Annotated in this window: 42 protein-coding genes (1 of these 42 running past the window's edge); 25 read left to right on the plus strand and 17 right to left on the minus strand. The window is 74.1% G+C overall.

Going from position 1 to position 57671, the window contains the following annotated elements; all coding sequences use genetic code 11:
• From HCN51_RS44020 to HCN51_RS44050, 7 genes are all read right to left on the minus strand, one after another.
• A partial coding sequence (locus HCN51_RS44020) for an NAD-dependent epimerase/dehydratase family protein (protein WP_168017929.1) occupies positions 1–1068 on the minus strand: 1068 nt, incomplete at its 3' end.
• Positions 1065–2912, minus strand: coding sequence for an AMP-binding protein (locus HCN51_RS44025; RefSeq protein WP_168017930.1), 1848 nt, complete (start codon positions 2910–2912; stop codon positions 1065–1067). The genes HCN51_RS44025 and HCN51_RS44020, both read right to left, overlap by 4 nt.
• A 14-nt stretch (positions 2913–2926) precedes the next feature.
• On the minus strand, positions 2927–3946 hold the full coding sequence (locus HCN51_RS44030; RefSeq protein ID WP_168017931.1) for a 3-oxoacyl-ACP synthase III family protein: 1020 nt from the start codon (positions 3944–3946) through the stop codon (positions 2927–2929).
• On the minus strand, positions 3943–11412 hold the full coding sequence (locus tag HCN51_RS44035; RefSeq protein ID WP_168017932.1) for a type I polyketide synthase: 7470 nt from the start codon (positions 11410–11412) through the stop codon (positions 3943–3945). Before HCN51_RS44035 ends, HCN51_RS44030 begins: the two co-directional genes overlap by 4 nt.
• 122 nt (positions 11413–11534) lie before the next feature.
• Positions 11535–11912: a DUF6114 domain-containing protein gene (locus HCN51_RS44040; protein ID WP_168017933.1), complete on the minus strand. Its 378-nt coding sequence runs from the start codon at positions 11910–11912 to the stop codon at positions 11535–11537.
• Positions 11903–12481, minus strand: coding sequence for a DUF6230 family protein (locus HCN51_RS44045; RefSeq protein ID WP_168017934.1), 579 nt, complete (start codon positions 12479–12481; stop codon positions 11903–11905). Before HCN51_RS44045 ends, HCN51_RS44040 begins: the two co-directional genes overlap by 10 nt.
• Before the next feature lie 197 nt (positions 12482–12678).
• Positions 12679–13797 carry a hypothetical protein gene (locus tag HCN51_RS44050; RefSeq protein WP_168017935.1) on the minus strand — a complete coding sequence of 373 codons (1119 nt, stop codon included), beginning with the start codon at positions 13795–13797 and terminating at the stop codon, positions 12679–12681.
• A 125-nt stretch (positions 13798–13922) separates the two neighbouring features.
• Here HCN51_RS44050 and HCN51_RS44055 point away from each other — a divergent pair, with 125 nt between their 5' ends.
• Positions 13923–14672 carry a 3-keto-5-aminohexanoate cleavage protein gene (locus HCN51_RS44055; RefSeq protein WP_168017936.1) on the plus strand — a complete coding sequence of 250 codons (750 nt, stop codon included), beginning with the start codon at positions 13923–13925 and terminating at the stop codon, positions 14670–14672.
• Here the strand turns inward: HCN51_RS44055 and HCN51_RS44060 are convergent.
• The 6 genes from HCN51_RS44060 to HCN51_RS44085 all read right to left on the minus strand — a co-directional run bounded on the left by HCN51_RS44060 (position 14639) and on the right by HCN51_RS44085 (position 20713).
• On the minus strand, positions 14639–15280 hold the full coding sequence (locus HCN51_RS44060; protein WP_168017937.1) for a response regulator: 642 nt from the start codon (positions 15278–15280) through the stop codon (positions 14639–14641). The genes HCN51_RS44055 and HCN51_RS44060 overlap by 34 nt on opposite strands.
• A complete protein-coding gene (locus HCN51_RS44065) occupies positions 15277–16464 on the minus strand; it encodes a histidine kinase (protein WP_168017938.1) in 1188 nt (395 codons plus the stop codon). The genes HCN51_RS44060 and HCN51_RS44065 overlap by 4 nt, the downstream gene beginning before the upstream one ends.
• A gap of 10 nt (positions 16465–16474) precedes the next feature.
• Positions 16475–17842 (minus strand): alpha/beta fold hydrolase, encoded by a 1368-nt coding sequence (locus tag HCN51_RS44070; protein WP_240973886.1) that lies wholly within the window; start codon positions 17840–17842, stop codon positions 16475–16477.
• 158 nt (positions 17843–18000) lie between these two features.
• Positions 18001–19461 carry an MFS transporter gene (locus HCN51_RS44075; protein ID WP_346434011.1) on the minus strand — a complete coding sequence of 487 codons (1461 nt, stop codon included), beginning with the start codon at positions 19459–19461 and terminating at the stop codon, positions 18001–18003.
• A 198-nt stretch (positions 19462–19659) separates the two neighbouring features.
• The gene (locus HCN51_RS44080) at positions 19660–20451 is read right to left on the minus strand and encodes an isocitrate lyase/PEP mutase family protein (protein WP_168017940.1); all 792 of its coding nucleotides are present in this window, start codon (positions 20449–20451) and stop codon (positions 19660–19662) included.
• A 43-nt stretch (positions 20452–20494) separates the two neighbouring features.
• Positions 20495–20713: a helix-turn-helix domain-containing protein gene (locus HCN51_RS44085; protein WP_168017941.1), complete on the minus strand. Its 219-nt coding sequence runs from the start codon at positions 20711–20713 to the stop codon at positions 20495–20497.
• A gap of 156 nt (positions 20714–20869) precedes the next feature.
• Here HCN51_RS44085 and HCN51_RS44090 point away from each other — a divergent pair, with 156 nt between their 5' ends.
• The 23 genes from HCN51_RS44090 to HCN51_RS44200 all read left to right on the plus strand — a co-directional run bounded on the left by HCN51_RS44090 (position 20870) and on the right by HCN51_RS44200 (position 43823).
• Positions 20870–21139, plus strand: a complete 270-nt coding sequence (locus tag HCN51_RS44090) for an acyl carrier protein (RefSeq protein WP_080044142.1) — start codon at positions 20870–20872, stop codon at positions 21137–21139.
• Between the two features lie 35 nt (positions 21140–21174).
• Complete coding sequence (locus HCN51_RS44095; RefSeq protein WP_168017942.1) at positions 21175–22410, plus strand: beta-ketoacyl-[acyl-carrier-protein] synthase family protein; 1236 nt, start codon at positions 21175–21177, stop codon at positions 22408–22410.
• Positions 22410–23555, plus strand: coding sequence for a beta-ketoacyl-[acyl-carrier-protein] synthase family protein (locus HCN51_RS44100; protein WP_168017943.1), 1146 nt, complete (start codon positions 22410–22412; stop codon positions 23553–23555). Before HCN51_RS44095 ends, HCN51_RS44100 begins: the two co-directional genes overlap by 1 nt.
• Positions 23552–24508: a beta-ketoacyl synthase N-terminal-like domain-containing protein gene (locus HCN51_RS44105; protein WP_168017944.1), complete on the plus strand. Its 957-nt coding sequence runs from the start codon at positions 23552–23554 to the stop codon at positions 24506–24508. Before HCN51_RS44100 ends, HCN51_RS44105 begins: the two co-directional genes overlap by 4 nt.
• On the plus strand, positions 24505–25416 hold the full coding sequence (locus HCN51_RS44110) for an alpha/beta fold hydrolase (RefSeq protein ID WP_168017945.1): 912 nt from the start codon (positions 24505–24507) through the stop codon (positions 25414–25416). The genes HCN51_RS44105 and HCN51_RS44110 overlap by 4 nt, the downstream gene beginning before the upstream one ends.
• Positions 25413–26360: a thioesterase family protein gene (locus tag HCN51_RS44115; protein ID WP_168017946.1), complete on the plus strand. Its 948-nt coding sequence runs from the start codon at positions 25413–25415 to the stop codon at positions 26358–26360. Before HCN51_RS44110 ends, HCN51_RS44115 begins: the two co-directional genes overlap by 4 nt.
• Positions 26357–27502: a beta-ketoacyl-[acyl-carrier-protein] synthase family protein gene (locus tag HCN51_RS44120; RefSeq protein ID WP_168017947.1), complete on the plus strand. Its 1146-nt coding sequence runs from the start codon at positions 26357–26359 to the stop codon at positions 27500–27502. The genes HCN51_RS44115 and HCN51_RS44120 overlap by 4 nt, the downstream gene beginning before the upstream one ends.
• A complete protein-coding gene (locus HCN51_RS44125; protein WP_168017948.1) occupies positions 27499–28608 on the plus strand; it encodes a beta-ketoacyl synthase N-terminal-like domain-containing protein in 1110 nt (369 codons plus the stop codon). The genes HCN51_RS44120 and HCN51_RS44125 overlap by 4 nt, the downstream gene beginning before the upstream one ends.
• A complete protein-coding gene (locus tag HCN51_RS44130; protein WP_168017949.1) occupies positions 28602–29426 on the plus strand; it encodes an enoyl-ACP reductase FabI in 825 nt (274 codons plus the stop codon). The genes HCN51_RS44125 and HCN51_RS44130 overlap by 7 nt, the downstream gene beginning before the upstream one ends.
• A 9-nt stretch (positions 29427–29435) precedes the next feature.
• The gene (locus HCN51_RS44135) at positions 29436–30530 is read left to right on the plus strand and encodes a beta-ketoacyl synthase N-terminal-like domain-containing protein (protein ID WP_168017950.1); all 1095 of its coding nucleotides are present in this window, start codon (positions 29436–29438) and stop codon (positions 30528–30530) included.
• Positions 30527–32239, plus strand: a complete 1713-nt coding sequence (accD, locus tag HCN51_RS44140; protein WP_168017951.1) for an acetyl-CoA carboxylase, carboxyltransferase subunit beta — start codon at positions 30527–30529, stop codon at positions 32237–32239. The genes HCN51_RS44135 and accD overlap by 4 nt, the downstream gene beginning before the upstream one ends.
• On the plus strand, positions 32232–32681 hold the full coding sequence (locus HCN51_RS44145; protein WP_168017952.1) for an acetyl-CoA carboxylase biotin carboxyl carrier protein: 450 nt from the start codon (positions 32232–32234) through the stop codon (positions 32679–32681). The genes accD and HCN51_RS44145 overlap by 8 nt, the downstream gene beginning before the upstream one ends.
• A gap of 14 nt (positions 32682–32695) precedes the next feature.
• The gene (locus tag HCN51_RS44150; RefSeq protein ID WP_168017953.1) at positions 32696–34033 is read left to right on the plus strand and encodes an acetyl-CoA carboxylase biotin carboxylase subunit; all 1338 of its coding nucleotides are present in this window, start codon (positions 32696–32698) and stop codon (positions 34031–34033) included.
• A gap of 15 nt (positions 34034–34048) precedes the next feature.
• Positions 34049–34315, plus strand: coding sequence for an acyl carrier protein (locus HCN51_RS44155; RefSeq protein ID WP_206068591.1), 267 nt, complete (start codon positions 34049–34051; stop codon positions 34313–34315).
• Positions 34312–34629 (plus strand): ApeI family dehydratase, encoded by a 318-nt coding sequence (locus HCN51_RS44160; protein ID WP_168017954.1) that lies wholly within the window; start codon positions 34312–34314, stop codon positions 34627–34629. The genes HCN51_RS44155 and HCN51_RS44160 overlap by 4 nt, the downstream gene beginning before the upstream one ends.
• Positions 34626–35216 carry a 3-hydroxyacyl-ACP dehydratase FabZ family protein gene (locus HCN51_RS44165; RefSeq protein WP_206068592.1) on the plus strand — a complete coding sequence of 197 codons (591 nt, stop codon included), beginning with the start codon at positions 34626–34628 and terminating at the stop codon, positions 35214–35216. The genes HCN51_RS44160 and HCN51_RS44165 overlap by 4 nt, the downstream gene beginning before the upstream one ends.
• A complete protein-coding gene (gene fabG, locus HCN51_RS44170; RefSeq protein WP_168017955.1) occupies positions 35213–35953 on the plus strand; it encodes a 3-oxoacyl-[acyl-carrier-protein] reductase in 741 nt (246 codons plus the stop codon). The genes HCN51_RS44165 and fabG overlap by 4 nt, the downstream gene beginning before the upstream one ends.
• Positions 35954–35970: 17 nt before the next feature.
• Complete coding sequence (locus HCN51_RS44175; RefSeq protein ID WP_206068593.1) at positions 35971–36618, plus strand: DsbA family protein; 648 nt, start codon at positions 35971–35973, stop codon at positions 36616–36618.
• 56 nt (positions 36619–36674) lie between these two features.
• On the plus strand, positions 36675–38417 hold the full coding sequence (locus tag HCN51_RS44180) for a fatty acyl-AMP ligase (RefSeq protein WP_168017957.1): 1743 nt from the start codon (positions 36675–36677) through the stop codon (positions 38415–38417).
• Positions 38414–40084, plus strand: a complete 1671-nt coding sequence (locus HCN51_RS44185) for an acyl-CoA dehydrogenase family protein (RefSeq protein ID WP_168017958.1) — start codon at positions 38414–38416, stop codon at positions 40082–40084. Before HCN51_RS44180 ends, HCN51_RS44185 begins: the two co-directional genes overlap by 4 nt.
• On the plus strand, positions 40074–40313 hold the full coding sequence (locus tag HCN51_RS44190) for an acyl carrier protein (RefSeq protein WP_080044124.1): 240 nt from the start codon (positions 40074–40076) through the stop codon (positions 40311–40313). The genes HCN51_RS44185 and HCN51_RS44190 overlap by 11 nt, the downstream gene beginning before the upstream one ends.
• Positions 40313–41692 carry a condensation domain-containing protein gene (locus HCN51_RS44195; protein ID WP_168017959.1) on the plus strand — a complete coding sequence of 460 codons (1380 nt, stop codon included), beginning with the start codon at positions 40313–40315 and terminating at the stop codon, positions 41690–41692. The genes HCN51_RS44190 and HCN51_RS44195 overlap by 1 nt, the downstream gene beginning before the upstream one ends.
• 370 nt (positions 41693–42062) lie before the next feature.
• Complete coding sequence (locus tag HCN51_RS44200; RefSeq protein WP_168017960.1) at positions 42063–43823, plus strand: AMP-binding protein; 1761 nt, start codon at positions 42063–42065, stop codon at positions 43821–43823.
• On the opposite strand, the gene HCN51_RS44205 is transcribed toward HCN51_RS44200, so the two are convergent.
• The 4 genes from HCN51_RS44205 to HCN51_RS44220 are packed head-to-tail and all read right to left on the minus strand — an operon-like array spanning position 43786 to position 48231.
• Positions 43786–44538, minus strand: a complete 753-nt coding sequence (locus HCN51_RS44205) for a thioesterase II family protein (protein WP_168017961.1) — start codon at positions 44536–44538, stop codon at positions 43786–43788. The genes HCN51_RS44200 and HCN51_RS44205 overlap by 38 nt on opposite strands.
• Positions 44535–45263 (minus strand): ABC transporter ATP-binding protein, encoded by a 729-nt coding sequence (locus tag HCN51_RS44210; RefSeq protein ID WP_206068604.1) that lies wholly within the window; start codon positions 45261–45263, stop codon positions 44535–44537. The genes HCN51_RS44205 and HCN51_RS44210 overlap by 4 nt, the downstream gene beginning before the upstream one ends.
• 44 nt (positions 45264–45307) lie before the next feature.
• Positions 45308–47203 carry an FtsX-like permease family protein gene (locus tag HCN51_RS44215; protein WP_168017963.1) on the minus strand — a complete coding sequence of 632 codons (1896 nt, stop codon included), beginning with the start codon at positions 47201–47203 and terminating at the stop codon, positions 45308–45310.
• 47 nt (positions 47204–47250) lie between these two features.
• Positions 47251–48231: a TauD/TfdA family dioxygenase gene (locus tag HCN51_RS44220; RefSeq protein WP_206068594.1), complete on the minus strand. Its 981-nt coding sequence runs from the start codon at positions 48229–48231 to the stop codon at positions 47251–47253.
• Between the two features lie 268 nt (positions 48232–48499).
• On the opposite strand from HCN51_RS44220, the gene HCN51_RS44225 reads away from it, so the two are divergent.
• Positions 48500–57671 carry the 5' portion of a non-ribosomal peptide synthetase gene (locus HCN51_RS44225; protein ID WP_168017964.1) on the plus strand. It continues 2741 nt past the right edge of the window, so the window shows 9172 of its 11913 coding nt (coding positions 1–9172); its start codon is at positions 48500–48502; its stop codon lies off the right edge, out of view.

Consider the following 57671-nt stretch of genomic DNA (forward strand, 5'->3'; position numbering starts at 1 on the left):
GAGGTGGTCAGGCTCCGCGAGGTGGTCAGGCTCCGCGAGGTGGTCAGGCTCCGCGAGGTGCCCCTGCTCCCCGAGGTGGCTGGTCTCCGCGAGGTGGGTGGTCAGGCGGGCCAATCCTTCGGTGGTGCTCACCCGCGGCCGGTAGCCCAGGTCGCGGCGGGCGGCCGACAGGTCGAACCAGTGCGCGGTGGACGCCTGCTCCACCAGGAACCGGATCGGCGGCGGCTCGAACGGCAGGTGGAGGGCCCGGGCGAGCGTGCGTCCGTGCTCCAGGAGCGTGGCCGCCGCCTTCACCGGCCCGAGCGGCAGCCGGCGCCGCACCGGCGGGTGCCCGGCGGCGGCCAGCAGCGCGTTCACCCACGTGCCGAACGTGCAGGGCTCGTCCTGGGCGATGAAGTAGGCGCGTCCGCTCAGCGGCGAGCCGGGCCGCAGCCGGTCCAGGGCGAGCAGGCAGGCGTCGGCCGCGTTGTCGACGTAGACGGTGTCGATGGTCTTGTCGGCCGGGCCGAGCAGCCACAGCAGGCGACGGGCGGCGGCGAGGCGGGGCAGGAAGTGCGGGTCGCCGGGACCCCAGATGAGGTGCGGGCGCAGCGCGAGCGCCGGCAGGCCGCCGTCGGCGGCGGCCAGGACCAGCTGCTCGGCCAGGGCCTTGGAACGGGGATAGGGCGCGGTGAAACGGCGCGGGTACGGGATGGTCTCGTCCACACCTTCCAGGTCGCGTCCGTCGTGGACGACGCTGGGCGAGGAGATGTGGATCAGGCGGGCGCCGTGGCGGGCGCAGGCGTCGAGCACGTTGCGCGTGCCGTCCACGTTGATCCGGAGGTAGTCGCGGTCGCGGCCGAGCACGCCGGCCAGGGCGGCGCAGTGCACTACCGCCTCGCAGGCGGAGACCGCGGCGTGCACGGCCGCCGGGTCGCACAGGTCGGCCAGGTGCTGGGTGAGGCCGAGCGCGTCCAGCTCGGGGTGGCGGCGGCGGTGCAGGGTGTGGACGGTGTCGCCGCGGGCGGCCAGCCGCCGGCACACGGCCCGACCGAGGAACCCGCTCGCGCCGGTGACCAGGACCTTCATCGGCGTCCTGTCCGCAGCGGGGACGCGGCCCAGGCGGCGAGGACGTGGCGGCGGATCTTGCTGTTGTGCCGGGCGTCCATGGGGAAGGCCGGATGGAACAACACCTCCCGGATGCCGGAGGTGCGGGAATGGCGGGCGGCGTGTTCGAGGACGGCGGTCCGGACGTCGGAACGCCGGGCGCCCGGCTCGCGCTCCACCACCAGGACCGGGCGTTGCGCGCCGGGCGGGCCGCCCTTCTCGAACACGCCGACCAGGGCGGTACGGCGCACCCCGGGCAGGGCCGCGAACAGCGGCTCGACGTGCTCGGTGCACAGGTCACCGCCGAGGGTGTGGACACGCTCGGACTTGCGGCCGGCGAACCACAGCCTGCCGTCGCTGTCGAGGTGGCCCAGATCCCCCATACGGTGCCAGACCCGGCTCCCGTCGGCGATCCTGGCCAGGGACGTGGCGCGGGGATCGTCGAGGTAGGGGTCGCCGAGCGCCGGGGAGGTGACCACGATCTCGCCCACGGTGCCGGTCGGCACGAGGAGTTCGTCGTTCCAGCGGCTGATCGGGCGGTCGGTGACGCCGATGACGCGCACCTGCACGCCCGCCACCGGACGGCCCAGGCACGTGCCGGCCCCCGGATGCTCGGCGGCGGCGGCGCGCAGGTCTGCGCCCTCGATCGCGGCCACCGGCAGGCACTCGGTGGCGCCGTAGACCGACAGCACCCGGGCCGCCCGGGGCAGGCAGCGGCGCACCCGCTCCAGGGTGGGCAGCGGCAGCGGGGCGCCCGCCACCACGACGGTCTCCACCGGGCCGAGCACCACGCCCCCGGCGACACAGTGCCGGGCCAGCCGGTCCAGCAGCGCCGGAGCCGCGAACACGGTCGCCACCCGATGGCGCAGGATGTCGCCGGCCAGGGCGGCGAAGTCGGCGCGGATCGGCCGCCGCGGGTCCACGTCGGGGAGCACGGCGCTCGCTCCCAGGGCCGTGGCGGCCAGCGCGAACGGCAGGAACGTCGACAGCGTGGCCGTGCCCGGCCGGACGAGGCGAAGCCCGTCGAGCAGATCCAGCTGCGCGGTCAGGTGGCGGTGCCGCAGCGGCACCCCCTTGGGCGGGCCCGTGGACCCGGAGGTGCAGGCGATCAGAGCGAGGTCGCCGGCTGACGGCGGCCCGGTGGATCCGGAGGTGCCCGTGCTCAGGGTGAGGTCGCCGGCTGACGGCGGCCCGGTGGATCCGGAGGCGCCCGTGCTCAGGGTGAGGTCGCCGGCTGACGGCGGCCCGGTGGATCCGGAGGCGCAGCTGCTCAGGGCGAGGTCGTCGGTTGCGGGCGTGCGCGACGGCGGGCCGGTGGGCTCGGAGGCGCGGGCGGTGAGGGCGATGTCGCCGGTCGCGGGCCGTCCTGCCGGATGCCCCGGCGGGCGGCGGCGTGCCGCGGCTCGCAGGCTCGCGAGGGTGGGCCCCGGCCAGAGCCGGCGCGGCCCCACCGTGACGATGACGCGGCTGCTGCGCCGCGCCCAGCCGAGCGCCAGCCGCGCCGCCTGGGCGAGCGGGACGCCGATGAACGCCTCGGGGGCGGCCCGTTCCAGGCAGCGCCGGACGGCGGCGACGGGCATCCCCGGGTCGACCAGCACCGGCACGGCGCCCAGCTTGAGCAGCGCCAAAGCCAGCGCCACGAGCTCCACGCCGGGGTGCACCAGCAGCGCGGTGCGCATGCCGTGCCGCACCCCGGCCAGGGCCAGCGCGGCGGCGGTCTCCTCCACCGTCCGCGCCAACTGCGCGCAGGAGACGGCCCGGCCGCCGGCGTGGCAGGCGACCGCGCCCGGCCGGTCGTGGAAGTGCCGGTCGAGGAGCTCATTCACGGTGATGTCCGGCGTCACCACTTGACCACGACGATCCCGACGCTGAACCCGCTGGCCAGCCCGACCAGGGCGACCAGGTCGCCGCGCCGCACCCGCCCGGCCGCGACCGCCTGGACGAGCTGGACGGGCAGCGTGGCCGCGATGAGGTTGCCGTGCTGGGCGATGGTGACGACGACCTTGTCCTGCGGGATTCCCACGTGCTCGCAGAACTTCCACAGGGCCGGCAGCGACGCCTGGTGCACGCAGACGGCCGCGAAGTCGTCCCAGGCCAGGCCGAGCTCGGCGATCGCCTTGGGCAGCACGGTGAGGTCGGTGCGTTCGAGGCTGCGGGCGAGCTGGACGGCGTTGACGGTGAGCGGCTCGATGACCGGCCAGTCGGCCGCCGGGTCGGTGGTCAGGTTCAGAGCCCGCACGGTGGCCGCTTCCCAGCCGGCCGAGTGGGCGGTGAACCGGTGGCCGAGCACGCCCGGCTCCGTCGCGGCCTCCAGCAGCAGGGCGGCCCCGGCGTCGCCGACGGTGTAGGCGGCGGCGAAGGTGAAGAACTCCTTCGTGTCGCGCAGCGTCCAGGGCATGAACGCGGTGGCCATCTCGCCGGAGCAGATCAGGACGCGCCGGTGCCGCCCCGCGGCGATGAGCGCGTCGGCGACCTGGATGGCGTTCAGCACGCTGTTGCAGGCGTTGCGCACGTCGAACGCCAGGCAGCCGGCGCCGAGCTTCGCCGCCACGATGGGCGCGGTCGCGGGCTCGATCAGGTCCATCGTCACGCTGGCGAAGAGGAGCAGGTCGAGGTCGTCCGCCCGCAGGCCCTGCTCGGCGAGCAGCTGCCGGGCGGCGTGGACGGCCAGGTCCGACGGTTTCTCGTGCGGTGCGGCGATGTGCCGGCGCCGCACCCCGCTGCCGCTGTGGATGACGCCCCGGGGCAGCTCCAGGGCGGGGTTGCGCTCGGCGAGCCGGTCCTCCAGCTCCGCCGTGCTCATGGTGGCCTGCGGCAGGTGGGCGGCCACGCCGGCCAGCCGGGAGCGGACGGGAGTCATCGCGGGTCCTTGGCGGATTGGAGGCCGAGGTGCAGCAGCGCCGTGCGGGTGATGTCGTTGATCGTCCCGGCGCCGCGGGCCAGCTCCATGGGCGGGATGTCCACGCCGAACTGGTGCCTGATGGACACGAGCAGGTCGGTGGCCATGAGGGAGTCCATGCCGTACTCGTCCAGCCGCCGGTCGGGGTCGATGTCGGCGGCGGGGGTGAGCAGCACGGTGGACAGCAGCTCGGTGAGGTGCTCGGCGACGTAGGCGTGCATCTCCTCGCCGCTCATCGTCGCCAGCCTCGCCAGCAGGTCGCCGGTGTCGAGGTCGAGGTCGGCGCCGGGCGGCAGCACCGACGACAGCCACGGCCTGCGCAGCCCGGGCAGCAGCTGCCGCATGCGGGCCCAGTCGCAGCGGCCCACGGCCGCGACGTCGGCGTCCTCGGCGAGCATGTCGTCCACGGCGGCCAGCGCCTTGCTGGTGGTCAGGGCGTGGATGCCGAGCTTGGCCAGGGCTTCGGCCTGGGTGCCGTGGGCCAGGACGCCGGTGTCGGCCAGCGCGCCCAGGCAGACCGCCAGCGCCGGCCGGCCCTGCGCTCTGCGCCGGCGGGCCAGCGCCTCCAGGAACAGGTTGGCCGACACGTACGGCGCCTGGCCGATGTTGCCGATCGTGGTCAGCGACGAGTACAGGACGAACGCCTCCAGGGGCAGGCCGGCGGTGATCTCGTCGAGGACCAGGGCGCCGGCGATCTTGGGGCGCAGCACGGCCCGGATCCGGTCGTCGGACAGGTCGGCCAGCGCGGCGTCATCGAGGTGCATGGCGGCGTGCACGACCCCGCGTACCGGGTGGCCGGCGGCGTCCAGCTCGCGCAGGATCTCGCGCATGGCGTCGCGGTCGGTGACGTCCGCGGCGTACGCGCGGGCCCGCGTCCCGAGCGCCTCCAGCTCCGCCAGCAGCGCGGGCGCCTCGGGGGTGTCCGCGCCCCGACGGCTGACCAGCGCCAGGTGCCGCACTCCCGAGCGGGCGAGGTGGCGGGCGGTGGCCGCGCCGAACCCGGTCAGCCCGCCGGTGATCAGGTACGTGCCGCCGGACCCGCGGCCCGGCCGGACCGGCCGCGCGCGCATCATGATCGGCTCGTCGCGCGGATCGAGGGACACGACGATTTTCCCGATGTGCCGGGAGTGCCGCATCAGCGCGAAGGCATCGGCGACGCGCTCGGCGGGATACACCGTGTGCGGCAGCGGGCGCAGGCGGTCGAGGAGGGAGCCCGCCACCCTGCCTTCGGCGACCACGGACGGGTTCTTCCACAGCAGGGTGCCGACGTCCACGCCGAAGAACGCGATGTTGTCGCCGAAGGGCCGCAACGGCAGGTGCCCGCTCTCGTAGATGTCGCGCTTGCCCAGCTCGACGAACCGGCCGCCGTGCCCCAGACACTCCAGGCCGCGGCTGATGGCCTCGCCGGCCAGCGAGTTCAGCACGACGTCCACGCCGCGGCCCCCGGTCAGCTCCCTGACCCGCTCGGCGAAGCGCATGCTGCGCGAGTCGAGGACGTGCTCGGCGCCGAGCGCGCGCAGCAGGTCGCGCTTGGCGGGGGTGCCGGCCGTGGCGATCACCTGGGCGCCGATCAGCCGGGCGTACTCCAGCGCGGCCAGCCCGACACCGCCCGCACCGCCGTGGACCAGCACGGTCTCGCCGGGCTTGAGCCGGGCGCAGTTGTGCAGCGAGTGGTAGACGGTGGAGCAGGCCATGGGCAGGGTGGCGGCCTGGGCGAACGTCATCCCGTCCGGCACGTGGCCGGCCACGGCCGCGTCGACGAGGGCGTGGCTGCCGAACCCGACCGGCCCCGGCGCCGCCACCCGGTCGCCGGGCCTGACCCGGGTGACGCCCGGACCGACGGCGACGACGGTGCCGGCGCATTCCAGGCCCAGCTCGTGGCCGCCGAAGACGGCTTCGACCGCTTCGGCCGGCAGCAGGTTCACCACGAACATCACGTCGCGGTAGTTCAGCCCGATGGCCCGCACCTCGACCAGCGCCTGTCCAGGGCCCGGCGTGGGCGGCTGCGTCCGTTCCCAGCCCAGCTTGTACGACAGGCCAGGGTCGGACACCGCCAGCCGGAAGGCGTCCGAGGAGCCCGCCGACACCGGGACGGTCGGGGTGGGCGTCCCCACCAGGCGCGGGACGAACCGGCCCCGCCGGGTCAGCAGGATCTCGTCCTCCACGCCGGGGGCCAGCAGCTCGGCCGCCAGCCGCGCCGCGTCGGCGTCGTCCGCGCCGGTGCGGTGCAGGCACAGCCGCCGCAGCTCGATCCGGGGCTGCTCGTTGGCCAGCGAACGCGCCGTTCCCCAGGTGGCCGCGTCCTGTGAATGGACGGAGTCGCCCGCGAGATCCGGCTCCGGGAGCGCGCCGCTGGGCCGGCTGACCAGCCACAAGGTGATCCGCGCGTCGGGCGGCAGCTCCTCGCAGGCCAGGGAGATCGCGCGCAGCAGGGCGGCCCGCCGGGTGACCTGCTCGACGACCGCCTCGGCCGCGGGCTCGTCCCCCGCCCCGCCGAGGACGACCGTGAGCGTGACGCCGCCGGCCGACGCGTGGATCCGCGCGGACCAGTCGGCCGGCTCGTCGCTGAAGGGCGACACGCTCACGTGCGCACCCCGGCTTTCCAGGGACGTGGCCAGCGCGGCGGGCAGCGCGTCCCGATCATCCTCGGCGAGGATGATCCAGGTGCCTTCGGCGGCCGGTGCGGCCTGCTCGCGACTCGTCGGGACGGTGCCGGGCGCCGTGGCGAGCAGCACGGAGAAGGCGTCGGCGTCGGGATCGTCCTCCAGGCCCGCCCGCACGATGTCGGTGTAGCCGGCCGCGGCCAGCACCTGCGGCCATCGCCGGCTCGACAGCAGCGGCGAGTCCGGCCGGACGTCGGAGTCGGCGAAGTCCCAGAGCTGCGGCAGCAGGCCGGCGAAGGGCAGCAGGGACTCCACCCGGTGCGGCTCGGCGATCAGCAGCTTGCCGCCGGGGCCGAGCAGGGTGGCCAGCCCGCGCAGTGCGGCGGTCACGTCCCGGGCCAGGTGCACGCAGCCGGCGGCCACCACCAGGTCGTAGCCGCCCGCGGCCTGCTCGGTCAGGTCGCCGTTCAGGTCGAGCAGGCCGTATTCGACGAAGTCCACGTCGGAGAAGCGCTGCCGGAGCTGGGCGAGCGCCGGCTCGGCGGCGTCGGTGACCGTGTAGCGGGTGCGGCCGGCCGGCAGGATCGGCAGCAGCGAGGCGGTGGTGCCACCCGTTCCCGCGCCCACCTCCAGAACGCGCAGCGGCCGGTCGGCGGGCCAGCGCTGGACGATCTGCGCCACCAGCGCCCGCGCGGTCCGGTTGGCGAACAGGCTGACCGGCCCGATGTCGTGCACCTGGTCCAGCAGCTCGGCGGCGCCGCCGGAGGTGAGGACGTCGGCCGCCTCGCCGCGCAACAGCCGGGGCAGGTGCAGGGCGGCCCGTGCCGCCAGCGCGGTCTGTGCCGTGAACGGGGTGCCCGCGCAGAGGTCGCGCAGCGCCTCGGCCGGGTCCCCGGCGGGCGGGGTGAGCCGTACCTCGTGCTCGCCGAGGCGTTCGAGCAGGCCGTGCCGCTCCAGGAGCGGCAACGCCGCCCGCAGCATGCGCCGGTGGTGTGGTTGCGCACAGGCGGCGAGCAGGTCGTCGGTCGTGAGGAGGCGCGCGTCCTGTCCCGTGGCATCGGCCTCCTCGCCGCGCTCGGCGGAGGTCAGCTCGATCAGCGCTGAGGTCAGCGCGCGGGCGAACGCCTCCTCCAGCCGTGCCGTGTACGCGCCATGATCGACGTCCCGCCAGGCCGCCCGCAGGGTGGCGAGCCGTTCGGCGGCCCCGGCCAGAAGCTCTTCGGGATCGGGCGCCGGCCATGCTCCCACCGGCTCGCCGGGCCGGGGCGCCGCCCGCAGCTCGACGTGGTACCGGCTCACCGGAGTGACATGGACGCCCGGGATCCGGCGCAGCCTGACGCCGGTCAGCTCGGCCGCCACCCGGCCGCTGCCGTCGGCCACCGTGATGTCCCAGCAGACCTCCTCGAAACTGCCCGAGGTCTCACGCACGTGCAGCAGGCCCTCCGGCTCCGGCCGGGACCACAGCCGGACCGCGCCGACCGCCGCCGGCATGTAGCCGGTGCCCGACCGCAGCGCCTCCACCAGCCGCACCACCCCTGCCTGCAACCCGCTGTCCAGCAGCACCGGATGGGCGACGTAGCGCTCGTCGCGCTGCTGCGGGCAGGCGTAGGTGGCCAGGACCTCGGTCTCGGCCGTCCACAAACCGGTCAGGACCTGGAACTCCGGCCCCCATGCCATGCGCCCCTCGGCGGCCCGCGCGTAGTAGTCGGCCACGTCGACAGGCGTGGCGATGCGGGAGCGCAGCTCCGCCACGTCCAGTGGCGGCGGGGCCGCGCGCAGCAGCGGGCGCACCCGCGCCCGGGCGTGCTCGCGCGGATGCTGCCCGGTCAGCGTGGTGCTCGCCACCGTCAGCAGGCCCGTCTCGGGCCACAGCGACGTCTGTACGCACATCTGCTCCGCGCTCGGCCCCGGCACCGCCAGAGCCCGGGTGATGGCCATCTGGTCGACCTCGACCGCCTCGCCGGCCTCCGGGATCGCCAGCCGGCCGGCGGCCAGGGCCATCTCCACGTAGCCGGTCGCGGGCATCACCGCCACCCCGCCCGTGCGGTGCTCGGTGACCCACGGTGCCAGCACCTGGTTCAGCTCGCCGTACCAGGTGGGGGCGAGCATCGGCAGCCGCTGGCCGAGCAGCGGGTGCTGGATCGCCGGATCGCCGATCGTGCGCGCCCAGGAGAGCGGGGTGCCGATCCAGTGCCGCTGCCGCTGCCACGGGTAGGCCGGCAGCGTGCGCACCTGGCCGCGGCGGGGGAAGTAGCGATCCCAGTCGATGTCGGCTCCGGCGGCGATGATCTGGGCGACCGCGCGCCGTACCGCCTGCTCTCCCGCCGCCGGGCTCTGCTCGGGGCGTCGCAGCGTGGGGACGACGGCCGCGCGCACGCGGCTCGTGCCGGACGCGCGGCGCAGGTAGGACTGCAGCACCGGATGGGGGCCGACCTCCACCAGCACGTCGAACCCGTCGGCGAGCGCCCGCTGCGCCGCGTCCGCGAACCGCACCGGGCGGCGTACGTTCCGCCACCAGTAGTCCGCGTCCAGCTCCTCGCCGGTCAGGGCGTCGCCCGTCACCGTGGACAGCATCGGGATCCGCGCCCGCGAGGGCCGCAGGTCCGCCAGCGCCGCGCACAACCCCTCGCGCACATCGTCCATGGCGGCGCTGTGGAAGGGGTAGTCGACGTCCAGCTCGCGGAAGAACACCTCGCGTGCGGCCAGGCTCTCGCCCAGCAGGCGCAGCGACTCCCCCGGCCCGCTCACCGTGACGTCCCGGTCGGAGTTCACCGCCGCGATCTCCAGCAGCGGGTGGCCGGCCAGGGCCTGCCTGGCCTCCGTCTCCGGCAGCCCGACCGCGGCCATGCGGCCCCGCCCGCGGGTCGCGGCCTGCGCGCGGCCCCGTTCGGCGATCACCTGGGCCGCCTGGCGCAGCGACAGCGCGCCGCAGGCGTAGGCGGCGGCCACCTCGCCCACGCTGTGGCCCAGCACCGCGCCCGGCCGCACGCCCGCCACGGCGAGCATCTCCACCAGGCCGGCCTGGACGGCGAACAGCAGGGGCTGCGCGACGTCGGTCTCCGACAGCCGCCACTGCTCCGGCGGCGCGGCCAGCTCCTTCGACACCGACCAGCCCAGCCTGGGCGTCAGCTCGGCGTCCAGCTCCTCGACGACCGCGCGGAAGGTGGCGTCGGCCAGCAGGTCGGCGCCCATCCCCGCCCACTGCGAGCCGTTGCCGCAGAACACCAGCGCCACCCGGCCGTGGGCCATCGCCTCCCCGGGCACCGCCTCCGACACCTCGGCGGCGGCCTCGGCCGCGGACGAGGCCAGCACCACGGCGCGGTGCGGGTGAAGAGCGCGCCTGCGGGTGGCGGTGTAGGCCACGTCGTAGAAGTCGGGCTCGTCCACCGACTTCAGGTGCTCGGCGGCACGGGTCACGGCCTCGGCCAGCGCCGCCGGGCCGCGCGCCGAGACCACGAACGGCAGCACGGACCCGGCCTGCTCGTCCTGCCGGGCGGGGCTGTCGTCGGGGGCGGCGGCGAGGGCCACGTGGACGTTCGCGCCACCGAACCCGAAGGAGTTCACCCCCACCACGGTCCGCCCGCCTCGCTCGGGCAGCGCCTGGGACCGGGTCGCGACGCTCAGCCCGAGCCCGTCGAAGTCGATGTCCGGATTGAGCGACGCGGCGTGCAGCGAGGGCGGGATCGTCCGGTGCCGCAGCACCAGCAGGGCCTTGAACAGCCCCGGCATGCCGGAGGCCGGCTCCAGGTGGCCGACGTTGGTCTTGACCGACCCGATCGGCAACCTCTCGGCCCGGCGCATGCCCAGCGCCCGCCCCAACGCCCGGCACTCGGCCGGGTCGCCCACCTGCGTGCCGGTGCCGTGCGCCTCCACGTACGCCACCTCGTCCGGGCTGACGCCGCACGAGTCGTACACCTGCCGCAGCAGCGCCTCCTGCGCCTCGGCGTTGGGCAGCGCTAGCCCCACCGTGTGACCGTCGTTGTTGGCGGCGGCACCCACGATCACGCCGTGCACCCGGTCGCCGTCGGCGAGCGCGTCGGCCAGCCGCTTGAGCACGACCACGCCGCCGCCCTCCGCGCGGACGAACCCGTCGGCGTCGGCGGAGAACGCCCGGCACCGGCCCGTCGGCGACAACATCGACGCCTGGCTGAACCCGACGAACCCCATGGGGCTGAGCAGCACGTTGATCCCACCGGCCAGCGCCATCCGGCAGGACCCGTCGGCCAGCGCCCGGAAGGCCCGCTCGACCGCCTGCAGCGCCGACGAGCACGCGGTGTCGATGGACATGCTCGGCCCGCGCAGGTCGAAGACGTGCGACAGCCGGTTGGACACGATCGACAGCGTCGAGCCGGACATCGCGTACGGGCCGACCGAGCCGGGCTCCATCGCCTGCAACGCCCCGTAGGAGGGGTCGGAGACGCCGACGAACACGCCGGTGTCGCTGCCGGCCAGGCGGGCCGGGTCGATGCCGGCGTCGTCGAGGGCCTCGGCCGCCATCTCCAGCACCAGCCGCTGCTGGGGGTCCATCGCGACGGCCTCCTTCGGCGAGATGCCGAAGTAGGCGGCGTCGAAGCTGGCGACGTCGTCGAGGAAGCCGCCCGCGCGGGTGTAGCTCCGGTTCAGTCTCGGGATGCTCTCGTCGACGTACCGGTCGGCCTCGAACCGGTCCGGCGGCACCGTGCCGACGAGGTCGTCACCGCGTACCAGGGCGCTCCACAGCGCCTCCAGACTCGTGATGCCGCCGGGGAGCCGGCAGCCCGCACCCACGATGGCCACCGACTGCCGGGGCCAGTGGTGACTCGTTTCTGCCTCACCATCACGCATGCCGTCGCCCTCTCCGTCGCTCCTTCCTTCACGCAATCATGGCTTTCGGTGATCCTGAAGTTACTTTGGGCTATCACGGGTGGTAAGGAAGCGTCCTGTGGAGGTAAGGCGGCCTGGTGCGATCAGTCTTCCTGCCGGGGCTCTCGTGGCATCCAGGCGAAGCCCAGCGACGCACCCCCGATGGCCAGGAGCGAGCCCAGCAGGAAGCCGCCCAGGTTCGACAGCACGAACGCCGACAGCGCCGCCATGACGGCCAGCACCGCGAGGACGAAGCGCTGCTCGGGCACGAACCACAACCCCGCGCCCATGGCGCCGAGGAAGGACCCCAGCAGGAAGGCCGCGTAACCGCCCACACCGGTGTGGATGATCACCCCGGTGCCGATCACCGGCGTCAGCGCGATCTCGGCCCCTGAGGCGATCAGCAGGCATCCGGCCCAGAACGGCCGCCGCCGCATCCAGGCCGCCACCGCACCGCAGGCCCCGCGAGCGCTCAGAAGCACGGCCGGACGTCCCTGCCGATCGCCACGCTCAGGCCGTCCACCATGAACGACCCTCCCATCACCATCCAGGCGTCCGCGGTGACGTTGCGCGCCGAGAACGTCAGCACTCCCACGCCGTAGTCGCCCCTCTTGCCTTTCAGCACGCTCTCGGTGCCCAGGACTCCGGCGTCACGATTGAGGACGACCGAGCCGAGGCCCACGTCGGCGCCCAGGGAGGTGGCCGAGATGCTCAGCCGGCTGACCTGCGACGGCTTCTCGCGATCGCGCGTGCCGAGCCGCACGGTGAACGGCCCCAGCGGAGTGTCCACCTCGGCCGACTGGCACAGCCCGTACACCTGCGCCGTACGCAAGGACAGGTGCAGCACCACGTGCTGGCGCCCGTCCATCGACCGCACGACGCCGGGGACGATCCCGACGCCCCGCCCCGACAGCTTGGCGGCCGACACCTTGATCTGCCGCCCGGACACCGCGAACGAAGCCGGCACCGCGCCCTGCGCCATCCCGGCCGCGAGGACGGCCAGTGCGGCAAGTGAGGGCGCCAGCATCAACCAGAACCGCTTCCACCTCATGCGCGACCCCACGCCGTGTTTGCTGTGTGCAATGAACCATAACGCAAAGTGACGGCATCGGTGTCGCCAAGCCGGGCGGTTCCGCGACGCGCTCCGCCACGCCGGCCCGGAGGCGGGCGAGCGGGTGCGGGTCACCCTTCATCCGGGGCGCGGGCACATCGACGGCGCCAAGGATCCCGAGCTGATCGGCAGGTGCGTCACCTGGCTGGCCGGGCACTGACAGGCACACAACCCGGCTCGGCGGTGGCCGCGTTCGGCAGGAACAGCGCCCCGAGCGCCAGCCCGATCAGCCCGGCGACGATCGGCGCACCGGTCCACAGCTCCGGTACGGCGGGCAGGCCGCCCCCGGCGACCGAGGCGGCCGCGATGTACAGCGACCAGGTGGCGAAGGCCGACGTCCCCGCGAAGGCCCAGTAGGCGGCCCGCCGCCCGGCCGACGGGCGCAGCCATCGGATCAGCACGTCGCTCACGAGCCCGGCGGCCAGGAACGCCAGGAGGATCGGCGGGTTCCCGACGTTCGTCCGGATGCCCGGCATGAGCGCGACGACGGCGTACATGATCGTCACCGAACCGGGCGGCAGCAGCCAGCGGCGCAGCAGGAACAGCACCGGGCTGAGCACGACGACGTTGGTGACGACCATCGCGACGGCCACGCGGTCGGCGCCGAGCGCGACGGGCCGGGGGCCGGAGCCGCGCGGCACTGCGCCCTGGTCCTGTGCCATGGACAACGCCTGGACGATGCCTTGGGGTCGGTACTGCAAGGCGTCGCCGTAGGACAGGAACAGCGACACCAGCGCGGTGGCGAACGCGAGCCCGATCAGGGCGGGCAGCAGCCGGCCGAGCCGCGGGCGAGCGCCGACGTCGGGGGCGGTCCACGCCGAGCGCAGCGGGGTCGTGATGATGAGCGTCATCGTCACGATGAGGCCGAGGTGCGACGGGCTGAAGAAGATGTCGAGGGTGGTCTCGATGCCGAGGACGGTGTGCCACAGCAGGTCGGCGAGCCCGAATGCGGCGAACGCCGGAATCGCCACCAGCCCGGCGAGGTAGCCCATGGGGACGGCCGCGAGGCCCTGCCGTCTGGCGCGTACGTTGCGCCACACCTGCCAGATGATCCAGCCGGAGACCGCGGCGAACCCGGAGTAGAACACCGCGTGCCAGGGGGTGAAGAACGTCTCCAGCTCGGCCAGGTTCGCGTGCGCCCAGGCGTCGATCATCAGGCCGACCCCGAACCACACCCCGAGCAGCGCCGTCACCAGGTCTGCCCGGGGAGACACCCACGTGCGGGGCTCTCCCGTTCCGGCTACGTCAGATGACACGTCGAGCACCCTTCGCCTCTTGCACCTAGCTAACGGTTAGCCAATAGATAGCGGTTAGCCATGCGACGTGTCAAAGCGATCCTGGCCGTCGCCCCCTCAGATGCGGGTCTGAGACGATGCCCCACATGCTGCAGGTCTGTCTGAACGGCGCCAGGACCCGGACCGAGTCGGCCCACCTCCCCATCACCCCGCGGGAGCTGGCGGCGGCCGCCCGCGAGGCCGTCGAGGCCGGCGCGCAGGACATCCACCTTCACCCCAAGAACGACGACGGCGCCGACACCCTCGACCCCGCGCGGGTCGACGCGGCGGTCGCCGCCGTGCGGGCGGCCGTGCCCGGCATCCCCATCGGGGTCACCACCGGCGCGTGGACGTCGCCGGACGCCCGGCGGCGGGCCGCGCTCATCCGCTCCTGGACCGTGCTGCCCGACCACGCCTCCGTGAACTGGCACGAGGACGGCGCCACGACCGTCGCGGACGCCCTGCTGGAGCGGGGCATCGGCATCGAAGCCGGCATCTACTCAGGGACGCCGGCCGCCCGGCGCTTCCTCGCCTGGCCACGACGGGACCGCGTGCTGCGGGTCCTCGCGGAGGTCACCGACACCGACCCGCACACCGCCCCGGCCGTCGCCGTCCCGCTGCTGGACGAGCTCGGCAGCGCGAACCTGCCGATCCTCCTGCACGGCGAGGAGGGCGCGGCCTGGGCCGTCCTGCGCACGGCGGTCACTCGCGGGCTGGACACCCGGATCGGGCTGGAGGACGTGCTCCGGCTGCCCGACGGGGCTCCCGCCACGAGCAACGCCGCGCTGATCCGGGCCGCGCGCGCCATGATCCAGGCAAGCGGTCACTCGTCCGGGGACACCAAGCCGGAACGGTAGGCGTGGATCGCGGCCTGGACGCGGGTGCGTACGCCGATCTTGGCCAGGACGCGCGACACGTGGATCTTGACCGTGCCGGGGGCGATGCGCAGCTCCCCGGCGATCTCGGCGTTGGAGCGGCCCAGCGCCAGCAGCCGGAGGACCTCGGTCTCCCGGGCCGTCAGCTCCATGCCGGGCTCGCGCACCGGCGGGGCGGCGAAGCGGCGCACGAGCCGGCGGGTGACCTGCGGGTCGATCAGGCCCTGGCCCCGGTGGGCCGCGCGGATCGCCGCCAGGTAGAGGTCCGGGTCCCCGTCCTTGAGCAGGAAGCCCACGGCGCCCGCCTCGAGCGCGCCGAAGAGGTATTCGTCGGTGTCGAACGTGGTCAGCGCGATGATCGGGGTGCCCGGCGCCTGGGTCGTCAGCCGGCGGATCGCGGTGATCCCGTCCGTGCCCGGCATGCGCAGGTCGGTGAGGATCACGTCCGGGCGGTGCTCGCGCGCCATGCTCACCAGCTCGGCGCCGTCGCGGGCGGCGCCCAGGAAGGTGATGTCCGGCTCGGGGCTGAGGAGCTGCCGCAGGCCCTCGCGGGCGAGGTGCTGGTCGTCGGCGATGAGCAGCCGGATCACGGGGTCACCTGCCGGACGGCTGCACGTGCGGGGGCCTGGGGTGGGAGTACGGGCAGGGTGGCGCGCACGCGCCAGCCGTTCCTGCCGTGCGGGCCGGCGTGGCAGTCGCCGCCGAGTGCCGCCGCCCGCTCGCGCATGCCCGTCACGCCCTGTCCACCGCTCGGGACGTTGTCGTCCCCCGGGCGGGATGGGCCAGGATCGTCGACGGTGACGACGACCTGGCCGCTCCTCCTACGGACGGTGACCGAGGCCGTGGTGGCCGTGGAGTGCCGGGCCACGTTGGTCAGCGCCTCCTGGACGATGCGGTAGGCGCAGGCCGCCGTCTCCGGATGGACGGTGCTGTCGAGGTCGGGGTCGGCCTCCAGGGTGACGGCCAGGTCCGGGCCGCCGCTGCGCTCCACCAGGGCGGGCAGGTCGGCGAAGCCTTCACCGGGCGCGCCGTCCGATCGCACGAGGGTCGCGAGCAGCGCCCGGATCTCGGCCAGCGCCTCGGCCGACAGCCCGGCGATCCCGGCCAGCGCGCGATCCGCCTCGCAGCCGTGACCGGCCAGCGCGCGCCGGGCGCCGACCGCCTGGAGTCTGATCGCGCTGAGGTGGTGCCCGACGACGTCATGGACCTCCCGGGCGATCCGGGCGGCCTCCTGCGAGCGGGCCTGCTCCTCCCTGGCCCGTCGCAGCCGCGCGGCCTGCACGGCGCGGTCGGCCCGCAGGCGCAGCGCGTAGCCGATGGTGACCGGCGCCGCGCCGGCGGCGGCGTAGACGGAGACGGTGGCGAGGTCCAGGACGGGCCGGCCCCCGAGCCCGGCCGCGACCGCCCACCCGACCGAGCCGGCCAGGAGGAGCGAGCGCAGCCGGTGGCGGTGGTAGGCGGCGGAGGCGACGATCAGGCCCAGCACCCAGATGCCGGCGTCGCGCTCCAGCACGAGGCCGAGCGCGAGCATCACCAGCGCGGACGCGACCACCGCCGTCAGCGGCAGCCGCCGGCGCAGCACCAGAGGCGCGCAGGCGGCCAGGATCGGCGCCGCCCATGCCGGCGTGAGCTCAACGGGCTGGCCGCGCCACCAGTCGTTCAGCGCCGAGACGGTCAGCGCGATGATCGCCACGGCGCAGGCGAGCAGGGCGTCGCGGCCCATGAGCGGCACGCGTCGCCGGACGTCGGCCAGGAAAGCCGCTGGTCGTCTCACGTGCCCAGTATCACGCGGGCCAGGAGGGGCACGTGGTGCCGGGCGCGGGCAGCCTGCCGTCGATCAGGTACCGGTCCACGTGGGCGATCACGCACGGGTCTCCGGCGTTGAGGTAGCGGCCGTGGCCGACGTCGTCGTACTTGATCGTGGCCGAGCCGGGGACCTGGTCGGTGATGGCGCGGACGGAGGGGTACTCGTAGACCGGGCCGACGCCGAGCAGCGGCGGCAGCTTGCCGGCCGGCAGCGGCGCCGGCGGGTTGGAAGCCTTGGGCGCCCACGGCGAGCAGGCGAGCCAGGCGTTCTCGCGTACGCCGGAGAAGTTCGGCGAGATCGCGGCCGATCGCCGCACCGCCGCGCGGTAGGCGCGGTAGGCGTCGTAGCGGAACCCGTCGGCGCAGTTCACCGCGAGCATGGCGGTCACACGAGGCGGCATGCCGCGGCCCTGCGGGTCGAACCCGGAGGCGTCGCCCTTCGCGGCGCTCGCGATGGCCTCCCCCAGCTTGGGCCAGCGCGCCTTGTCGCTGACCATGGTGTAGGCGAGGGACTTGAGGTCGTCCCCGTCGTAGCGGCGCGTGCCGGCGGCCAGGGGGCGGCGCTCGGCCCGCCGCACGACGGCCTGCCAGGTCTTCTCCACGTCGGCGTCGCGCAGCGCGCAATCGGAGGAGCCGGCGCACCAGCGGACGAACCGCCGGAACCCCGCCTCCAGCCCCTCGTACTGCAGCCGCTCCGACTTCGCGAAGGGGTCCACGTGGTCGGGCACGCTGTCCAGCGCCATCGCGCGCAGCCGCTGCGGGAACAGTCGCGCGTAGGAGGCCCCGAGCACCCCGCCGTAGGAGTTGCCGAGGAAGGAGATCTTGTCCTCGCCCAGTGCGGCGCGAACGGCGTCCATGTCGCGGGCCTGGGAGGCGGAGTCCAGGTGGGCGAACAGGTCGGGCACGGCGTCCCGGCAGGGAGCGACGCCGGCGGCGTTCGCCTTCAGCACCTGGTCGTACTCGCGCCTGCTGTCGGGGGTGGCGAAGGCGGGACCGGCCGCGCAGCTCTCCAGCGGAAGGTGCTCGCCGCTCACCCCGCCGCGCGGGTTCCAGGTGACGACGTTCATGCGGGTACGCAGGCCGGCGAAGTGCGGCAGCGCCCGCGACAACGCCTGCACCCCGGCGCCACCGGGGCCTCCCGGGCTGAACAGCACCGTGCCCGCCGCCGCACCCGTCGCCGGCGCCCGGCCCACGGTGAGGGTGATCGTCTTCCCATCCGGCTTCGACCAGTCGACGGGGACGGTCAGCTTCGCGCACTGCAGCTCGGCCGAAATCTTCTCGCCGCACGCCGACCAGGTCAGGGACGGCGCCGCGGCGGAGGCCGCAGGAACGTGCGCTCCCAGCATCACCACCAGCGGCAGGGCAAATAGGACTGATCGTGGGCGGGTCATCGCATCCTCCAACAAGAGCGCCACGGACGACCTCACACGCTAGGCACGCCGGCCTCCCGCCACATCTGCCACAAGGCATACCTCCGGCCCGCCTGCCCGAGGCGGCGGGGAGGTCAGCCGGTGGTGCGGGCGGCCGGCTCCGCGCGCTCGCGCCGGCCGGCGGGGGCGGCGGTGCGCAGGCCGAAGGCGGAGATCACGGCTCCCACGACGACCATGACCACGGGGACGACGAGCGCGGTGCGGTACGCGGCCAGCGCCCCGGCCGGTGAGCCGTCCGCCCCGGCCGCGGCCAGGCCGTACACCGCGGTCGCCGCGGAGATGCCGACCGCGCCGCCGAACTGGGTGAAGGTGTAGAGCAGCCCGCTCGCCAGGCCCTGCTCCTCCTCGGGCACGCTGCCCGTCGCCGCGATGGTGAGCGGGCCGTAGGCGAGGGCGAAGGCGACGCCCGAGGTGATCAGGGTGGGGAACATCGCCAGATATGGCCAGGTCGCGCCGACGGGCAGGAAGAGCCCGTACGCCACGGCGGCCAGCAGGAAGCCGCCGAAGATGACCCGGGCGTTGCCGTACCGCCGCACCAGTCGGGGAGTGAGCACGGGGGCGAGCACCGCGTCGCAGCCCATGGCGATCAGCGCGATCGCGGTCTGCAGCGAGGACCAGCCGCGCAGCTCCTGGAGGTAGAGCGTGACGATGAACTGGAAGCCGAAGAACGCGCCCAGGAACAACATCGCGGCGACGTCGGCGCGTAACATCGCGGCCTTGCGGAAGATCCGCAACGGAACGAGCGGTGACTTGGCGCGCCGTTCGATGACGATGAACGTCCCCAGCAGCACCAGCCCGGCGGCGAGCGCGCCGAGCGTCTGGCCGAGATCGTCGCCGCCGTGTTCGAGGCGGATGATGCCAAAGGCGAGCAGCAGCATCGCGGCGGCGGCGCTCGCCGCGCCCGCCAGGTCGTAACCGTGCCGGGCAGGAGCGGGGCGGGCCTCCGCCGGCACCAGTCTGATCGCGGCCAGGAGGAGGGCGCAGGTCAGCAGGACGGGGGCGAAGAACACCCAGCGCCAGCCGAGCTCCGTCAGCAGCCCGCCGATGATGAGGCCCAGCGAGAAGCCGCCGGCGCCGACGCCGGCGAAGACCAGCAGCGCCTTGTCGCGCTGCGGTCCCTCCGGGTAGGAGGTCGTGATGATCGACAGGGCGGCGGGCGTCATGAAGGCCGCCGCCACGCCGGTGACGAACCTGGCCACGACCAGCATCCACCCGCCGGTCGCGAAGCCGCCCAGCATGGAGAAGACCAGGAAGACGCCCAGCGAGACGAGGAACGTCCGGCGCCGGCCCAGCAGGTCGGCGGTGCGGCCGCCGAGCAGCGTGAAGCCGGCGTAGCCGAGCACGTAACCGCTCATCACCCACGCCGCCGTGCCGGTGGTCAGGCCGAGGTCGGCGCGGATGGTGGGGATGGCGACGGCGAGCATGGCGACGTCGCCGCCCTCAAGGAAGATCGAGCCGCACAGGACGAGCAGCAGGACCCAGGCACGCCCGCTCATGCGGGCCGCGGAGCCGGTGGACACGGACGCGGTGGACACGGACGCGGCTCCTCACCCGTCGCGGCGTCCGGCCGCGGCCGGCTCGTCCGCGAAGGGCCTGGTAGGTCGCGCCCGCTCATCCGCGACGGTCGCCGTGCGTCCCCGAGCCTCCCCGATCACCATGGCCGGGACCGTACCAAGCGGCCGGCGGCCCGGACCACACATTTTCTCCGGGCCCGGCAAGGGGAGGAGCCCAGGTCACGCCCCCGGCTGCGTGAGCCTCTGCAGGTCGCCGTACGGCAGGGCGTCGGCGGTCGTGTCGTACGTCCCGGAGGACAGCAGCTCGGCCGTGGAGCGGGCCGCGACGGCGTAGGCGGCCTGGGCGATGGCGGAGCCGAGGCTGACGCGGACCGTGCCGGCGGCGGCGAACTCGGCGACGGACGGCGCGCCCGCCCAGGCCATGACGGCGATGGGCAGCGGCCCGGCCGCGAGCTCGGCGATCGCCGCCAGGTCGATCAGCCCGGGGACGAACAGGCTGCTGGCCCCGGCCGCGGCGTACGCCTCGGAGCGCTTCAGCGCCTCCTGGACGCCGTTGTCGGTGCCGAGGAGGAAGACGTCGGTGCGGGCGTTGATCCACGCGGGGATGCCGAGGCGGTCGGCGGCGGCGCGCGCGGCGGCCAGGCGTTCGGCCTGCTCGGACGGGTCGAGCAGGGCGCCGCCGGCCGCGTCCTCGATGTTCACGCCGACGGCGCCGGCCTGGAGGACGGCGGTGACGGTGGCGTCGATGTCGCCGTAGCCGGACTCGATGTCGGCGGTGACCGGTACGTCCACGGCCGCCGCGATCCGCTCGACGACCGCGGCGACGCGTTCCGTGCCGAGGTCGGCCCCGTCGGGGACGCCGAGCGACCAGGCGACGCCCGCGCTGGTGGTGGCGACGGCCTTGGCTCCGGCGTCGGCGACGACGATGGCGGAGGCGACGTCCCAGGCGTTGGGCAGGAGCAGCGGGTCACCCTTTTTGTGGAGGGATGCGAGGATTTCGGCCTTTGACATGGTGCCGATCTTAGGGGCGCTCCCCCGCCGCCGCTGGCCGGATTCAGACCTCATCAGCGTCGCCGCGTCCGGTGAGGTGGGCCGGCACGGTCTTGCTGATCTGCTCCAGCCGGCCCGGCTGCTCGGGGCTGAGCAGGTCGATCAGGTGCTCGCGGACGCCGGCCACGTGCTGGGGCGCGGCCGCCTGGAGGGCCGCCACGCCCTCGCCGGTCAGGACGGCGAGCCGGCCCCGCCGGTCGCCCGCGCAGTGCTCGCGGCGCACCCACCCCTTGAGTTCGGCCTGTCGGCCGTCAAGAATCCCGGAAAACGCCCTTTCCGCCTTGTATAGGAAAAGTATAGCGGTCCGCAGAATTATTTCCTCCGTCTAATCGCTTCGGTGCAGTCGCGCCACCCGATCCGCGCCATTTATGGAGGAAGAATGACCGATCTGAACGTGTCGGCCGGTCTCGACCCGGCCCAGCGCACCCAGATCAAGGACATCATCTGCGAGATCCTCGAGCTCGACCCCGAAGAGGTCTCCGAGACCAGCCTGTTCAACGAGGACCACGGTGCGGACTCCCTGCGGGCCATCGAGATCCTCGCCGCCCTGGAGCGCACCTTCAAGATCACCATCGATCAGGAGGAGCTGCCCAGGATGACCAACCTCGCGGGCGTCCACACCGTCGTCGAGGAGTCGTTCGCACGGTAGAGCCGCGGACGGCGACCGGGGACGGGAGGACTTTGATGAGCGGTCAGGGAACGGGCCGGAACGGCTCCAGGCGGCGGGTGGTCATCACCGGGATCGGCGCCATTTCGAGTATCGGAATAGGCGTCGACGATTTCCGGTCGGGGCTGCGGGAAGGGCGTAGCGGCGTCAAATCCATCACCGCTTTCGACACGACCGGATTCGAATACGCGAACGCGTGCGAGATCACCGATTTCGATCCGGCCGCGCTGATCGGCCGTCTCGACCCGGCGGGGCTCGGCCGGGCCAGCCAGCTCTCGGTGGCGGCGGCGGGCATGGCAGTCCGCGACGCCGGCCTGCCGCCGGAGGAGCTGCGCGCCCGGCGCGCGCTGGTGTCGGTCGGCACCACGAACGGCGAGGGCCGCGACTTCGACACGCTCACCCGCCAGGGCATCGACGGCAGCCTCGACCCGGCGCTGAGCGCCCGGGTCGGCGCCGGGCGGCTGTCGTCCAGCATCGCCCGCGAGCTGGGCCTGACCGACGTCGAGGCCGTCACCCTGCCCACCGCGTGCGCGGCCGGCAACTACGCGATCGGCTACGGCTTCGACGCCGTGCAGAGCGGTGACGTCGACGTCGCCCTCTGCGGGGGCGCGGACGCCCTCGACCGCAAGACGTTCGCCGGCTTCTACCGGCTCGGCACGATCGCCCCGGAGATGTGCCAGCCGTTCGACCGCTCCCGCCGGGGCATCCTCACCGGCGAGGGCGCCGGCATCCTGCTCCTGGAGAGCCTGGAGGCGGCGCTCGCCCGAGGGGCCCGCGTCTACGCCGAGATCCTCGGGTTCGCACTGAACTGCGACGCGCACCACCCGGTCGCCCCCGACCGCGACAGCATCGCCGAATGCATGCGCCTGGCGCACAAGGACGCCGGGGTCAAACCGGAGGAGATCGACTTCATCTCCGCGCACGGCACCGGCACCAAGGCGAACGACATCACCGAAGCCCGCGCCATCCACCAGGTGTTCGGCGGCCGGCCGCCCGCCACCGTCTCCATCAAGTCCATGCTCGGGCACTCCATGGGCGCCGCCAGCGCCCTGGCCTGCGCCGCCTGCGCGCTGGGCATCGCCGAGGGCTTCATCCCGCCGACGATCAACCACGTCGACACCGACCCGGACTGCGCGCTCGACGTCGTGCCCAACCAGGCCCGCCCGGCGGAGCTGAACGTGGTGCAGAACAACGCGCTCGCCTTCGGCGGCAACAACGCGGTCATCGTCCTCGGCAAGTGCCGGGAGTCGTGATGATCGACGTGTGCGGGACCGGCGCCGTCGCCAGTGCGGGCGCGAGCGTACGGGAGATCTTCGAGGCGCTGTGCGCGGGGCGGGGCGCGGCCGCCGAGCCGCGCGGCTTCGACCTGACCAAGTACCGGGCCAGGCTCGCGTTCGAGATCGACGACCGGCCCGAGCCCGGCGGCGACGTGCCGCTGCGCTCGACCCGCTGGCTGGAGGACGTCGTCGCGACGGCCGCCCGCGACGCCGGGCTCGGCGAGGACCTGAGCGACGTGCCGGTGCTGGTCGGCACCACGCTGCGGGAGCTGCGCTCCGTCGAGCTGAGCTGGCGCGACGGCGTCCCGTTCGACGCCGGCGAGCTGCACTTCGGCACCGCGCTGCGCCGCCGCTTCGACGCCGCCCAGACCTACACCGTGGCCAACGCCTGCTCGGCCTCCCTGTACGCGCTCGCGCTCGGCACCGACCTGCTCGACGCGCACGCCGCCGACGCGGTGATCGTGGCCGGGGTGGACAACATCTCCGAGAGCACGTACGGGCTGCTCGACCGCTGCTACCCCGAGGCGCCCGACGCGTTGCGGCCCTTCGACAAGAACCGCAGGGGCATGCTCCAGGGCGAGGGCGCGGCGGCCGTCGTGCTGCGTCGCGGCGGAGAGGGCGGAGAGGGCGGGGCGCGCGTGCACGGCCGGATCCGCTCGGTCGCGGTGAACTGCGACGCCCACCATCCTTCCGCGCCCGACGCCAAGAGCATCTCGATCGCGATCAGGCAGGCGCACGAGCGGGCCGGCGTCGGCCCCGCCGACATCGACCTGCTCATGCTGCACGGCACCGGGACGCCGCTGAACGACGAGGCCGAGGCCCGCAGCGTCGGCGACGTCTTCGACGAGGTGCGGCCGTCCCCGTGGATGACGGCGATCAAGTCGATGACCGGTCACACGGCGGGCGCCTCCGGCCTGCACAGCCTGCTCGTGGCGCTGGAGTCGCTGCGGGCGGGCGTGGTGCCGCCCGTGCTGAGCGTCACCGACCTCATGGACGAGATGGCCGGCCTGCGCCTCGTCCGCGACCGGGCCGTGCCCGCCGACCTGCGGGTGGCGCAGGTGAACGCGTTCGGCTTCGGCGGGCTCAACGCCGTGGCCGTGGTCGAGAGGGCGGCCCCATGACGGTGATCACGGGGATCGGCGCCGCCGTCCGCGGCGTCCACCGGCCCGCGGACCTGCTGCTCGACCTCCTGCCTCCGGGCGGCGACGACCCGGTCACCCGCCTGAAGGGGCGCGGCCTGCGCTACAAGGACCGGGCGACCAAGCTGGCGCTGTGCGCGGGCGGCGACGCGCTCGCCGCGGCCGGGCTGCTGCTCGACCCGGGGCTGGCCGTGCCAGGGGAGAGCGTCGGCGTCGTGGCCAGCACCAATTACGGGAACGTGGACACGGTCTGCGCGACCGTGTCCGTCATCGCCGAGAGCGGCTACGGCGCGACCAGCCCCATGATGCTGCCCGCCACCGCCAGCAACGTGACCGCCTCCTGGCTGGCCATCTCGTACGGGCTGCGCGGCGTCAACCTCACCCTTTGCAACGGCGGCACCTCCGGGCTCGACGCCCTCCACTGGGCCCGGACGATGATCGACGCCGGCCGGGTGGAACGCATGCTCGTGGTGGGTGTCGAGCCGGCCAACGAGATGGTGGAGCGGCTGGCCGGGCCCGTGTTCGACGGGGCGGTGGCGCTGGTGCTGGAGTCCGCCGGGTCCGCCGCCGCGCGCGGCGCCCGCCCTCTGGCCAGGCTGGACGGGTACGCCCGCCGCGGCACGCACGAGCAGGCGGTCGCCGCCGTCCTGGGCCCGTCCCCGGCCGTGGGGTTGTGGTGCGCGCCCGAACGGCGCGAGGCGAGCCAGGTGGACGGCGCGCGCGTGCACGACCTGACCGCGCTGCTCGGGCCCTGCTCCGGCGCGCTCGGCGTGGCCCAGTGCGTGGCGGGGGCCGCGTGGCTGGGCGCGGGCGGTCCCGGGGCCGTCCTGGCCAGTACGGCCGGACCGGACGCCGCTGCCGCCGCCCTCCTGACCTCCGCCGGTACGTCCGCAGCGGCCACCGCCCGCCCGGCCACGGCTGGGGCCGCCCGATGAACGCCGCCCACACGCCGCTCACGAACGCCGCCCACACCTCACTGACGAACACCGCCCACACGCCGCTCACGAACACCGCCCACACGCCGCTCACGAACGCCGCCCACGGGCCGCGGGCGGATGTCGCTCGCGGGCCGCGGGCGGCGGACGTGCGGGTGCCGGTGCGGTGCCAGCGGGCCGGCGCCGGGGAGCGGCCCGTGCGGGTGCTGCTGCTCCACGGTCTGGGCGGCGGCCCGTCCACCTGGCACCGGTTCGCCGACCTGGCGGCCCCGCACCTGGAGCTCCTGGAGGCGGACCTGCCCTGGTCGGCCACCGGCACCGGCGAGTGGAGCAGGCAGGCCGACGCCACCCCGTGGATCAGGGCCGCCCTGGCGGCAGCCGGGGACGTCGAGCTGGTCGTCGCCCACTCCTTCGCCGCCAACGTGCTGCTGGAGGCCGCCGCCGCCGGCGGACCCCCGCTCGCGGCCGTGCTGGTCTCGCCGTTCTACCGCTCCGCCCCCGCCGAGTTCGACTGGGCGACCATCGAGAGCTACCTCGGCGGCTTCCACGGCATCCTCGACGACGGCCTGCGCGTCAGCTCCGGCGACCGCCTGGCCGCCGGGCTGCGCCGCGACATGGCGTTGCGGCTGCGCGAGCGGCTCGGCCCGTACGGCTGGATGCGTTTCTTCGACTCCTACCTGCGCTCGCCGCTGCTCGACACCGCCGCCGTCACCGCGCCCTGCCTGGTCGTCAGCGGCACCGACGACCTCGCCGCCCCGCCACGTGACGGGCGGACCCTGGCCATGGCGCTGCCGCGGGCCCGCTTCGAGGCCCTGCCCGCAGGCCACCTGCCGATGATCGAGCAGGCGCACCGATTCGCCGAGTTGGTCGGTGAGTTCGCCGCGACACTACCCCTGGAGATCACGTGACCGTCACCCGCCTGGAGATCCGGCCCCGGTACGAGGGTGCGAACATCGGCACCTGGATCGGCTTCAAACACCTGAACTACCTCGTCGAGGAGGCGGTGCTGGAGCATCTGCGACGCACGGGGATGCCGGTCACCGACCTCTACCACGACCACGGCCTCTGCGTGGACCTGGTGGACATCGACACCCGCATTCTGCGCGCGCTGCGCGTGGACGACCTGGCGACGGCCGAGGTGAGCGAGGCCGAGCCGGGCGCGCTGCGTTTCGCCGTCGCGATCCGCCCGGACGCCGAGTCGGCGAAGGCCGTCTCCGCCAAGGTCACGGTGGCGCTGCGGCACGACCCGCGCGGCGGTGAGAGCGCCGAGATCCCGCCGCGGCTGCGCCCCTACGCGGTGGACCGGCTCGGCGACGGCGACAAGGCGGTGGAGGTGCCCGAGGGCGCGGACCCGATCGCGTTCCTGACCGAGGGACGCAACGCCTTCGGCTGGAAGTGGCGCATCCCGTACTTCTACTGCCACTTCACCGAGCGGCTGCAGATGTCGGGCTACCTGCGGATCATGGAGGAGGTCGTGGACCTGTTCCTGGCCGACCGGGGCGTGTCCGTGAAACGGCTGCTGGACGAGCAGCGGTGGATCCCCGCCGTCCCGCACTCCCGCGTCACGCTGCTCGACGAGGCCCTGATGGAGGAGGACCTCTACACCGTCCTGACGGTCGAGGAGGTCTACAAGCGGCTCACCTACACCTCCCGCATGGACTGCTACGTGCTGCGCGACGGGCGGCTCGTCCCCACCGCGACCGGGCGCATCACCCACGGCTACGCCGAGCTGGCCGGCCGCTCCGAGTGGGGGCTGGTGTCATTCGACGACCGCCTCGCGGGCGCGCTCTCCGGTGCCGCGTTTTCCGGCGCGGCGCTCTCCGGTGCGGCGCTTCCCGGTGCGGCGCGATGACCGACGTCCTGGTCACCGGCGTCGGCGCGGTCACCTGCCAGGGGTACGGCGCCGCGGCGCTCCAGCAGGCCATGACCGGCGCCGTCGCCCCGGTGCCCGAGCGCATCCCCGACCCCGGGGCGAACCTGCGCCACCCGCTGATCCTGCGCGTCCCCGGCGTCGCGCCCGGCCGGGGACGGGCCGCCCGGCTGGTCACCACCGCCGTGAGCGAGGCGCTCAGGGACGCCGGCCTGGAGCGGCGCCCCTGGCCGGGACGGGTCGGCGTGGTGATCGGCTCGTGCATGGGCGAGGCCATGCAGCACGAGAGCGGCAGGTGCGCGGAGGACGACGACGGCGCCGGCTGGCGGCCCACGTTCCGGCTCGCCTCGGCGGTGGGCGAATGGCTGGGCGCCTTCGGCGTCAACACGAGCATCAGCAACGCCTGCGCCGCCGGCGGGTTCGCGCTGTGCCTGGCCGCCGATCTCATCAGGAGCGGCGAGGCCGACATGGTCATCAGCGGCGGCGTGGACGCGTACTCCAGGGTCGGGTGGGCGTCGTTCGACCGGCTGGGCGCGATCGACCCCGTACGGTGCCGGCCGTTCGACCGCGAGCGGCGCGGCACCATCCTCGCCGAGGGCGCCGGGATCCTCGTGCTGGAGTCGGGCGAGCACGCCCGCGAGCGCGGCGCCATCGGGTACGGCCGGATCGCCGGCGCGGGCTGGAGCTGCGACGCCCACCACCTCACCGCCCCCGAGCCCACCGGGGAGCAGATCGTGCGCGCCATGCGCGAGGCACTGGGCGGCTCCGGCGAGCCCGGCTGCGTCATCCCGCACGGCACCGGGACCCGCCTGAACGACCTGGTCGAGAGCCGGGCCCTGCGCCAGGTGCTCGGGGCGCGCACCGGCGAGGTGCCGCTCTACAGCGCCAAGGCGCTGGTCGGGCACACCGGCGGCGCGGCGGCGGCGCTCGGCGCGGTGGCGGCGGCGCTGATCCTGCGCTCCGGCACCGTGCCGCAGAACGTCGCCATCGGCGAGCAGGACCCCGAGTGCGAGGTCTACCTGCCGGTGTCCGGCCCGGTACGGCTCAGGACGCCCCGCGTGATGGTCAACGCCTACGCCTTCGGCGGCAACAACGCCTCCTTCGTCCTGGAGCAGGCCGCATGACCGGGGACGTCGTCGTGACCGGCGTGGGCATCGTCGCCCCCGGCACCGCTCCACCCACCGGCCGGTCCGGCGGCCCGTCCGCCGGTGCGTCCAGCGGCCCGTCCGGGAGCGCGCCCGGCGGGCGGGAGTCGTGGTTCGACGTGGCCGCGGAGCTGGGGCCGCGGGGGTACAAGTACCTTCCGCCCGCCTCCCAGTACCTCCTCGCCGCCGCGCGCCGGGCCGTCGCGGCGGCGGGCGGTCTGGAGCACGCGGCGCCGCACCGGCGGGCGGCGGCCGTCGGGACGAACGGGGCCCTGCGCGCCTACTTCGACGACGTCGACGCCAAGGTCACCGGGGGCCATTCCGACGACCTCAGCCCGGCCGGCGCCCCCTACTTCGCCGTCAACGTGCTCAGCGGGCGCCTGGCCAGCGAGCACCTGCTCAAGGCGTTCAGCCTGACGCTGACCTCGCCGCGGGTGGCCGGGTTCGAGGCCGTGGAGACGGGGGCGCGGGCGCTGGCGCTGGGCCGGGCCGACGTGCTGGTGGCCGCCGCCATGGAGCACGGCCTGCCGCACCACGCCCCCGGCCTGCCCATGGAGCAGGGCGCGGTGGCGATCGTGCTGGAGCCGCGGGCCCGCGCCGAGGAGCGCGGCGCCACCGTGCTCGGCACGTGCTTCGCCCGCGCGGGGTTCGCGCCCCCGGGCCTGGCGGCCACCTCCGAGGGGCGGCGCCGGCTGGCCGAGCAGGTCGAGCGGGCGGTGGCCGAGCTCGGGGCCGCCGACGCCGAGGTGTACCAGGTGCTGGACGGCTCGCCGGTGAGCCGCGCCCTGGAGGCCGCCGCCGGCGCCGCGGGGCTGACGGTCCGGCCCGCCGTCATGGCGGGGGGCGGGTGCCTGGCGCCGTCGTTGCTGCTGGCCCGCTCGTTCGTCCCGGCGGAACGGCCCCGCCTCGTGATCACGGCGACGGCCGAGGGCAACTTCGCCCTCGCCGGCGCCCGCCCCGCACCCGCGCACCGCGAGAGCCCCGCGCCCGCGCACAACGAAAGCCGCGCGCCTGGCGGCCGCTCGCCGTCAGGGGCCGGAAGCTCCTACCGCCCGCCTCAGCCAACCAGGAGTCAGCCATGTTGATGCCACTCGACAAGACCTGGGGCCTGGTCCTGGGCGCCTCCAGCGGGATCGGCCGGGCCTGCGCGCTGGCCATGGCCGAGCAGGGCATGAACGTCGTCGGCGTGCACTTCGACACCGCCGCCATGCGGGACTCGGTGGCCCGGCTGGAGGAGGAGGTGGAGGCGTACGGGGTGCGGGCCAGCTTCCACAACGTCAACGCCGCGCGCAAGCCCGTACGGCAGGAGATGGTGGACACGATCGCCGAGCTGACCGACGGCGCGGGCCTGAAGATCCTGCTGCACTCGCTGGCGTTCGGCACCCTCGTGCGCTACCTGCCCGGCGACGGGAGCGGCGCCCGGCTCAGCCAGCGGCAGCTCGAAATGACGATGGACGTGATGGCGCACAGCCTCGTCTACTGGGCGCAGGACCTGGCCGCCGCCGGGCTGCTGCCGCCGGGCGCCAAGGTGTTCGCGATGACCAGCGCCGGCGCCGTCCAGCACCTGCCCAGCTATGGCGCGGTGTCGGCGGCCAAGTGCGCGCTGGAGTCGCACGTGCGCCAGCTCGCCTGCGAGCTGGCCCCCCACGGCGTGGCGGTGAACGCGCTGCGGGCCGGCGTCACGCTCACCCCGGCGCTGCGGCGCATCCCGGAGCACGGCGAGTTCGCCACGCAGAGCGCGCGCAACAACCCCCACCACCGGCTGACCACCCCCGAGGACGTCGCCGAGGCCGTGGTGCTGCTCTCGCGCACCAGCTCCTCGTGGATCACCGGGAACACGATCGGGGTGGACGGCGGCGAGCTGCTGGCCGCGGGCGCCTCGTGGGCACGCGACGACACCTGAGGAGAGATCATGGATGAGCTGGTCATGTCGGGATGGTCCGTCGCCTCGCCCTTCGGGCTGGGGGTGGACCCGTTCGCCGCCGGGATCGGCGCGGGGCGGCGTCCGGTGTCCACCCCCGTCAGCGGGCCGTTCGACGAGGCGTGCGTCATTCCCGGCTTCGACATCCCCGCCGTGCTCGGCCCCAAGGGCACCCGCGCCATGGACCGCGCCACCGGCATCGCGGTCGCCGGGGTCGGGATGCTGCTGGAGCAGTACGGCGCGGGCCTGACCGACCGCCCGGAGAGCGTCGGGCTCGTGCTCGGCACCGGGTCCGGCAGCGTGCAGAGCATCATCGACTTCACCAGGGAGTCGATGACCGGCGACAAGCCGTACCACGTGGACCCGGCCCGCTTCCCCAACACCGTCATGAACCGGGCCGCCGGGCAGAGCGCCATCTGGCACGGGCTCAAGGGCCCGAACGCCACCGTCGCGGGCGGCGCCGCCACCGGCCTGCTCGCCCTCAACTACGCCACCCGCCTGCTGCGGCGGGGCCGCTGCGAGACGATCCTGTGCGGCGCGGTCGAGGAGTTCTCCGAGCACCGCGGCCGGCTGGCCTGGCAGGCGGGGCACCGCGACGAGCCGCTGGGCGAGGGCTGCGCGATCTTCCTGATGGAGACGGGACGGAGTGCCGCCCGCGCGGGGCGCACCCCGCTGGCCACCGTGCTCGGCTCCCGCTTCGCCGCCTTCACCGAGCTGGAGGAGGCCGGGCCGTGCCTGGCGGGCTGCGTCACGGGGCTGCTGGAGCGGCTCTGGCTCGACCCTGGGGACGTGCGGCTGGTGGCCGCGTCCGGCACCAGGGGCGGGCTGGGGGAGCAGGAGGAGCTGGGCATCTCTGAGTCGGTCGGCACCGGCGCGGCCCGGCTGCGCTGCCGGGACGTGCTCGGCGACATGGCGGCCGCCTCCGCCGCCTTCCAGGTCGCCGCCGTCCTTGCCGCGGGTGGCCCAAGAGCTTCGGGAGCGCGGCCTGGTGACATCGCGCTGGTCACGACCATGGACCGGGACGGGGTGACCGGCTGCACCGTGCTGCGGCTGGAAGCCGGCGCCAGAGCGGAACGCGCGGCATGACCTCCATCCTCGACCGCATCAACGCGCTGCCGGCCGACACCTGGCGCCGCTGCCCCGGCTGCTCCGGGCTCGTGCACCGCGACGGCCTGGCCAGGCACGCCCACACGTGCCCCGACTGCGGCCACCACTTCCCGCTGCGGGCGGCCGAGCGCATCGCGATGCTGGCCGACCCCGGCAGCTTCACCGAGCGCCACGGCGACCTCGCCCCGCTGGACCCGCTGTCCTTCACCGACCGGCTGCCCTACCCCGACCGGCTGGCCAGGGCCAGGCGGAGCACCGGGCTGCAGGACGCCGTCGTGACCGGCACCGCCACGCTCGGCGGCCGCCCCGTGGTGCTGGCCGTGCTGGACTTCGCCTTTCTCGGCGGCAGCATGGGCTCGGTCGTGGGCGAGAAGGTCGCCCTGGCCGCCGAGCTGGCCCTGCGGACGAGGACGCCGCTGGTCGCCGTCTCCGCCTCCGGCGGGGCCCGCATGCAGGAAGGCGTGCTGTCGCTGCTGCAGATGGCCAAGACCGCCGCCGCCGTGCGCCGCCTGCGGGACGCCGGGGTGCCGTACCTGAGCGTGCTGGCCGATCCGGTGTACGGCGGGGTGGCCGCGTCGTTCGCGTCGCTGGGGGACGTGATCGTGGCGGAGGAGGGGGCGCGGGCGGGGTTCGCCGGGCCCCGGGTGATCGAGCAGACGATCAGGCAGGAGCTGCCGCCGGGCTTCCAGACCGCCCGGTTCCTGCACGAGCACGGGCATGTGGACCTCGTGGTCCGCCGCCAGGAGCTGCGCGGGACGCTGTCGCGCCTGGTCTCCCTGCTCACGCTGACCGTCGACCGCCCGACGCTCCCGCCCCGCCCCTCCCCTGGCCCCGGCCGCGCCGCCGCCGATCCCGGACGCTCGTCCTCCGCCGGCTCCGGCCGCTCGTCCGAGGAGGAGGCGGTGCCGGACGCCTGGGAGAGCGTGCGGCTGGCCCGCGCGCCCGAGCGGCCCAACGCCACCAGGCGCATCGAGGAGCTGTTCACCGGCTTCACCGAGCTGCACGGCGACCGGCAGGGCGGCGACGACCCGGCGGTGATCGGCGGCCCGGCCCGGCTGGGCGGCGTCGCGGTGATGGTGGTCGCCCACCACAAGGGCGCCGGCACCGCCGAGAACGTCGCCCGCAACTTCGGCATGCCCCACCCCGCCGGCTACCGCAAGGCCATGCGCCTGTACGGGCTCGCCGAGCGGCACCGCCTGCCGGTGGTGACGCTGGTGGACACGCCGGGCGCGTACCCGGGGATCGCCGCCGAGGAGGGCAACCAGAGCGGCGCGATCGCCGAGTCGCTGGCGCTGGCCGCCGGGCTGCGCACCCCCGTGCTCAGCGTGATCACTGGGGAGGGCGGCAGCGGCGGCGCGCTGGCGCTGGCCGTGGCCGACCGGCTGCTCATCGAGGAGCACGGCGTCTTCTCCGTGATCAGCCCGGAGGGGGCCGCCTCGATCCTGTTCGGCGACGCCTCCCGGGCGCCGGACCTGGCCAGGGCGCTGCGCCTGCGCGCGACCGACCTGCGCGAGCTGGGGCTGGTCGACGCGGTGGTGCCCGAAGGGCCGGGGGCGCTGGCGCGGGCGCTGGTGGAGCACCTGGGCGGGCTGCTCGCCGTGCCGGTGGAGGAGCTGGTCGAGCGGCGCTACCGGCGGTTGCGGTCGTACGGGACGTGGACGACGGAGAAGGAAGATCGCCATGGCTGAACTGCACGACACGGTCGAGGCGGCGGCCCGGCTGCTGGACCTGATGCGCGGCACCGACGTGCGGCGGCTCCGGCTGGCCGTGGACGACGTGCGCATCGACGTGGAACGCGACGACGGCACCCCTCCCATCGCGCAGGTGACGGGCGCGCAGGTGACGGGCGCGGACGTGGCGGGCGGCGCGGAGGCGGTGGGGACGGGAGCGGTCGTCGCGCCTCTCATGGGCGTGTTCTACCAGCGCCCGGCCCCCGACCAGCCGCCGTTCGTCGAGGTGGGCCAGCACGTCCACGCGGGCGAGCAGGTCGCGATCGTCGAGGCCATGAAGAGCATGAACCCGGTGGTCGCCGACCGGGACGGCGTGGTGGCGCGGATCTGCGTGGCCGACGGCGAGGTGGTGGAGTTCGAGCAGCCGCTGCTCGAGCTCGCGCCCGCGGGAAGCGGGTGAGCGCGGTGCGGCGCATGCTGGTCGGCAACCGCGGCGAGATCGCCGTACGCATCGTGCGCACCTGCCGCGACCTCGGCATCGAGAGCGTCGTCGCGCACTCGACGGCCGACCGCGGCAGCCTGGCCGTCGAGCTGGCCGACCGGGCGGTGCACATCGGGCCCGCCCCGGCACGGCGCAGCTACACCAACATCCCGGCCCTGCTGTACGCGTGCGCCAAGACCGGCGCCGACGCCGTGCATCCCGGCTGCGGCTTCCTGTCGGAGGATCCGCTGTTCGCGGCGGCCTGCGGCGAGGTCGGCATCACGTTCGTCGGCCCGTCGCCCAAGCACATCGCGCTCATGGGCAACAAGGTCGACGCCAGGGCCGCGATGCGGGCGGGCGGCGTGCCCGTCCTGCCCGCCTCCGACGGGCCCGTGGACGGCGCGTACGAGGCCCGCCAGGCGGCCGGCGACATCGGCTACCCGCTGATCGTCAAGGCCGTGGCGGGCGGCGGCGGGCGCGGGATGCGGGTCGTGCACCGCCCTGAGGACCTGGTCCCGGCGTACGAGGACACCAGGGCCACCGCCCGCACGCTCTTCCAGGACGACCGCGTCTACCTGGAGAGGTACGTGCCGCGCGGCCGGCACATCGAGGTGCAGATCCTGGCCGACTCCTTCGGCAACGTGATCGACCTCGGCGAGCGCGACTGCACGGTGCAGCGCAGGCACCAGAAGCTGGTGGAGGAGTCGCCGGCCCCGTCGCTCGGCGACGACCTGCGGCGCCGGCTTCGCCAGGTGGCCGTGGCGGGCGCGGAGTCCATCGGGTACGTCAGCGCGGGCACCTTCGAGTTCATGGTGACCGACGACGGCGAGCCGTACTTCATCGAGATGAACACCCGCCTCCAGGTCGAGCACCCGATCACCGAGGAGCGCACCGGGCTCGACCTGGTCGAATGGATGATCAGGATCGCCCGCGGCGAGGCGCTGCCGTTCGGCCCGGGCGACGTCGAGCCGTCGGGGCACGCCGTCGAGGTGCGCATCAACGCCGAGGACGTCGGGCGCGACTGGGCCGGCTCCACGGGCCGCGTGCGCGGCCTGCGCCTGCCCGCCGGGCCGGGCATCCGGGTCGACTCGCACCTGTACGACGGGTACGAGGTGCCGCCGTTCTACGACTCGCTGCTCGCCAAGATCATCGCCACCGGCCCGACCCGGGAGGTGGCGCTGCGCCGGATGGACCGGGCGCTGCGCGAGTTCCGGTGCGACGGCGTGGTGACGAACGCGGCCTTCCACCGCACGCTCCTGCGCGACCCCGGCTTCGCCTCCGGCGACTACCGGCTCGGCATCGCCGAGTCCCTGTGCTCCCCGCAACCGTGAAGAGAGGAAAGACGCATGACCGAACAGATCATGGCCAAGGTCGACAAGGAGGAGCTGCGCACGGTGATCGCGGCGACCCTCGACGTGGACGTGGCCGAGGTGACCGACGACGCGTTGTTCGTCGAGGACCTGGAGGTCGACTCGCTGATGGCGCTGGAGATCGCGGTCAACCTGGAGCAGCGGTACCAGGTGAAGATCGGTGAGAGCGAGCTGTCCGGGGTGACCACGCTGGACAGCACGCACGCCCTGCTGGAGGAGCTGCTGCGGAAGGCCGGCCGGTGACCGCTCTGACGGCGACGGTGCTGCTCGACCCGGACGAGCCCGTGCTGGCCGGGCACTATCCGGGGTTCCCGGTGTTCCCCGGCGTGCGGGTGGTGGAGCTGGCCGACCAGACGGTCCGCGCGTCCGCCGCGGACCTGGAGCTGGCCGAGATCGTCAGCGCCCGCTTCCTCCGCCCGGTGCTGCCCGGCGACCTGATCACCGTGGAGGCCACGCTGCGCGGCGGCGACTGCACCGCGGTGGTCACCACCGACCGGGGCGAGACCGCCCGGCTGCGGTTGCGGTACCGGGAGATCGGGAAAGGCGGAAAGCCATGAGCGGGGCCGGGCAGGGCGGACGCGGCGTCGTCAGCGGGGCCGAGCAGATCGAGCGGGGCGTCGTGGGCGGGGTCGAGCAGATCGAGCGGGGCGTCGTGGGCGGGGTCGAGCAGATCAAGCGGATCATCCCGCACCGCTACCCGATCCTGCTGGTCGACCGGGTCGTGTCGGTGTCGCCGGGCCGCGGCCTGACCGCGATCAAGGCGGTCACCTGCAACGAGCCCTGCTACGAGCACGTCGACGACGACGCGGGCGAGCGGGCCTACCACTACCCGCCGTCGCTGGTGCTGGAGTCGTGGGCGCAGGCCGCCGCGCTGCTGGCGCTGTGGGAGCAGCCGAACCCCGACGTGCTGTCGGGCAAGGTCGTGCTGGGCGGCGCGATGAAGAACGTGCGCTTCCCACGCCCCGTGCTGCCCGGCGACGTCATCGAGCACCGCGTACGCCTGGTCCGCCAGGTCGGCGACAGCTCGATCATGGAGGGGGAGTCCCTCGTCGGCACGGACGTCGTCCACGAGATCGGCGCCATGGTGGAGACGATGCGCCCGATCGACGTCCTCCGCCCCGAGCCGGTGGGGAGCCCGTCATGAGCGAGCGCCCGGTCGCGCTGGTCACCGGCGGCTCGCGGGGCATCGGCAGGGCCGTGGTGACCCGGCTCGCCCTCGACGGCCACGACGTGGCCTTCTGCTACCAGTCCAACGCCGAGGCGGCCCGCGCGGCGGCCAAGGAGGCGTCGGAGGCGGGGGCGCGCGTCCTGTCCCGGCAGGTGGACGTGGCCGACCGCGCCCAGGTGCGGGCGTTCACGGCCGAGGTCGAGGACGAGTTCGGCCCCGTGCGGGCCCTCGTCACCTCGGCCGGGATCACCCGCGACCGGCCGCTGGCGCTGCTGCCGGACGCCGACTGGGACCGGGTGATCTCGGTCAACCTCGACGGCACGCACAACGTCGTGCGCGCCGCCATCTATCCGATGATGAAGCGCAAGCGCGGCACCGTCGTCACGCTGTCGTCCGTGGCCGGCGTCGCCGGGAACGCGGGCCAGACGAACTACTCGGCGTCCAAGGCCGGGATCATCGGCTTCACGAAGGCGCTGGCCAAGGAGGTCGGCCGCTACGGCATCACGGCCAACGTGGTCGCCCCCGGCTTCATCGAGACCGACATGACCGCCGGGCTGGGCGGCAAGGTCGCCGAGCGGATGGGGGAGCGGATCAGCCTGGGCCGCTTCGGCACGCCGGGCGAGGTGGCCGACCTGGTGTCCTTCCTCGCCTCCGGCCGGGCCGCGTACATCACCGGCCAGGTCATCCGTGTGGACGGCGGCATCGCCCTGTGAGCGCGAAGGGAGACACGGTGAGGTTCTACTTCAGCCTGCGCAGCCCGTACTCGTGGCTGACCCTGCACGACCTGATGGGCGACTATCCCGAGCTGGCCGAGCGGCTGGAGTGGATCCCGTACTGGGACCCGGAGGAGGCGCTGCTCAAGGAGCTGAACGCGGCCGGCGGCGAGTTCGGCTACGCCAGCATGCCGAAGGCCAAGCACCTGTACCTCCTCCAGGACGTGCGCCGGCTCGCCCGCGCCCGCGGCCTGGCCGTGCGCTGGCCGCTGGACCGCGAGCCGCGCTGGGAGGTGCCGCACCTGGCCTACCTGGTGGCCGCGGAGCGGGGGCGCGGCAGGGAGTTCGTGCTGCGCGCCTGCGAGCTGCGGTGGGAGCAGGGGCAGGACATCTGCGACCCGGCCGTGCTCGCCCGCCTCGCCGAGGACGTCGGCCTGCCCGGCGACGAGGCGGTGGCGGCGGCCGACGACGCCGCCGTGCGCGAGCGGGGCGTCCGCGCCCTGCTGTCGGCCTACGAGGACGGCGTGTTCGGCGTGCCGTTCTTCACCCGCCGCTACGACAAGTTCTGGGGGCTGGACAGGCTCGCGGCGTTCGCCGAGGTCGCCGGGGCGCGCCCGGCCGGCGACCGCCGTCCGGCCGAGGAGCACGCCGGCGGCTGCGGCTGACCGGTATGGGCGGAATATAGGGCGCCGCCGGACCGTGCTGGAGAGGTGAACGGGGATTGAGCGAGTTCGAGAGTTTCATGGCCCGGCTGGGTGATCACGCGGCGCGGGTGCCCGGCCGGGTGGCGCTGGTGTTCCGCGACGGCCGCGGCGAGGAGGAGAGCCACACGTACCGGGAGCTGTGGTCCGCCGCCCGGTCGGCGGGCGCGTGGCTGGCGGAACGGGTGCGTCCGGGGGAGCGGGTGCTGCTGTCGTACCCGTCCGGGACCGAGTTCGTCACGGCGTTCCTCGGCTGTCTGTACGCGGGCGCGGTCGCCGTCCCCGCACCCGTGCCGGACGCCTACCGGCAGCACCACGACCGCATCACGGCCGTCTGCGGGGACGCGGCCCCGTCGCTGATCCTGACCGACGAGGCCCACCTCGACGCGGTCACCGGCTGGGTGCGCGAGGCCGGGCTCGGCGTCGAGGTGACCGTGGCCGGCCGCGCCGAGCCGGGCGAGCCGGCCCCGGTCACGCCGGAGTCGCTGGCCTTCCTCCAGTACACCTCCGGCTCGACCAGCGAGGCGAAGGGCGTGATGGTCGGCCACGGCAACCTGGTCGACAACATCCTCGTCGGCCGCCGCCTGCTCGACCTGGACGAGGGCGCCCGCTTCTGCAGCTGGCTGCCCGTCTACCACGACATGGGCCTGGTCGCGATGATCCTGCTGCCGCTCCACCTCGGCGGGACCGCCGTGCTCATGTCGCCGACGACGTTCCTGCGCCGCCCGTGGACGTGGCTGGAGGCGATCGCCGAGCACGGCGCCGAGGTCAGCGCGGCCCCCGACTTCGCGTACGACCTGTGCGCCCGCCGCGTCACCGACGAGCAGATCCGCGGGCTCGACCTGTCGGGCTGGCGGCACGCCTGCAACGGCGCCGAGCCGGTGGACGCGGGCACGCTGGCCAGGTTCGCCGACCGGTTCGCCGCGGCCGGGCTCAAGCCCGAGTCGCTGACCGCCGGTTACGGCATGGCCGAGGCCACCCTGTTCATCTCCGGCACCGCGCCCGGCCACGCGCCCGTCGTCACCAAGGTCGGCGCGGCGGCGCTGGAGCGCGACGTGCTGGAGCCCGACCCGGCGGGCCGCCCGCTGGTGAGCTGCGGCCGGCCGCGCGCCCTGGACGTGCGCATCGTGGACCCCGCCACCGGCGCGGAGCTGCCCGAGGGGCGGGTCGGCGAGATCTGGGTACGCGGCGACGGCGTGGCGCGCGGCTACTGGCGGCGGGAGGCGGAGACGCGGCGCTGCTTCGGCGCGACCACCGCCGCAGGAGAGCCCGGGTTCCTGCGCACCGGCGACCTCGGCGCCCGCCTGGACGGCGAGCTGTACGTCACCGGCCGGATCAAGGACATGATGATCGTCCACGGGCGCAACCTCTACCCGCACGACGTCGAAAGGGCCCTGACCGGGCTGAGCCCGGCCACGGAGGGGCTGCCGTCCTGCGTGTTCTCGGTGGCGGCGCCCCGTGAGGAGCTGGTGGTCGTCCAGGAGGTCAGGAGCCGGGCCGTGCCCGGCCAGGCGCTGTCCGTCCTGGCCGGGGAGATCAGGTCGGCCCTCGGCCGGCGGCTCGGCGTGAGCGTGGCGAACGTCTGCTTCGTGCGGCCGGGCGGCATCCGCCGAACGACGAGCGGCAAGATCCGGCGGCCCGCGATGAAGAAGCTGTTCGTCGCGGGGTTGCTCGGCGCGACCCACGAGGACCTCTCCCCCGGCGTGATCGCGCACTACCGCACGCCGGGCGCCGCTGGCGAGCTTCAGGAGGGTGGCTCATGACGCGGTCGCGTCCCCCCGGCGAGTGGCTGGAGGATGCGCTGGGGGATCCCGGCGCTGAGGGGAACGTGTTCTCCATCGCCGGGCTCCTGGAGCTGGACCGGCGCGAGGAGTTCCCCGCCGACGCCTGCGCCCGCCTCGACGAGCTGGGCCTGCAGCGCTTCTACGTGCCCGCCGAGCACGGCGGCGGCCTGCGCTCGTACGAGGACCTGCTCCAGGTCATCCGGGTGCTGTCCCGCCGCGACTTCACCGTGGCCCTGGCCCACTGCAAGACCTACCTCGGCTCGGTCGCCGTCTGGGTGGCCGGCACGCCCGAGCAGGCGGCGGCGCTGGCCCGGCGGGTGCTGGGCGGCGAGGTCGTCTCGCTCGCCCTGACCGAGCGCGACCACGGCAGCGACCTGCTCGCCGGCGCCGTCACCGCCACGCCCGGCGCCTTCCGCCACCGGATCGACGGCGAGAAGTGGCTGATCAACAACGCCACCCGGGGCGACCTGGTGTGCGTGCTGGCCCGCACCGGCGCCCCGGGCGAGGCGCGCGGGCACAGCCTGTTCCTGGTGGACAAGCACGCCCTGCCGGAGGGCACGTACCGGTGCCTGCCCAAGGTGCCGACACACGGCGTGCGCGGGGCCGACATCAGCGGCATCGCCTTCACCGGTGCCGAGGTGCCCGCCGGGTCGATGGTGGGGGAGCCGGGCGGCGGGCTGGAGGTCCTGCTCAAGGCTTTGCAGATCACCCGTACGCTCTGCGGCGGCATGTCCCTGGGCATGGCCGAGCACGCGCTGCGCCTGGCGACCGGCTTCGCCGAGCGGCACCGGATGTTCGGCCGCCCGCTGATCGAGCTGCCGCAGACCGCCCGCGTGCTGGCCGAGGCGTACGCCGACCTGATGGTGGCCGAGGCCGTGACGGTGCTGTCCACGCGGGCCGTTCACTCGCTCACCGCGGAGCAGAGCGTGATCTCCGCGATCGTCAAGTACTACGTGCCGACCCTGGCCGACCAGGTCATCAACCGCCTGGCGAAGGTGCTGGGGGCGCGGGCGCTGCTGGTGGACGGGCCGTTCCAGAAGGTGCAGCGCGATCATCGCATCGTCGGCATCTTCGACGGCAACACGCTGGTCAACCTCAACGCGCTGGTCAACCAGTTCGCGGGGCTGGCGCGCGGCTACCGGCGCGGGCTCGTGGACCGGGAAGGGCTGGACGTGGCCGCGGACCTGGGCCGCGAGCTGCCTCCGCTGGTGCCGTCCCGGCTGAGCCTGCTCTCCCGCGGCGGCTGCAGCCTCGTGCAGGACCTGCCCACCCGCACGTCGGTGGACGATCAGGCCGATGGTCATGTGGCCGAGCTGCGGCGGCGGGCCGATGTGGTGCACGGGGAGCTGGCCCGCACCCGCCCCGCCAGCCGGGACGTGCCGCCGGAGCTGTTCGAGCTGGCCAGGCGTTACGCGGCGCTCTACGCGGGCGCGGCCTGCCTGCGGTTGCGGGCGGGCGACGGCGACGACGAGGACGACCAGGGTTCGCGCCGGTCGCGCGCCTGCCTGGCCCGGGTGCTCGGCCGCCGTGACGAGGCCGTGGACGGCCTGCTGCCCGTGCTGCGCGAGCGGGTCCACGACCGGCGGCCGCTGTCGGCGCTGCCGTACCGATCGAACTCACGAGGAGCTGTCACCCATGCCGTCTGACACGATCAGCACGTGGCTGCGCGAGCGCGTCGCCTTCTACGTGGAATGCGAGCCGGCCGAGATCGACCCCGACGTCAAGCTCGTGGAGATCGGGCTCGACTCGGTGTTCGCGATGAGCCTCAGCGGCGACATCGAGGACGAGTTCGGGGTGCTGGTCGAGCCGACCGTCGCCTGGGACCATCCGACGGTCAACGCGCTGGCCGGTTACCTGCGGGGTGTGGTGACCTGATGGCCGATTCGCCCGCGCGGGGGGAGGCGAGGCCGCTGTCGGTCGGGCAGCAGGCGATGTGGTTCCTGCAGCGCCTGGCCCCGGGCAGCACCGCGTACACGATGATGGTGGCGGTCCGGGTGCGCGGGCCGCTGGACGTGGGGCGGCTGCGGCGCGCGACCGCCGCGGTCGTCGCCCGGCACGAGCTGCTGCGCTCGGTGTTCACGGAGGTGGGCGGGGTGCCGCACCGGCTGGCGGCGGACCTGCCGGTGCCGCTGTCGGTGCGTGACGTGGGCGCGGTCGGCGACGACGTGCTGCGTGACCTGGTACGGGAGGCCGGGCGGGAGCCGTTCGACCTGGAGGGCACCGGCGCGTTCCGGGTCACGCTGGTGCGCAGGGACGCCCGCGACGCGGTGCTGATGCTGGTGTCCCACCACATCGTCAGCGACGCGATGTCGCAGTGGCTGGTGCTGCGTGACCTGCTGTGGGCCTACGACGAGGGGGACGCGCCGGGCTGGCCCCCGCTCGGGCGCACGTTCGACGACTACGTGCGGGGCGAGGCGGAGCTGCTGGCCTCGCCGAGGAGGGAGCGCCTGGAGCGGTACTGGCGCGGGGTGTGCGAGGGGGCGGTGCCGGGGCGGCTGCCCGCCGACAGGCCGCGCCCGGGGACGCCGTCGCTGCGGGGCGCAGCCACCGCCGTGTCCTTCTCCAGGGAGACCGGGGCCCGGCTGGTGGGGAGCGCCCGCGAGCTGGGCGTCTCGCCGTTCGCCCCGCTGGTGGCCGCCCTGCAGGCGGTGCTGTACCGCTACGCCGGGGGCGGCGACTTCCTCATCGGCTGCCCGGCCAGCACCCGCTTCACCGGCGGGATGCGGAACGTGGCCGGCTACTTCGCCAACACGCTGCCGATCCGCGCGAGCCTGACGCCCGCCACGACGTTCGGCGCGGCCGCCGTCGCGGCGCAGCGGGCCATGGTGGGCGGCGTCGCGCACGCCGCGCTGCCGTCGGCGCTCATCGGCGAGCTGACTCCCGGCCGGGCGCCGCTGTTCCACGTGGCGATCAACCTGCTGCCGATGGAGGCCATGGACCCGCCGCTGCCGCTGGCCGCCGACGGCTCCGTGGAGGGGCCGGAGACCACGCACCGCGGGTTGCGGCTGGCGGCCTACGACGTGCCCCAGATGGAGGGCCAGTTCGACCTCATGGTGGACGTCCGCAAGGCCGGCGACGTCTTCACCGCGGTGGTCAAGCACGACACCGACCTTTTCGAGCCGGCCACGGTCAGGCGTTTCGCCGGGCACTTTCGCCGGGCCGTCGAAACGGGCGTGCCGGACCTGCCCGTCGGGCGATTCCCGCTGGTGGACGACGACGAAGTGCGGCGGCTGCTCGCGCTCGGGTCGGCATGATATTCGCTCGTTGGACCGGCAGTTAATAAATGCCGCCGACTTTTCCTCGCCGGGATAAAGTGAGCACACCTCATGGTTTTCTTCAATTGTGTTCACCGGTTATACTCGGCAGCAGTTCGGTGACTGGCCCGAATGGATTTTCAGAATGCGGTTCGGAGGAATCCGGGCCTTGTTGGGTCTCAAGGTGCGCGGTGTGCCCGCAGTGCAGTGCAGTGCAGTGCCGTGCCTGGAGCGCCGATGAGGTGCCGAGAATAGCCGCCATCTCGGCACGGCTTACCGGTAATTATGCGGAGCAGGCCACGGTTATTCCAGGTAAATTCACGGTGGACCCCCGCCGGGGCACGCCCGGAAGACAGCCGAAGGAGCTGGCGTGCGGAAAGAGTCGATATTCGAGGCCATCGTCGAGCGCGTGCGGGAAATGCCCTTCCAGACAGCCGTTCTCGTCGAGGAAGGCGACGGCCCCGGACATCGCATCGGCTACCGCGACCTGCACGTGGCGGCCACGTCGCTGGCCGCCTGGCTGCAGAGCGTGTGCCGGCCCGGAGACCGGGTGCTGTTGTGCTTCCCCACCGGCGTCGAGTTCGTCAAGAGCCTGCTCGCCTGCTTCTACGCCGACGTCGTGCCCGTCCCCGTGCCGCTGCCGTACCGTACCGACCACCATCTGAGCACGCTCACCGGCATCGCGCTCGACGCGGAGGCCCGCCTGGTGCTCACCGACGGCGCGCACGCCGAGGCCGTCTACGCCTGGCTGACCCACGACGACCTCGGCACCCACGAGTGCGTGGCCACCGACGTCATCCAGCCCGAAGACCCCTCCACCTGGGTCGAGCCGCTGCGCCGCGGCGGCGACCAGGCGCTGCTGCACTACACCGCGGGCCCGGCCGGCGGCCCGATCGGCGTCGCGGTCTCCCACGCGAACGTCCTGCACAACTGCGCGGTGCTGGCCGCGGAGTGCGGGCTCGGGCCCGGCGTGCGGGCGGGCGGGTGGCTGCCCCTGCACCACCCGATGGGCCTCGTCACCGCGCTGCTCGCGCCGCTCGTCAGCGGCGGCACCGCCGTGCTGATGCCGCCCGAGGTGTTCTGCGCCGATCCGGCCACCTGGCTGGGGCTGATCAGCAAGCACGGCGTCGAGTTCAGCGCCGCCCCCAACTTCGGCTACGAGCTGTGCCTCAACGAGATCATCGACGACCGGCTCGACGGGCTCGACCTGTCCCGCTGGCGGCACGCGCTGCTCGTCGAGATGAGCGACACCTCGCCGGCCGAGGCCGGCACCATGCGCCGCTTCGCCGAACGCTTCGCCGGGGTAGGGCTGCGGCCCGAGGCGCTGCGCACCGCGTACTGCCTGGCCGAGGCCACGCTGGTGACCACCATCGGCGCGCCCGGCTGCGCGGTCGGCGCCCGCCGCTTCGACGTCCGCTCGCTCGACCGCAACCTGCTCGCGCCCGCCACCGGCCCGCACGCGCTCGACCTGCTCGCGCTCGGCGCGGCGCCCGAGCCCGACCTGCGGGTGGTCGACCCGGTGACCTCCGGCGTGCTGCCCGAGGGCCGGATCGGCGAGATCTGGGTCCGCGGCCCGAGCGTCGCCTCCGGCTACTGGCGCAAGGAACGCCTGACCGCCGAGCGGTTCGGCCAGGTAACCGGCGCCGGCGAGCAGGGCTTCGTCCGCAGCGGCGACCTCGGCGGCATCGTCGACGGCGAGCTGTACGTCACCGGCCTCATGCGCGACGTCACCGTCTACAGCGGCCGCTACCTCGACCTCGGCCGGGTCGAGCGCGCCATACTCGGCCACGACGCCGTGCTCGCGTGCAGCGCGTTCGCCGCCCCGGCCAGCCGCAACGAGATCATCGTCGTCGCCCAGCCGGCCGCGATGTGCCCGGCCGCGCAGCTCCCACCGCTGGCGGGGGTGATCCGCGAGCTGCTCGCCCAGCGGTTCGGGGTGCACCGCGCCGGCGTGGTGCTGGTCAACCCCGGCCAGCTCCAGGTGATGCCCGACGGCGAGGTCAACCGGCAGCTCATGCGCGAGCTGTTCATCGCCAACGCCCTCGACATCGCCTACTCCGACGTGGCCGACGAGTTCTTCTTCGACCCGCCCGTCAACGGACCCCAGGAGCGGGGCTCAGCGCTGACCTGATGGCCGCCGCCACGCCGGCCCAGTGCTCCTTCAGGTAGAAGTGCCCGCCCGCGAACTCCACCAGCCGGAACGCCCCCCGCGTGTGCCGCTCCCAGGAGCGGGCGGCGGGCGTGCTGGTGCTCGGGTCGTGCGTGCCCACCAGGGCGGTCACCGGGCACCCGGCCGTGCCGGGCGTGTGCCGGTAGGTCTCGATGGCCTTGTAGTCGCTGCGGACCATGCCCAGGACGAGGCTCATCAGCTCGGCGTCGGCCAGCAGCGCGTCCTCGGTGCCGTCGAGCCGCCGCATCTCGGCCAGCAGCCCGGCGTCGTCCTTGAGGTGCACCCGCTCCGGCCGGTCCCAGGCCGGGCCGCGCGCGGCCGACACGAACAGGTGCGCCACCGCGCCCCCGTCGTCCTCCAGCCGCCGTGCCACCTCGTACGCGACGGCCGCCCCCATGCTGTGCCCGAACAGCGCCGGCGGTGGCCCGCCCCGCCCGCGCAGCCGCACGAACACCTCGTCGGCCAGCGCCCGCACGTCCGCCACGCACGGCTCGGTAAAGCGGTCCTGCCGGCCCGGATACTGCACGGCCAGCACGTCCAGGTGCGGGGAGAGGGCTCGCGACAGCGGCAGGTAGGAGTTGGCGGCGCCGCCGGCGTGCGGGAAGCACACCAGGGCCGGCGCGCCCTCGCCCGGCTGGTGGAAGCGGCGCAGCCAGGGGTCGTCGCGGCGGCTCATCCGCGCTCCAGCTTCGTCATGCGGGCGGCCACCTGGTCGGCGGTCGGGCCGGTCAGCCGGTCCATCACCTGCCCGTCGGTGAGGAACACCACCGCGTCGGCGTAGGAGGCGGCGACGGGGTCGTGCGTCACCATGACCACGGTGGATCCGTGCCGGTCCACGACGTCGCGCAGCAGCTCCAGCACGTCCTTGCCGCTGCGGGTGTCGAGCGCCCCGGTGGGCTCGTCGGCGAACAGCACGTCGGGCCTGGTGATCAGCGCGCGGGCGATGGCCACCCGCTGCTGCTGGCCGCCGGACAGCTCGCCGGGCCGGTGCGTGGCCCGCTCGGCCAGCCCGACGGCCGACAGCGCCCGCCCGACCTCCTCCTCCGACGGCCTGCGCCCCGCCAGCAGCAGCGGCAGCCGGACGTTCTGAGCCGCCGTCAGCGCGCTGACCAGGTTGAACGACTGGAAGACGAACCCGATCCTGTCTCGACGCAGCAACGTCAGCCGGTGCTCGTCGAGCGTGCCCAGATCGGTGCCGCCGAGCAGCACCTGCCCCGAGTCGGGCCGGTCGAGCCCGGCCGCGCACTGCAGCAGCGTGGACTTGCCCGACCCCGACGGCCCCATCACGGCCGTGAAGCTGCCCGCGGGGAAGGCGGCGCTCAGCCCCGCCAACGCGGTCACCGTGCCCTCCCCCGAGCCGTACGTCTTGCGGACCGAGCGCAGCTCGACGGCGAGTTCCATGGCGGTCATCCGTTTCTCCGGGTCACTCGGCTCTCCGGGGTGGGTCATTCGGCCGCCACGGCGCGGGCCAGGGCGGGGGCGCGCAGCGTCGCGCCGGCGGTCAGCGTGGTCGCGACGATCGCGAGCAACGCGCCGGCGGCGGTGAGCGCGACGACGGGAGCCCACGGGATCGTGAGCGAGGCGGCGGGCAGCAGCCGCGTGAGCGCGGCCAGCAGCCCGGCGAAGCCGACCGCCGCCGCGACCGCGGCCAGCACCATCCCGACCGCGACCACCACGATCGACTCGGCCAGCAGCGACAGCACCGCCTGCCGCCGGGTCGCCCCGGCCAGGCGCAGCATGACCAGGTCGCGCCGGCGGCCCGCGGCGGCCATCACCATGGTGTTGACGATCGAGATGCAGCTGTAGACGACGGCGATGCCGAGCGTCACCATCATGCCGATCACGCTGGTGCCCTGGTCGCTGTCGCGGACCGTGGCCGCCCACTCGTCCCTGGTCAGAAGGGTGACGCCGGTGCCTTTCATCGCCTCGCGCAGCGCGGCGGCGGCCTCGGCGGGGGCCCGCACGTACGCGAGCTCCGCCGGGACGCCGGAGGCGCGCGAGGCGTCGAGGTAGAAGTCGGCGCCGCCGACGCCGCCCTCGACCACCGCGGCGACCGTCAGCCGCACCGGCCGCCCGCCCTCGGGCGTCACCTCGACCCGCCGGCCGACGTCCACCTCCCACGCCTCGTTCACCACGATGGAGTCACGGCCGAGCGCCCGCAGCGACCCGGCCGCCAGCGGCAGGTCGGTGGTCGCGGCCAGCGGCCCGGGGTCGGTGGCGTAGCCGAAGAGGTCTTCTGTGACGCCGAAGTCGTCGGTGCGCCGCACGGTCACCGGCGACAGCGCGGCGACCTCCACGCCGGGCACCGACCGGGCCCGTTCGAGGGCGGCGGCGCCGATGCCGGAGCCGCCGGCGGGGACGAGCACGTGCCCCGCGCGCACCTGGCCGGCCGCCTCCGCCACCCGGGCCTGGCCGATCGTCTCCAGCGCGCCGAGCAGGGTGAGCGACAGCCCGACCGTCAGCAGCACCGGCACGGCCGTCGCGGCCGTGCGCCGGACCATGGTCAGGGTGTTCTCGCGGACGAGCACGCCGATCGCGCCGCCCCGCGCCCACGGCCAGGTCAGCAGCCTGAGCAGGGCCGGGGTGAGCACCGGCGCGAGCAGCGCCGCCGCCGCGATCGGCATCAGCAGCACCCACAGGTAGACCACCGGCACCGTGGAGATCTCCGGCAGCGCCACCGCGATCACGCCCATCCCCATGAGCGCCACCACCAGGAAGCCGAGCCCCCACCACGTGCGCGCCGACCACACGCGGCGCGAGCCGGGCGTCTCGCCGGTCGACTCGCGCAGCGCCTCCGTCGGGCGCACGGTCGCCGCCCGCCGCGACGCCGCCGTCACGCCCAGCACCGCGACCGCCAGGCCCGCCAGGCAGGCGAGCAGCAGCGGCCCCGGCGAGATCCCGGCCCGGAACCAGGACGGCGCGATGCCGCCCGACACCAGCGTGGCGGCCAGCGCCGGCGCGCCCGCCAGGCTGATCAGGCAGCCGGCGACGCAGCCCGCGCCGCCGAGCAGCAGCGCCTCGGCCAGGATCATCCCCCGCACCTGCCGCGGCGTGGCCCCCACCAGGCGCAGCAGCGCCAGCTCGCGCGTGCGCTGGATGACGGCGAAGGCGAACGTCGAGGCCACCACGAAGATGGTGACGAAGCCCGCCACGCCGGCGGACACCCCGAGCAGCACCACGGTGCCCGTCATGGCGGTGCGATCCCGGTCGTAGCCCTCGATCGCCGAGCTCATCACCAGCGCGATGGTGGCGATGATCCCCACACCGAGTGCGAGCGCGACGAAGGCGCCGGAAAAGGCGACCCAGCGCGTACGGAGTGTGCTCAACGCGACGCTCAGCACCCGTGAACCTCCACATGATCGGCGGTCGGATGAACAGGTGGATCCGTTCAGGTGATGATCCTGCGCCGGGCGCCGTTGCCCGCGTATATCCGGCGCACGTCGCGAATCAGGTTGAGCCTCTTGAGCCAGCGATCATTTCCATCGTAACGGGCGTGGAACGGCTCGCGGCCGTGCACGATCCGGTAATTGTCGATGAACACCGCGTCGCCCGGCTTCAGCACGATCCGCTCGGCCGCCCCGCACAGCAGGTCATGGGTGACCTGGATGGCCGTCGCGGTCTTTTCGTCGTCCCGGTCGGCGGTCATGAAATCGCGGTCGAAACGCAGATAGGGGTGCTCGGCCGGGCCGAAGACCACCGGGCCGACCGTGCTGCGCCGATTGCCCAGAACCTGCTCCCCGTCGATGGCGTTGAGTATCTCGCCGGTGTGCGAGTCGTCCGGGTAGAAGCGGAAGCGCGACTCCGACAGCACCTCCCGCAGGTCCTCGGGGAAGTCCAGCGCGTCGATCCTGGTGAACGTGGTGCCCACCTCGTCGGGGTTGCGCAGGCAGAACAGCGACACGTAGTCGCAGCGGAACGGGTGGAAGACGTCCTCGGTGTGCAGCGTGAGCTGGGCGGCGCTGCTGGCGCTGGTGAGCGACTCCTCCATGCCCGGAGCGGGCACGACGTCGTGCACGAGCCGCCCGTCCTGCTGGTTGACCCACCCGAACGGCTCCCCGAGCACGGAACCGACCAGCAGCAGCACCAGCTCCTCCCGCCGGCCCGCGCCGGTCTTGGCCGCCAGGTCCCACCCCGCCGGGGTGGGCGCCAGCGCCGGATCGACCGGGAGCCCCGACACCACCGCGAGGTCGGCCTCGGACGCGCGCACGCCGCTCAGGAAGCGCCGCAGCCGCAGCGGCAGGCCGTGCGCGGCGGCCGCCGCCTCCTCGGCGAACCGCAACGGGTCCCAGGAGGCCCAATCCGCCTGAACCTCCTCGGCCACTTCGGCCACCCGGGCCCGTTCCTGGGCGGTCAAATGAAAAGTCTCCATGCCGATCCTCCGGATGAGTCGTACTCGACGGCACGCCCGGTTCTGGGGTTCAGCGGGCGATATGCGAGTGAATACTGCCGGGCCGGCGGCGGGATTTCAACATATCCCCGCGATATAGGAGAACTATAGTCCGGCACGGAATCCTGATCGCTGCAATTGGCCGGCGTGCGGTTGTCGCCGCACTTCGGCCTGCGTTCATGGACATTGTCGGCGGTAATTCTCCGCGACCTTCTTTGTTATTTGGCGTAATCGGCAGAAGGAGAGCGACATGAGCATCGGAGCGTCGGACTCCACGGCGGCGCCGGGCTCCACATCGGCGTCGGACTCCACAGCGGTGCCGCACTCCACAGCGGTGCCGCACGCCACCGCGGCGCCGGACTCCGGCGGGCGCTGGGACGAGCTCATCCGGTCGCGCCTGGCCGCCAAGAAGGGGCGGCGGGAGGGCCGCATCGCCCGCGCCGACCGCGACGGGCCACTGCGGCTCTCCCCCGGCCAGCAGCAGATGTGGTTCCTCAACCGGCTGGAGCCCGGCAGCCCCGAGTACCTGGTGCCCCTGGCGCTGCGCCTGCGCGGCCCGCTCGATCACGGCGCGCTGGAACGGGCCTGGCAGGAGCTCGTCGCCCGGCACGAGATCCTGCGCACCCGCTACGTCCTGGTCGGCGACGACCCCACCCAGGTCATCGACGAGCCGCGCGGCACGCGCCTGCCCGTGGACGACCTCAGTGGCCTCGACGAGCGGGCGGCGCTGGACGCCGTGGAGAGCGAGGCGCTGACCGCGTTCGACCTGAGCGCCGAGTGGCCCGTCCGGGCCCGGCTGCTGCGCCTGGCCGGCGACGACCACGTGCTCGTGCTCGCCGTCCACCACATCGCCTGCGACGCCTGGTCGCTCGGCGTCGTCGTGACCGAGCTGTCCGCCCTCTACAACGCCTTCACCTCGGGATCGCCGTCACCGCTGGCGCCGATCGAGGTCCAGTACGCCGACTACGCCGCCTGGGAGCGCGGCCGGTCGTACGAGCGGTCGCTGGCGTACTGGCGCGAGCAGCTGACCGGCCTGCGCCCCCTCGACCTGCCCGCCGACCGCAACCGGCCCGCCACCCGAAGCTGGGCGGGCGACGTCGTCACCTTCGACGTGCCCGCCCCGCTGGCCGGGCGGCTGCGCGAGCTGGCCCGCGAGCACGGCACCACCCTGTTCACCGTCCTGATGGCCGCCTTCCAGGCGCTGCTGTCGCGGCACACGGGCCTGACCGACGTCCCCGTCGGCACCATGGTGTCCGGCCGCACCCGGCCCGAGCTGCAGGGCCTCGTCGGCTACTGCATCAACAGCCTGGTCGTGCGCTCGCGCTGGGACGGCGACCCCTCCTTCGCCGACCTGCTGCTGAGCACGCGGGACACGGTGATGGACGCCTTCGACCACCAGGAGGTGCCCTTCGCCCAGCTCGTCGACGAGCTGCAGCCCGAGCGCGACCTGTCGCGCACCCCGCTGTTCCAGGTGGCCTTCACGCTGGAGACGGCCCAGGAGGAGCCGTCGTGGGCGGGCCTGACGGCCGAGGCGCTGCCCGGCCGCTCGCGGGTCTCCCGCTTCGACCTGACGCTGCTGGCCAAGGAGACCCCCGACGGCTCGCTGGCCTGCACGATCGAGTACGTGCCCGCCCTGTTCGACGAGGGCCGCATGACGCGGATGGGTGAGCACTACCGCCGCCTGCTGACCAGCGTGGCCGCCGACCCTCGCACCCGCCTGTCCCGCCTCGACCTGCTCGGCGCCGACGAGCTGGCCGCCGTGCTGCCCCCGGCCGAGACGACCTCGGACGCCTCGCGGTGTGTGCACGAGCTGTTCGAGGAGCGGGTGGCGGCGTGCCCGGACGCTGTGGCGGTGGTGTCGGGTGCGGAGCGGTTGTCGTACGGGGAGCTGAACGCGCGGGCGAACCGGCTGGCGCACCACCTGCGCGAGCTGAATGCGGGCCCCCTGGTCGGCGTGTGCCTGGCACGCGGCCCCGAGCTGGTGCCGGCGCTGCTGGGCGTGCTCAAGTCGGGCGCCGGCTATGTGCCGCTGGACCCGGCGGTGCCGGTGGAGCGGCGCGGCACGATGCTGGCCGACAGCGCCGTGTCGGTGGTCGTCACCACCTCCGACCTCGCTTCCGAGCTGCGTCAGGTCTTCGACGGCCGGATCGTCGCGTTGGACGAGTCCGACTTGTCCGGTCTTCCGGACACGAACCCCGCCTCCTTCAGCCGGCCGGGTGATCCGATTTACGTGATCTACACGTCGGGTTCGACGGGGCGGCCGAAGGGGGTGGTGCTGGAGCATCGCAACGTGTCGCGGTTGTTGCGGGTGGCCGAGCGGCACTACGGCTTCTCCGCCTCCGATGTGTGGCCGTTGTTCCACTCCTATGCCTTCGACGTGTCGGTGTGGGAGTTGTGGGGCTCGCTGCTGTACGGCGGCACGTTGGTGGTGGTGTCGCAGGAGGTGACGCGCTCGCCGGATGATCTGGTGGAGGTGCTGGTCGAGCACGGGGTGACGGTGCTCAACCAGACGCCCTCGGCCTTCCGTGGGCTGGTGGGGCTGGCGCGTGAGGGGGACGCGCGGCTGGATCGGCTCAGGTTGCGGGCGGTGGTGTTCGCGGGGGAGAAGCTGGAGCTGGCCGAGCTGGTGCCGTGGGTGGAGCGGTTCGGCCTCGAACGGCCGGCGCTGCTGAACATGTACGGCATCACCGAGACGACCGTCCACACCACCTTCCACCGCCTGCGGCCCGAGGACTTCCGGCCAGGAGCGGGCAACCCCGTCGGCCACCCGCTGGCCGATCTGACCGTCTATCTCCTGGACCAGCACGGCAACCCGGTGCCCATAGGAGTGCCCGGCGAGATCCACGTCGGTGGCCCGGGTGTCGCGCGCGGCTACCTCAACCGCCCGTCGCTGACGGCGGAGCGGTTCGTGCCGGACCCGTTCGGCCCGGCGGGCGGGCGGCTGTACCGCAGCGGCGACCTGGCGGCCCGTCGTCCGGACGGGAGCTTGGACTTCCTGGGCCGGATGGACGACCAGGTGAAGATCCGGGGGTTCCGGATCGAGCTGGGGGAGATCGTCTCGGTGCTGCTGGAGCAGCCGGGCGTGCGGGACGCCGTGGTGGTGGTCCGGGAGGACATCCCTGGCGACAAGCGGCTGGTCGGCTACGTCGTGGCCGAGGAGCTGGACCCGGCGGTGCTCAGGCAGGCGATGGGCCGCACGCTGCCGGAGTACATGATCCCCTCGGCATTTGTGCGGGTGCCGGCGATCCCGTTGAACAACAACGGCAAGCTGGACCGTCGAGCGCTGCCCGCTCCGGACCGGGAGGCGCTGGGCGCCGGACCGGACTACGTGGCTCCGCGCACCCCGGATGAGGAGCTGGTGGCGGGCATCTGGCGGGACGTGCTCGGCGTCGAACGCGTCGGCGTGCACGACAACTTCTTCGACCTCGGCGGCCACTCCATCCGCGCCGTCGCCCTCGTCGGAGCCCTCCGCAAGAACGGCTTCGACCTCACCGTCCGCGACATCTTCGAGCACCGCACCATCGCCGAGCTGATGGAGCACCTGCCCGCCCCGGGCACAGCCGCCGCAGAGACGGCCACCGTCCGGCCGTTCGAGCTGATCGCCGCCGACGACCGCGCGGCACTGCCGGCCGGCGTCGTGGACGCCTACCCGCTCGCCCACGTCCAGGCGGGCATGCTGCTGGAGCTGATGTCCGGCGACGAGCGGAACTACTACCACAACGTCACCTCCTTCCGGATCCGCGACGAGCGCCCCTTCGACGCCGCCGCCTTCCACGCCGCCGCCCGCCTCGTCGTCGAGCGGCACGAGGTGCTGCGCACCTCCTTCGACCTCGACGGCTACTCCGTCCCGCTCCAGCTCGTGCACGCCGAGGCCGAGCCGGTCGTCGAGGTACGCGAGCTGCGCCATCTCGGCGAGGCCGCCGTCGAGCGTGCGCTGCGCGCGTTCACCGCCGACGAGCGCGGGCGGCTGTTCGACCTGGGCAGGCCCGGCCTGATCCGGCTGTTCGCGCACGTCTGCGACGACCGGACCTGGTGGCTGTCGGTCACGGAGTGCCACGCCATCCTCGAAGGCTGGAGCCACCACTCCATGCTGATGGAGCTGCTGGACCACTACCGCGCGATCAGGGACGGCCGCGAGCCCACCCCTGAACCGCTGCCCGACCTGCGGTACGCCGACTTCGTCGCCGCCGAGCTACGCTCACTCGACTCGCCTGAGGATCGTGCCTTCTGGCAGGACATCGCCGGCAGTCACCCCAAGCTGGCCCTGCCGCCCGCGTGGGGCGACCGGTCCGGCGCGCCACGCGCGACGCGGCAGGTCGTCGTCCCCTTCACCGAGCACGAGGCCGGGCTGCGCGCCCTGGCCGGCGCCGCCGGGGTGCCGCTGAAGAGCGTGCTGCTGGCCGCGCACATGAAGGTGCTCGCGCAGCTCACCGACCAGGAGTCCTTCCACACCGGGCTCGTCCTGCACGGCAGGCCGGAGGTCGAGGGCGCCGACCGGGTGTACGGGCTGTACCTGAACACGCTGCCGTTCCCGTACCGGCGCGGCGCGCGTACCTGGCGTGAGCTGGTGGGCGAGGTGTTCGCCACCGAGACCGCGATGTGGCGGCACCGCCAGTTCCCCATGGCCGCCATCCAGCACGGGGCCGGGGAGCGGCTGGTCGACAGCATGTTCATCTACCTGGACTTCGACCAGGTGGACACCGAGCTGGTCGACTACCTGGCCAGCATCGACGACAGCCCCACCGAGTTCCCGCTGCACGTCGCCGTACGGGTCGGCCACGTCGCCGTCACCGTCGACACCCGCGTGATCAGCGAGCCGGACGCCGCCCGCCTGGCCGAGATGTACGCGGCCGTGCTCGCGGCCATGGCCGCCGACCCGCACGGCGACGCCCGCGCCACCTTCCTGCCGGCCGCCGACCGCCGGCTGCTCGCCGGGCTCACCCCCGAGGTCTCGGACGCCTCGCGGTGCGTGCACGAGCTGTTCGAGGAGCGGGTGGCGGCGTGCCCGGACGCTGTGGCGGTGGTGTCGGGTGCGGAGCGGTTGTCGTACGGGGAGCTGAACGCGCGGGCGAACCGGCTGGCCCACCACCTGCGCGAGCTGGAGGCCGGCCCGCTGGTCGGCGTCTGCCTCGGACGCGGCCCGCATCTCGTCCCCGCCCTGCTCGGCGTGCTCAAGTCGGGCGCCGGTTACGTGCCGCTGGACCCGGCGGTGCCGGTGGAGCGGCGCGGCACGATGCTGGCCGACAGCGCCGTGTCGGTGGTCGTCACCACCTCCGACCTCGCTTCCGAGCTGCGTCAGGTCTTCGACGGCCGGATCGTCGCGTTGGACGAGTCCGACTTGTCCGGTCTTCCGGACACGAACCCCGCCTCCTTCAGCCGGCCGGGTGATCCGATTTACGTGATCTACACGTCGGGTTCGACGGGGCGGCCGAAGGGGGTGGTGCTGGAGCATCGCAACGTGTCGCGGTTGTTGCGGGTGGCCGAGCGGCACTACGGCTTCTCCGCCTCCGATGTGTGGCCGTTGTTCCACTCCTATGCCTTCGACGTGTCGGTGTGGGAGTTGTGGGGCTCGCTGCTGTACGGCGGCACGTTGGTGGTGGTGTCGCAGGAGGTGACGCGCTCGCCGGATGATCTGGTGGAGGTGCTGGTCGAGCACGGGGTGACGGTGCTCAACCAGACGCCCTCGGCCTTCCGTGGGCTGGTGGGGCTGGCGCGTGAGGGGGACGCGCGGCTGGATCGGCTCAGGTTGCGGGCGGTGGTGTTCGCGGGGGAGAAGCTGGAGCTGGCCGAGCTGGTGCCGTGGGTGGAGCGGTTCGGCCTCGAACGGCCGGCGCTGCTGAACATGTACGGCATCACCGAGACGACCGTCCACACCACCTTCCACCGCCTGCGACCCGAGGACTTCCGGCCAGGAGCGGGCAACCCCGTCGGCCACCCGCTGGCAGACCTCCAGGTGCACCTGCTCGACGCCAACGGGCACCCCGTCCCCGTGGGCGTGCCGGGAGAGATCTACGTCGGCGGCCCGGGCGTCGCCCGTGGCTACCTCAACCGCCCCGCCCTCACCGCGGAACGCTTCGTCCCCGGCCCGGCGGGCGGGCGGCTGTACCGCAGCGGTGACCTGGCCGCGCGTCGTCCGGACGGGAGCTTGGACTTCCTGGGCCGGATGGACGACCAGGTGAAGATCCGGGGGTTCCGGATCGAGCTGGGGGAGATCGTCTCGGTGCTGCTGGAGCAGCCGGGCGTGCGGGACGCCGTGGTGGTGGTGCGCGAGGACATCCCTGGGGACAAGCGGCTGGTCGGCTACGTCGTGGCCGAGGAGCTGGACCCGGCGGCGCTCAGGCAGGCGATGGGCCGCACCCTGCCCGAATACATGATCCCGTCCGCGTTCGTGCGGGTGCCGGCGATCCCGCTGAACAACAACGGCAAGCTGGACCGCCGGGCGCTGCCCGCTCCGGACCGGGAGGCGCTGGGCGCCGGACCGGACTACGTGGCTCCGCGCACCCCGGATGAGGAGCTGGTGGCGGGCATCTGGCGGGACGTGCTCGGCGTCGAACGCGTCGGCGTGCACGACAACTTCTTCGACCTCGGCGGCCACTCCATCCGCGCCGTCGCCCTCGTCGGAGCCCTCCGCAAGAACGGCTTCGACGTCCACGCCCGCGACATCTTCGAGCACGGCACCGTGGCCGCCCTCACCGCCAGGCTGGCCGGACGCGGCCCGGCGGCCGGCGGGCCCGCCCCGGTGGAGCCGTTCGCGCTGATCTCCGACAGCGACCGCGCGCGCCTGCCCGCGGGCGCGGTGGACGCCTATCCCCTGGCCCAGGCCCAGCTCGGCATCCTCGTCGAGCTGCTGGCCAGCCAGGACCAGCACCTGTACCAGAACGTCACCTCCTTCCGCGTCCGCGACGAGCGCCCCTTCGACGCCGCCGCCTTCCGCGCCGCCGCCCGCCTCGTCGTCGAGCGGCACGAGGTGCTGCGCACCTCCTTCGACCTCGACGGCTACTCCGTCCCGCTGCAGATCGTGCACGCCGAGGCCGAGCCGCCCGTCGAGATCAGGGACGGAGGCGCCGCGGAAGTGCGCCGGCACACCGAGGCCGAGCAGCGCACCCCGTTCGCCCTCGACGCGCCGCCGCTCCTGCGCCTCACCGTGCACCTGGAGCCCGGCGGCGGGTGGTGGCTGTCGGTGTGCGAGAACCACGCCATCCTCGAAGGCTGGAGCCACTACTCCATGCTGATGGAGCTGCTGGACCACTACGGCGCGATCAGGGACGGCCGCGAGCCCGACCCGGAGCCGCTGCCCGCCGTCCGGTACGCCGACTTCGTCGCCGCCGAGCTGCGCTCGCTCGACTCCGCCGAGGACCGCTCCTACTGGCGCGGCGTGGTGGGCGAGCACCAGCGGCTGACGTTGCCGGGCGCGTGGGCGGACCCGGGGCCGGCCGAGCCGTACGAGCTGACGATCTCCGTCGCCGACCTCGAACCGGGGCTGCGCGAGCTGGGCAGGGCCGCCGGCGCCTCGCTCAAGAGCGTGCTGCTGGCCGCGCATCTCAAGGTGCTCAGCCAGCTCACCGACCAGGAGAGCTTCCACAGCGGGCTGGTGCTGCAGGCCAGGCCCGAGGTGGACGGTGCCGACCGCGTGTACGGGCTCTTCCTCAACACGCTGCCGTTCCCGTACCGGCGCGGCGCGGCCACCTGGCGCGAGCTGGTCGCCGAGGTGTTCAGGACCGAGACCGGCGTGTGGCAGCACCGCGCCTTCCCGATGCAGGCCATCCAGCGCGAGGCCGGCGACGGCGGGCGGCTCATCGAGACGATCTTCACCTTCCTCGACTTCGAGCAGGTGGACACCGAGCTGGTGGACGTGGGCGGCGCGCTGGCCGGGGGCGGCACCGAGTTCCCCCTCGCGGTGGGCGTGATCGCGGGGCAGCTCGGCATCACCTCCCACACCGGCGTGATCGGCCGGGCGAACGCCGACCGGCTGGCCGCGATGTACCGGGCGGTGCTCGAAGCCATGGCCGCGGACCCGCGCGGTGACGCGCTGGCCACGTACCTTCCGCCCGGTGACCCCGAGCTGGACGCCGACGTCACCGAAGCGTCAGCGCCCAGCCTGGACGGGACGGTCGTGGAGGCGTTCGAGGCGCGCGTGCGCACCAGCCCCGACGCCGTCGCCGTGATCAGCGGCGACGAGCACCTCACCTACCGCGAGCTGGACGCCCGTGCCAACCGGCTCGCCCACCACCTGCGCGGCTTGCGCCCGGGGCCGCTGGTCGGCCTCTGCCTCGACCGGGGCCCCGAGCTGACGCCGGCCCTGCTCGGCGTGCTGAAGTCCGGCGCCGGTTACGTGCCGCTGGACCCGGCCGTGCCCGCGGCGCGGCTCGGGCACGTGCTCGCCGACAGCGGCGTGTCCGTGGTCGTCACGACCGCCGCGCTGGCCCCGGTCGTACGCGAGGCGTTCACCGGCACGCTGGTGCTGCTGGACGAGCAGCGCGCCGCGATCGACGCCTGCCCCGCCACCGCGCCGCCCCCGGTGGCTGGGCCCGGCGACCTCATGTACGTCATCTACACCTCCGGCTCCACCGGCCGCCCCAAGGGCGTGTGCGTCACCCACGCCAACGCGTTGTGGCTGCTGCGGGAGAACGCCGCGTACCTGTCGCTGGACGACACCGACGTGCTGGCGCTCTACGCCTCCTTCGCCAACGACGTGGCGGTGGGCGAGATGTTCGGCGCGCTGCTCAACGGCGGGCGGCTGGTCGTCGTCCCGCAGGAGGTGACCCGCTCGCCGGAGGACTTCCTCGACCTGCTCGCCGGCGAGCACGTCACCGTGATCGACCAGACGCCGTCCTCCTTCCACGGGCTGGTGCGGCTGGCCGCCGACGGCGACCCGCGGATGGACCGGCTCGCGCTGCGCGCGGTCCTGCTGGGCGGCGAGAAGCTGGAGCCGGCGGAGCTGGCCCCGTGGGTGGAGCGGTTCGGCCTCGACCGTCCGGTGCTGGTCAACGTCTACGGCAACACGGAGGCCACCTCCAACTCCACCTTCCACCGGCTCACGGCCGCGGCGCTCGCGGCGGGCAGCAGCCCCATCGGCCGCCCGATGCCCGGCGTGCGGATCCGGCTGCTGGACCGGCGGGGCCGGCCGGTGCCCGCCGGGGTGCCGGGCGAGATCCACATCGGCGGCGCGGGCGTCTCGCGCGGCTACCTCGGCCGCCCCGAGCTGACCGCCGCCCGGTACGTGCCCGACCCGTACGGCCCGCCCGGCTCGCGCTGGTACCGCACCGGCGACCTGGGCCTGCGCCGGCCGGACGGCAGCCTGGAGTTCCTGGGCCGGGCCGACGACCAGGTCAAGATCCGCGGCCACCGCGTCGAGCCGGGCGAGATCACCGCGTTGCTCCAGGAGCAGCCGGGGGTGCGGCAGGCGGCCGTGGTCGTCCGCG

The organism is Nonomuraea composti, assembly GCF_012034275.1.
In the GTDB taxonomy this organism is placed as follows: domain Bacteria; phylum Actinomycetota; class Actinomycetes; order Streptosporangiales; family Streptosporangiaceae; genus Nonomuraea; species Nonomuraea composti.

Excerpts from the sequence above, each read along its gene's own strand:
- HCN51_RS44120 (WP_168017947.1), top strand. The coding sequence starts at position 26,357 with ATGACCGACGTCCTGGTCACCGGCGTCGGCGCGGTCACCTGCCAGGGG.
- HCN51_RS44030 (WP_168017931.1), bottom strand. The coding sequence starts at position 3,946 with ATGACTCCCGTCCGCTCCCGGCTGGCCGGCGTGGCCGCCCACCTGCCG.
- HCN51_RS44035 (WP_168017932.1), bottom strand. The coding sequence starts at position 11,412 with ATGCGTGATGGTGAGGCAGAAACGAGTCACCACTGGCCCCGGCAGTCG.
- HCN51_RS44210 (WP_206068604.1), bottom strand. The coding sequence starts at position 45,263 with ATGGAACTCGCCGTCGAGCTGCGCTCGGTCCGCAAGACGTACGGCTCG.
- HCN51_RS44220 (WP_206068594.1), bottom strand. The coding sequence starts at position 48,231 with ATGGAGACTTTTCATTTGACCGCCCAGGAACGGGCCCGGGTGGCCGAA.
- HCN51_RS44105 (WP_168017944.1), top strand. The coding sequence starts at position 23,552 with ATGACGGTGATCACGGGGATCGGCGCCGCCGTCCGCGGCGTCCACCGG.
- HCN51_RS44080 (WP_168017940.1), bottom strand. The coding sequence starts at position 20,451 with ATGTCAAAGGCCGAAATCCTCGCATCCCTCCACAAAAAGGGTGACCCG.
- HCN51_RS44190 (WP_080044124.1), top strand. The coding sequence starts at position 40,074 with ATGCCGTCTGACACGATCAGCACGTGGCTGCGCGAGCGCGTCGCCTTC.
- HCN51_RS44155 (WP_206068591.1), top strand. The coding sequence starts at position 34,049 with ATGACCGAACAGATCATGGCCAAGGTCGACAAGGAGGAGCTGCGCACG.
- HCN51_RS44070 (WP_240973886.1), bottom strand. The coding sequence starts at position 17,842 with ATGCTGGGAGCGCACGTTCCTGCGGCCTCCGCCGCGGCGCCGTCCCTG.
- HCN51_RS44100 (WP_168017943.1), top strand. The coding sequence starts at position 22,410 with ATGATCGACGTGTGCGGGACCGGCGCCGTCGCCAGTGCGGGCGCGAGC.
- HCN51_RS44095 (WP_168017942.1), top strand. The coding sequence starts at position 21,175 with ATGAGCGGTCAGGGAACGGGCCGGAACGGCTCCAGGCGGCGGGTGGTC.
- HCN51_RS44125 (WP_168017948.1), top strand. The coding sequence starts at position 27,499 with ATGACCGGGGACGTCGTCGTGACCGGCGTGGGCATCGTCGCCCCCGGC.
- HCN51_RS44185 (WP_168017958.1), top strand. The coding sequence starts at position 38,414 with ATGACGCGGTCGCGTCCCCCCGGCGAGTGGCTGGAGGATGCGCTGGGG.
- accD (WP_168017951.1), top strand. The coding sequence starts at position 30,527 with ATGACCTCCATCCTCGACCGCATCAACGCGCTGCCGGCCGACACCTGG.
- HCN51_RS44045 (WP_168017934.1), bottom strand. The coding sequence starts at position 12,481 with ATGAGGTGGAAGCGGTTCTGGTTGATGCTGGCGCCCTCACTTGCCGCA.
- HCN51_RS44145 (WP_168017952.1), top strand. The coding sequence starts at position 32,232 with ATGGCTGAACTGCACGACACGGTCGAGGCGGCGGCCCGGCTGCTGGAC.
- HCN51_RS44165 (WP_206068592.1), top strand. The coding sequence starts at position 34,626 with ATGAGCGGGGCCGGGCAGGGCGGACGCGGCGTCGTCAGCGGGGCCGAG.
- HCN51_RS44055 (WP_168017936.1), top strand. The coding sequence starts at position 13,923 with ATGCTGCAGGTCTGTCTGAACGGCGCCAGGACCCGGACCGAGTCGGCC.
- HCN51_RS44135 (WP_168017950.1), top strand. The coding sequence starts at position 29,436 with ATGGATGAGCTGGTCATGTCGGGATGGTCCGTCGCCTCGCCCTTCGGG.
- HCN51_RS44205 (WP_168017961.1), bottom strand. The coding sequence starts at position 44,538 with ATGAGCCGCCGCGACGACCCCTGGCTGCGCCGCTTCCACCAGCCGGGC.
- fabG (WP_168017955.1), top strand. The coding sequence starts at position 35,213 with ATGAGCGAGCGCCCGGTCGCGCTGGTCACCGGCGGCTCGCGGGGCATC.
- HCN51_RS44130 (WP_168017949.1), top strand. The coding sequence starts at position 28,602 with ATGTTGATGCCACTCGACAAGACCTGGGGCCTGGTCCTGGGCGCCTCC.
- HCN51_RS44110 (WP_168017945.1), top strand. The coding sequence starts at position 24,505 with ATGAACGCCGCCCACACGCCGCTCACGAACGCCGCCCACACCTCACTG.
- HCN51_RS44090 (WP_080044142.1), top strand. The coding sequence starts at position 20,870 with ATGACCGATCTGAACGTGTCGGCCGGTCTCGACCCGGCCCAGCGCACC.
- HCN51_RS44150 (WP_168017953.1), top strand. The coding sequence starts at position 32,696 with ATGCTGGTCGGCAACCGCGGCGAGATCGCCGTACGCATCGTGCGCACC.
- HCN51_RS44195 (WP_168017959.1), top strand. The coding sequence starts at position 40,313 with ATGGCCGATTCGCCCGCGCGGGGGGAGGCGAGGCCGCTGTCGGTCGGG.